Below are 55,507 nucleotides of genomic sequence, written 5' to 3'. Positions count from 1 at the left end.
GGTACACTGGTATGGCTATTGACCTTTGGAAAATGCTGGAACAGGAATTGAACTTCGTTACGGAGTATGTAGAGTATAATTCATTGGAAAACCTACAGAAAGGAATTCAACTGGAAGAAATAGACGTAGCAGTAACCAACCTGACCATTACTTACGAAAGGGCACAGGTAATGAAATTTTCCTTTCCCTGGTACGATGGCGGATTGCGCATTATGGTTAGAGATGATGAAAAGGGCCTGTTGTGGGATGAAATGAAAGACAACGGACAATTACAGTCTTATCTGTGGATAGCACTGATCCTGTTGATACTTACCGTATTGACTACCATCGTATTTCGCCGTAAAGACCCGGAGTTTCCCAAGAAATGGAAAGAAGGCTTTTCGTTGAGTCTTTATAATCTGATGTCAGTTATCAACAACGGCTCCATTGACGATAAAGTATTTGGCTGGTTCGGCTGGTTCGGACACATCCTGGCTACTATATGGATGGTTTTCGGAATAGGGATGATTGCTTATGTTACTTCCACGATTACCAGCAGTATGACAAAGGTATCCTTAACTTCGGACGTTAATACGTTGTCGGACCTGTCCGGTAAAATTATTGGAGTGGAAGCCGGAGGAGTAGAAGAAAAGTTCCTGGCAAATATCGGCATCCAAACCATTGCATACGACAATGTTCTGCTGTCAGCCGATGGTCTGGCCAACAAAGAGGTTCATGCTATTGTTGGTGATGCCCCTGTACTGGAATATTATGTACATACAAACAGGGAAAGAAAGATGAAAGTAGTGGGCAATATTTTCCATCCGGATAAGTACGCCTTTGCTTCATCCAAAAACCACAGCATATGGATGGATAGTATATCGGTGGCACTCATTAAGTTGTATGATATGGGAAAGATCAAGGAGCTGAAGGATGAATACTTAGGGGCTATTTACGAATGATTTTACTCTTCATCAACACACAACACAAATACATCCAAAGTATTCCCCGCAAATAAGGAGTTAAGCGCCCACTATTGCAGTCAGCCAAATCCATCCACATGATAACCAGGCTGTAGCACCTCGTTCTTACTACCATGAACGATACAGGCTTTAAACTCCGTTGGAGTCAGTCCGGTCATCTCCTTGAATATTGAATAAAAGCAATACCGGTTGCTAAATCCCGATGCACAAGCGATGGCATCAAGCGTGAGTGATGCATTTTCAGGACGGGACATAACATCCATGGCATGAATCACCCGGTACTCATTCACATATGCACCCAGTGTTTTATTCATACACCGACTAATCGCATCTTTTATAAAAGCACGTTTCACTTTTAGCCGTGTAGCTATGTGACTTAAGGTAAAATTCGGATTAGTGTACACTTCTTCTTCTCGCATTAGCATGTGGATACGTTCCATCAAAGCCCGTTCTGTTTCGTTAGGTTCAGGTAGCATTATCGTTTTCATGACACATTATATTTGTAAGAAACCACAAGACAAAAATACGAAACAGTTTATGACGATTGCACAAAGGGGACAGAATGTTCTTGACAAAACACAGAAACAACTTAGCAAATAAACAAAAAACGGGCAAATTAACAACGGATAAGAATTTATCCGAAAAAAAGAACAATGCGCTAACGGGGACGGAACTGGGAGAGATAGTATTTTTGTGCTTGCCGGAAAGTCGTTCCGGTGTATTGTTTAAATATCCGACTGAATGAGGAAGGGTGTGTAAATCCCGATTTCTCGGCAACTTCTTCCTGATTTAACGATGGGGTGCTTTGCATTAACGTCTTGGCGTATTCTATCCGTTTCTGGTTGATAAAATCAGTAAAGTTGCATGCAAATTCTTCTCTTAACAACTTAGAGATATACGTCCGGTTGGTATGGATCAATACAGCAACATCTTCTGCCCGGAGATTTTTTCTGAGATAAATCTTCTCGTCCATGAGCTGGTTAAACCGGGAAAGAATGGATGAGTAATTGCCGGTAGCGTTTCGACTGCCCACAATGCCGGGAGATTCCGGTTCTGACTTAGCAGGTTCCGATGGATGGTTTAAACCTGATTGCTTACAAACGGTGTAACCCAAAAAGAAAAAGATGAATCCGGTTATAGCCATCAGCAGTGAAGTTAAGTCGGGGAACTTAACAGGCGTAAAACACTCACCCAGAAAAGCGGTCATAAAAATGAGCAGTAAAGCCCATACGCCGATAAATATCGCCCGGGGTTGCGCTATTTCGTCGTTGGCCGGACTTCGGAAAAGCGTCCTCAGATAACCATCGGGCTTAACAAACTCTATCACGGTAATAACGATAGTAGCCAAGGCTTGTATAAACAGGGTGATATAAAATCCCCAAATGTTAACAAGAACCTGCAGATAGTAAACCGGTCCGGTATGGACTTGTAGGTTAAGCCGATGATCAATAACTTCTTTGATATAACTTGCAGCATTGGCATCGCCCATAGCCAGGTAGAGAATAGCAGAGGCAGAACCGATAAGGAACCCGGGCAGCAACCACAGCACTTCCCGCCATCCGAACCATTTTTTGCGAACCAGAGACTTAAAATAAAAATAGATAAGCGGAAACAGAAACAGTGTGAACGTGGTGTCAATGATATCGAGCTTATAATAATGATTATAATCGGTAATTCCTTCGTAAAACACTGCCCATACATACGTACTCACTGCCATTAAGGCCATGAGAATCATCCAGATGTTTTGTGGTATGGAATTCCTCTTCCTGTTCAAGAGTAACGCAAGCCCCCACAAAGTACAAGAAAAGCAGGGCAAAAGCAGAATATAATGTCGAAGCATAGGTTTAAGCTAAAAATCTGTATCAAATATAACGAAAAAATATATATTACCAAACAGAGAAAACCTTATCCAGGGAAAATAGCCTTGTTAATCAAACCGCACGTAATGCTTCATCCTTTCCAGGTCTTCGTCCGTAAACTCATCATAGAAAGCAATCTGGTCCAGGCGTTTCAGGTTGCCTTTTCTTTTGCGGTGCTCTATGATAACTTTCGCTTGATAAAAACTGAAATACGGATGAGCCTTTAGCCGTTCAATGCTTACGCTATTGAGATTCATGCGGGTCGTTTCTCCGGTTTCTATACTGAACCATTGGGCAAGTTCTTCTGAGTTCAGGTCTATTTCTCGCAGTTGCTTAATATCGTAGAAGCCGCCAAGCCGACTTCTGTAACCGACTATTCGTTTGGCATAGGCACTCCCTATACCCGGAATCTTTTTCAGTTCTGTGGTATCGGCGGCATTCAGGCTAATGATTGTTCCCGGAGTGTATTTGAATGGTTTCAGCGAATCGGGTTTTGTGTAGATAGGGCGTTCGGCAACGACTCGTATGGTATCTTTTCTTTTGTATTCTTCACTGATATAGATATAAGGTGACAGCGTGGTGTACTGTTCTTCTGTAAGTCCATATATCTTCCGGAAGTCCTCCGGCGTCCGGAATTCACCCCCTTTCTTCCGGTAGCTCAGGATGTTTTTAGCCATCCAACCCGGTAGCCCCATCCGGCGGAAGGTAATGGAATCAGCAGTATTAGGGTCAAATGGAGCTAATATAATGGGGTGTTCCTTTTCGTTGGATTTATAATGGTTATTGCGCTTTCGCCAGGAAGCGCTCTCTATGGAATCTGTCTTCCTCAAAGAAGTGATGAATTGCTCATACTGTTCTTCAAAATTATCAGGATAAACGGGTACTTGTGACCGCCTGTACATGGAAAGCGCACTTCCTCCCAATACAATGATGCAAATTAGGATCACCAACACAATGATGCCTTGTTTCTCCGACCGGGAGAAATAAAAGAAGTCTTTCCACATCGTTTTTATTTCAGGAAACCCAGCTCATTGATAAATATGAAAGAGATAGCTACCGGAGCGATGTACTTCAAGATAAAAATAAGATAAACGTAGATGGAACCTTTCAGTTGCCCGTTGTTTGTAATTTCACTCTTCACAATCTTCTTGTCCAGATACCATCCGGTAAAGATTGAGATCAGCAAACCGCCAAGTGGTAACATGATTTTTGCCGTAACGAAGTCGAACAAATCGAATGTATTAAGCCCGAACAGGGTGTATTCTTTGGTTGCTCCCATAGACAGTGAGCAGAATATACCGAGGAATATGCATCCACTGGTGACGAGTGTTGCAGCTCTTCCGCGTGTCAGTTTAAACTCTTCGTGCAAATAAGCCGTAACCACCTCGTGCATAGATATGGTAGAGGTAAGTGCGGCAACTGCCAACAGCACATAGAACATAACAGAGAATATATATGCCAATACAGGCGCTCCACTGAAGGCTTGCTGGAACACATTGGGCAGGGTAATAAAGATCAGGCTCGGACCTGCATCGGGCTGTATGCCTACGGAGAAGGCTGCCGGGAAGATAATGAATCCGGCCATAATGGCAACAATCGTATCTATAATGCCTACACTAAATGCGGTCTTGGTTAAGTTCGTGTTCTTTCCGAAATAAGATGCGTATGTGCTGAGGCAGCCCATCCCCAGGCTCAGGGAGAAGAATGCCTGCCCCATAGCTCCCAGAAACACCTCTCCGTTCACCTTACTGAAATCGGGCTTTAACAGGAACTCTATACCTTTTTCTGCTCCGGGAAGGCTCACCGAACATCCGACTAATATAATGATAAGAATAAACAAAGCCGGCATCATGATCTTGGATGATTTCTCAATACCTTTCTCCACTCCTTTTACAATGATAAAGTGTGTAGCAAGTAGAAACAGCACCAACCAGATTAGCGGTTTCCACGGGTTGCCGGAGAATGAATTAAATGAATCAATAAAATCATTGGCCGATTTGCCGGAGAAGCTGTTTGTTACGGCCTCGAAGATATATTCCAGTGTCCAACCGGCTACAACCGAATAGTAGCTAAGGATTAGAAAGCCGGCGAGTACGCCCATGCGTCCCACCCATTTCCATTGGGTACCGGGTGCAAGTACACTGTATGCTCCTCCTGTGCTCTTTTGGGAATGCCGGCCGATGAGGAACTCGGAGATCATAATGGGTAGTCCGAGTAGGATGATACATCCCAGGTAGATAAGAATAAATGCTGCTCCTCCGTGGTTTCCCGTTTCATAGGGGAATCTCCAGATGTTACCAAGCCCTACGGCAGAGCCTGCCGAGGCTAATATTACACCTAATTTACTTCCGAAGTTTGCACGTTTATTCTTTGTCATTGTTTTATAGTTTTGATTGTTTCTCTTCCGTTTTGCTATTAAACCTTTTATTAACGGTGCAAATATAGAAAATGTTTCGTACTTTTGCCATCCGCTTGATAATAAAAAGATTATGATTCCTTACATAAAGAAATACCCGGTTTCGATAGCCGTTATACTTTTGGTTATTTATTTGTCATTCTTCAAACCACCCTCTCTGCCGGATACCGATTGGGAGATTCCGCATTTAGATAAGGTGGTGCATATGGGCATGTACTTTGTGATGTCCGGCATGCTGTGGTGGGAGTTCTTCCGTAGCCATAAAAGCGGATTACCGATGCGTCGTGCATGGATTGGGGCATTCCTGTTCCCTGTTCTTTTCAGTGGTGGTGTAGAGTTGTTGCAAGAGTATTGTACTACTTATCGCGGTGGCGATTGGTTGGACTTCCTCGCAAATACCACAGGCGCGCTATTGGCATCTCTGTTCTTTGTATATATTGCCTACCCCCGGATGCAGAAGAAAGCGGGGTAATACTCACTGGAATCAATTAAACACAAAAAAACAAACGGTATGCGAACCAAACTATTCTTACTCATTTGCTGCTGCCAGTTTTTAGGTATTTCGCAGGTCTTTGCACAAGATGATTTCTATCAACGCTTGGTTAAAGCTACGAAAGAGATTATTAACCCTTCCATCAAATACGATCCGTCGTATGTACGTTTATCCTATCCCGGAGGAGATGTACCTGCCGATAGAGGTGTCTGTACCGACGTCGTGATCCGCGCATATCGTAAGCTCGGCATTGACTTGCAGAAAGAGGTGCACGAAGATATGAGGGCTAACTTTAGCCTTTACCCTACCCGTTGGGGAATGAAAACCACCGACCGGAATATTGATCATCGCCGGGTGCCTAATTTGATGACTTTCTTTTCGCGTAAAGGACAAATACTTCCTAAGTCGCAAAAGGAAGAAGATTACCAACCCGGTGATATTGTGTGTTGGGAGCTACCCGGCAATCTTCCTCATATTGGTATTGTAATTGATAGAAAAGTTTCTGGGACGAATCGCTATGCAGTTGTGCACAATATTGGCAGGGGACAAATAGCGGAAGATTGCTTGTTTGCTTTTAAAATAACGGGGCATTATCGTTATCAGAAATAAAATGGGATTGCGGATTTTTGTAGGATTTTATTCATTTTAATTGGTTTTACGCATTTCTGTAGGGTTTTACGCGTTTCTGAATGGTTTTACGTTATTTCAACCATCCACCCCCTGCCCCCGCCAGCGGGGGATAGGCTGCGCTACACAGTGTCTCCGCAAGGTATCCCCCGCTGGCGGGGGCAGGGGGTGGATGTTGAAGTCAGCATAAAATTCCTTCATTTCCAATCCATTATACACAAACCCCATTGCTGCCTAAAGAAACTCTACAACAAGGTTTAGCTTGATACTATTAGATCCTTTAATCAGTATGGTTTTCCCTTGTGGCTTTTCCTGTTTCAACACCTCGATCAATTCCTGCACATTCCGATACGAAGTATAGTTATGCCGGGTAGCTGCAAACAAATCGCCAACCAGTGCTACCTGTTCGAAATTGCATGTATCAATAAAATCAATAATTCTTTGATGTTCGGCGGCACTGTCTGCCCCCAGTTCTTTCATATCGCCAATGATCAGCATTTTGCCTGCCGCCGCTATATCTCTGAAGTTCTCTAACGCCGCCATCATACTTGTGGGATTAGCGTTATACGCATCTATAATCAGTGCATTATTTCCGGTCTGTTTTAGTTGCGAACGGTTGTTCTGCGGGGTGTATTCGTTTAACGCTTTGTCTATATTCTTCGCCGTTATGCCAAAATAATGACCTATGGTTATTGCAGCCAGAACATTCGAGAAGTTATAATTCCCGATTAGCTGCGTCTTTACATCATGAGGTTCGTGGTTTTTACCGGCTTTCCAGGTAATACCCAGGTATAGCGAGCTATCTGTTATATTCCCGTTTATATATAGATCATCTTCCGTACCATATGCAATTTGATTCATTCCCTTTGCCATCTCCATCAGGTATGGATTGTCATGGTGAATAAAGACAGGTCCATTCTTCTGGCGCAGAAAATCATACAACTCTCCTTTTGTCTTAATCACCCCCTCGAAAGACCCGAAACCCTCAAGGTGAGCCTTGCCCACGTTGGTGATAATGCCATAATCAGGTTCAGCTATATCAACCAACTCCTTAATATCCCCCGGATGACTGGCCCCCATTTCAATAATCGCGATCTCGTGTTCGGGAGCTAACCGCAACAGCGTTAAAGGCACCCCGATATGATTATTCAGATTCCCCAATGTATAAAGTACATGATATGATTTAGATAAAACCGCGGCTATAAGCTCCTTCGTTGTGGTTTTCCCGTTTGTTCCGGTAATGCCGATCACCTTTAATTTGAACTGCCGGCGATGATGGTTTGCCAACAATTGCAAAGCCCTCAGCACATTATCTACTACAATATACCTGCTGTCACCTTCAACCGCGTACTGTGCCTCATCAATAACCGCATAAATACACCCCTTCTCCAATGCCTGATGGGCAAAAGCATTTCCGTTAAACGAATCGCCTTTTAAAGCAAAAAATATAGAACCTTCCGGACAGTTGCGACTATCGGTCGTTACACCTGTACTAGCCTGAAATATTTGATAAAGCGCAGCGGTATTCATATTGTATTCATAAATTTTTCGCAAAATAATGCTTATTCTTTGGGAGTACCAAATAAAGTTAACCATATTATTTATACTTTTGTCAAAACCTGACAAAGAAAAGTTATGAAACCAATGATATCTGGCCGCGGCAGCATGCCGCAACCTGGGTGCAGCACCTTGCTGCTAAACGGACACTTGATGGACTTGTCCACACCACAAGTAATGGGCATCCTGAACGTGACTCCCGACTCTTTCTTTTCCGGTTGCCGTGTACAGGCGGAAGCCGATATTACTGCCCGGGCACAACAAATCCTTGATGAAGGGGCTACCATTATTGATATCGGTGCCTATTCGTCGCGTCCCAATGCCGAACATATCACCGCCGATGAAGAGATGAGACGCTTACGTACCGGCCTGGAAATAATCAACCGCAATCATCCCGATGCAATCATCTCAGTCGACACCTTCCGTGCCGATGTAGCTACCATGTGTGTCGAAGAATATGGCGTAACCATTATCAATGATATCGCCGCCGGTGAGATGGACAGCCGGATGTTCGAAACCGTCGCCCGCTTGAAGGTACCCTACATTATGATGCATATGCAGGGCACTCCCCAGAATATGCAGGCAGAACCACACTACGACGATCTGATCAAGGAAGTATTTCTCTATTTTGCCCGGAAAGTACAGCAGCTTCGCGATCTTGGAGCAAGTGACATAATTCTCGATCCCGGCTTTGGTTTCGGCAAAACGGTAGAACATAACTACGAATTAATGGCGCATCTCGAAGAATTTGCTATCTTTGAGCTACCCTTACTGGTAGGTGTATCCCGTAAGTCCATGATTACCCGCTTGCTGGGCATCACTCCACAAGAGGCGTTGAATGGAACAACCGTATTGAACACCATTTCCCTGCTGAAAGGAGCACATATTATTCGTGTGCACGATGTGAAGGAAGCTGTGGAAACTGTGAGAATCGTAAGTAAAATTATAAACCCACATCTACTGTAATACCTCGAAAATGGTAAACGGTAAATGGTAAATTGTAAATTACATTGTTTTTCGAATTTGGCATAAAAGACTTTATAGATATACTGCTGGTAGCCCTTCTTCTGTATTACAGCTACCGGTTGATGAAGGACTCCGGTTCATTGAATGTCTTTACCGGCATTCTGATCTTTATCCTGACCTGGCTCATTGTTTCCCAGATTCTGGAAATGCGCTTGTTGGGTTCCATATTAGATAAACTGGTAAGTGTAGGCGTACTGGCCATTATCGTTATCTTCCAGGATGAAATCCGGCGCTTCCTATTGACACTAGGTACCCACCGACAGGTTGGCGCCCTGATTAAGTTCTTTACCCGCAACAACAAGGGCGAGAAAAAAGAGAATGAAGATATCCTGCCCATCGTTATGGCCTGCATCAGCATGGGTAAACAGAAAACCGGTGCACTGATTGTCATTGAGCACAGCATTCCTTTGGATGATGTACTGCGAACCGGCGAACAGATCAATGCCGATGTAAACCAACGGCTTATCGAGAATATTTTCTTTAAGAATAGTCCATTGCACGATGGTGCGATGGTTATTCGTAAGAAGAAGATCATTGCCGCAGGCTGTATTCTGCCCGTATCCCATAATCTGGACATTCCTAAAGAGCTCGGTCTTCGCCACCGTGCGGCAATGGGCATCTCACAAGAATCGGATGCGCATGCCATTATCGTTTCCGAAGAAACCGGTAGTATCTCCGTAGCATATAAAGGACAATTCTATCTCCGCCTGAGCGGTGAAGAACTGGAAAGTATGCTGTCCAGGTAAAGTAACTCCAATCGTTAAATCGTAAATCGTTAAATTGTAAATATACAGTATGGATAGACGTAATTTCTTAAGAACAGGTGGGCTGGCATTGCTAGGTTCAATGGCTGCGCCATCTTTGGCCGAGACTCTTACAGGTGCATTAGGTGGTGGCAAAGGCCAGCAGGCTGCCGTTTCCGCTGCGCTTGCCCATTTCGGCGTGACTGAACAAGACTTAAAAAAAGTTCTGACTGCGGCTTTAGAAAAAGGTGGCGATTATGCCGATTTATTCTTTGAACACACCTTTAATAATAGCATCGGTCTGATGGATGGAGCGGTAAACCGTTCTTATTCCAACATCGACTTTGGGGTGGGCGTTCGTGTCCTTTCCGGCGATCAGAGCGGTTATGCCTATGTAGAAAACGTATCGCTTGATGATATGATAAAGGCTGCCCGTACGGCTGCCCGCATCGCTTCGGGTGGTAAAGCAACCAAGCCGGTTAACCTTACGGAAAAGCCGATAACCAAAAACTATTATTCCATTGCTACCCCTTGGGATACGGTGGTATTAAAAGATAAAATGCCTTATCTGCAAAAGCTTAACGATAAAGTCTTTGCATTGGATAACCGCGTGCGGAAAGTCAACGCTTCGCTGGGAGACAGCACATCGCACATTCTTTTCTGTAACTCCGAAGGCGTACTATACTATGACTATCGCCCTATGGTGACACTCATGGTATCCTGTATTATGGAAGAGAACGGTAAATTCGAAAACAACTATTCCTCCCGTGCATTCCGTAAGGGCTTCGAATTCCTGACCGATGATATTGTCGACGTTATGGCTCGCGAAGCGGTAGATAATACCTCTATCCTTTTCAAGGCGATTAAACCTAAAGGCGGCGAGATGCCTGTGGTAATGGGTTCCGGAGGTTCGGGCATTCTTCTGCACGAGGCCATTGGCCATGCTTTTGAGGCCGACTTTAACCGGAAGAATATCTCTATCTTCTCCGATCAGTTGAATAAGAAAGTCTGCAATGAACACATCAGTGTATTAGATGATGGTACCATTCCTTTCGACCGCGGCTCGCTCAATATTGATGATGAAGGCGTGGACGGACAAAAAACATATATCGTAAAAGACGGTATTCTTACCAGCTTCCTGCACGACCGTATCAGCGCCCAGCACTATGGCATACCTTCTACCGGAAACGGACGCCGCGAATCTTTCCGCAATATCCCGATTCCGCGTATGCGCTCTACGTATATGGAGGCAGGAAACATGAAGGAAGCAGATATCATCTCTTCCGTAAAGAATGGTGTATTCGTAACCCAGTTCCTGAACGGACAGGTACAAATCGGCGCGGGCGACTTTACGTTCTTCGTAAAAACGGGTTATCTCATTGAGGATGGCAAACTGACACAGCCTATCAAAGACATCAATATCATTGGTAACGGACCTAAAGCGCTAGCCGACATCACGATGGTGGCCGATAACGATAAGATTGACAACGGCACATGGACATGCGGCAAGAACGGACAGTCTTGCCCGGTGACTCTGGGCATGCCTTCGGTACTTGTTAGCAAACTTACTGTTGGCGGAGAGAATTAATGGAGTGAACTCATAACTCATAACTCAAAACTCAAATGATATCAGATAACAATAAAAAACTGGCGCAATGGGCTATGGACTTTGCGTTGAAGAATGGATGCCAGGCTGCAAAAGTAAACCTGTACGCTGGCTCTAACACTTCGTTTAACCTCCGCGATGCCAAGATGGACAAACTCCAGCAGGCATCAGAAAACGGACTGGCCATTTCCATCTATGTGGATGGACGTTATGGAAACTTCTCCACCAACCGTCTGGACAAAAAGGAACTGGAATCGTTCATTAAGAATGGGATAGATTCCACCCGTTACCTGGCAAAAGATGAGGCTCGTATACTTCCCGATCCTTCGCGTTATTATAAAGGGGGTAAACCCGACTTGCAACTCCTTGATTCAAAGGCTGAGTCTATCCAACCCGACGATAAAGTGACATTGGCAAAAGCGGCTGCCGACGAGGTGTTGGGCACCGACGACCGTATCATTTCGGTGGAAACCGGATACTCCGATGGAACCAGCTTTGGCTATCGTCTGGCCAGCAATGGTTTTGAAGGCGAAACCCAGCGTTCGTGGTATTCACTTTCGGCCAGTGTAAGCATTAAAGGCGAGGGTGAAGCCCGCCCTTCCGATTATTGGTACGATTCGGCTATCTTCTACGACAAGCTGATCAAGCAAGGCATCGGCAAGAAAGCATTGGAACGTGTACTCCGCAAACTGGGACAGCAGAAAGTGAAATCGGGTAAATACACGATGGTGGTCGATCCGATGAATACCAGCCGACTGGTATCTCCACTAATGGGAGCGATTGACGGCGGCTCGTTGCAACAGAAAAACTCCTTCCTGCTGGATAAGATGGAACAGAAGATCGGTAGTGATAAGTTTACGCTGGTTGACGATCCACATATTCCTCAGGCATCCGGCGCCCGTTACTTCGACAACGAAGGTATCGCTACCGAAAAGCGTACTGTGTTCGAGAATGGGGTATTGAAAACCTATTATATTGATACCTACAATGCTAAGAAAATGGGTGTAGAACCTACCATCAGTGGTTCTTCCTTGTTAGTGCTTCAGCCGGGCAACAAAGACCTGAATGGACTGATAGCCGGCGTTGCTCATGGCATTCTGGTTACTGGTTTCAACGGTGGTAACTGCAATAGCACAACAGGCGATTTCTCTTATGGCATCGAGGGTTTCCTTATTGAGAACGGAAAGCTCACCACTCCGGTTTCGGAAATGAACATCACCGGAAACATGCTTACCCTGTGGAGTTCATTAGTAGAAATTGGCAACGATCCACGCCTTTCTTCTTCCTGGCGTATCCCATCGCTGGTATTCGAAGGGGTGGACTTTAGCGGACTTTAATAAATAATATTCCAGGAAGGAGCAACCGGAACGTGTCACGGTTGCTATGCTTTCTTCTTTCAAATCAAACCACAATCTTTCAACTATAAAGATATCATTCTTTTCATTTGAAAGTTCCATAAGCAGAAAAAGACCCGGGTGTTTTGTATCAATACACCCGGGTCTTTTACCCTAAAACACCCGGGTTTTTCGGTCTGGTACACCCGGGTGTATTCAAGGTTTATATACTTGCAGATAAGAAGCATAACAGTTCCTCCATACAGCTTCCCTTACAGTAAAAAGCATAAATAGAAGAGTGTTAGTAATACAAAGCCTGTACTTAGCAGTGATACTTGTGACACTAGGATGTTACTTTGACGCCAAAAAGACGACTCATATCCTTCTGAAAGAGAATAGGTTACACTGCTCCGTGCGACCTGTGTACCTTTTTTGAGATAAAAACCCTATGTTAGTGGTTGAGGGTTTAAAATCAACCCATCAACAATATGGATGGTACGATCCGTAATCTGTGCCAGATTCTCATCATGGGTCACGATAACGAAGGTCTGCCCAAAGCGGTCGCGTAGTTCAAAGAACAACCGGTGCAGTTCTTCTTTATTCTGGGTATCGAGACTACCCGAAGGCTCATCGGCCAGAATAACCGTGGGGTTATTAACCAAAGCACGGGCCACGGCAACACGCTGTTTCTCTCCACCCGAAAGCTCGTTCGGTTTATGCGTAGCACGTTCCGACAATCCCATAAAAGACAAGAGTTCTTTGGCGCGGACGGTAGCATCTTTCATCGGAACACCGGCAATAAAAGCAGGAATCATCACATTCTCCAATGCGGTGAACTCCGGCAGGAGTTGATGAAGCTGGAATACAAAACCAATATGCTGATTACGGAAAGCCGAAAGTTCTTTTTCACCCATACGTTTCACGCTGGTGCCGCCGATCCAAACCTCTCCGCCGTCCGGTTTATCCAACGTACCCATGATCTGTAAAAGGGTGGTTTTCCCGGCGCCGCTGGGACCAACGATGCTCACCACTTCGCCTTTATCTATATCCAGATCAATACCTTTCAAAACCTGAAGGGAATCGAAACTCTTGGTTATTCCCTCTAAATGTATCATCTTCTCTGCGTCCATATAAGTTATGAGTTTTGAGTTATGAGTTTTGAGTTTTGAGTTTTGAGTTACCATGCGGAACAGTTGCCGAGATCTGGAACTCAAAACTCATAACTCAAAACTCATAACTTCCTTATTACATATTCGGCTAAATAACAACCAAAAACGGCAGGCATATAACTTACCGTTCCGCAGGTTGATTTCTTATTTTGTTCGTCGTCGGTAAGGATGACGGCTTTTGCATCGGCTTGTTCGGTACTGAAAACCACCGGAAGTTTACGCTTCACCCCCATTTTCTGTAACCGCTTACGCACGGCTTTGCTCAATCCGCAATGATAGGTTTCGCTGATATCTGCAAACCGCACCTGGGTAATGTCACTCTTGGCGCCGGCACCCATGCTGGATACAATCCTGATTTTCCGCACCAACGCATGATAAATCAAGAAGCACTTGGGACTGAGCGTATCAATGGCATCGATAATGAAATCGTACTTCGCCGCATCAAGCAGTTCGGGGATATTCTCATCTTTCAGGAACACCGGCATTACGGTAAGTTTGATATCCGGATTGATATCGCGGAAACGTTCGGCAAGCACCTCGGCCTTCGTCCTGCCAATGGTTGAATGAAGCGCCGGAAGCTGGCGGTTAATATTAGTGGGTTGCACGGTATCGGCATCAACAATCGTCATCTGCCCTACCCCTGCCCTACAAATCATTTCGGCGGCATAAGCGCCAACACCACCCAAACCGACTACGAGCACATGCGCCTCGGCCATTCGCTGCATCTTCTCCTCTCCGAACAAGAGTCCGGTACGCTGTTTCCAATTCTCCATCAGCTCTTCTTAAACCATTTATAGAACCACTTACCTATATTATCATAGTGCTGCGATTCGTTGTGATGAACAGGCTCGGAGAAGGACAGCGTTTCCTGCGGATCTCCGTATTGGTCGGGATAAAGCACCATCAAACTGCAATTATTGAAGTATTTAGATATCTGTGTGGGCAATTTCTCAAACAATGGGTCGTAAGAGATGAATCCCCGACGGGCACTTACAATAACCAAAAGATGATCGAAGTTTACCTGCCCGGTGAGCAACAACAAGTCGCCCCAATCTTCCTGCTCGGTAAACTCGCGACGCACACCTTTATACTTACGAAAGATATACCCTTTCAGATAACCTATCGTATCGGGATGCGCATGAAAATGCACGCGGCAACCTAATTGTATTCCCATACGGCAAACGCGCTCTACCCACTTAAAGAAGCCGGCCTCGTACTCTGCCTTCGGTGGAACGGCAACTATAATACGCCGCAAAGTATTGACAGGCATCAGGGCTTTCACAATCATTACCTGTTTATGCGTGCCTTTCAACAAGTTCTCTGTCAGCGTCCCGAGGAAAGAGTCGACCAACGTAACCTTGCGGTGCAGACCGATAACGACTTCGGAAGCATTGTGCTCCTTCATGGTATGAATAATACCGGATGCTACGTTCAAGTCGAAGCGGGTCACCGTATCGACAGACACATCGGCAGCGGCAGCCACCTTTGCCGAACGTTCCAGATAACGTTTACCCTGGGTCAGACGCGCCTCAGAAGCATTGCTGTCATTAATTACACTCAACGTAGTCAGCCCGTCTTTCCGTCTGGGCTCTTTCATAATAAGAGCCATATTCACCAGGTTCTCTATCGTTTCGGGGTTGGCGATAGGGATAAGGATATTTTCTTCTTCGCGTGGCTTTTCCTCCAATTCATCTGTGCTATCCTGCACAGCAATCTTGCGGGCGGCGCGTTCGGTGGCCACGGAACTGATAATACAAGTGAACAGGATCATCACAACCGTTCCATTCAACACATCATCGTTCAATAAAGGCACACCGGGAGCTATTTCAATCTTATTACCCACAAGTACGGCAGCCAGTGTAGCCGCAGCCTGTGCGTTACTCAAACCGAACATCATCGTGCGCTCACTGGTTTGCATACGGAATATCTTTTGAGTCATCCACGCGGCCAACCATTTACTAAAGGTAGCAACAATGGTCATCACAACGGCAACCTTTAATGCCTCTCCTCCCGAAAACAACGTGCGGACATCGATAATCATCCCCACCCCAATCAGGAAATAAGGAATAAACAGAGCATTACCCACAAACTCCAGGCGGTTCATCAGGGGTGAGATATTGGGAATCAAGCGGTTCAACACCAGGCCAACAAGGAATGCACCAAGAATACCTTCCATACCCGCCAGTTCCAACAACCCTCCTCCGAGGAAGACCATGACCAGTACGAAGATGAATTGCATGATGCTATCTTCATACTTCCGGAAGAACCAGCGTCCTATGCGGGGGAAGAAGAAGACGATAAGGAAACAAACCAATACCACCTTTACGGTCAGGGCAATCCAGAACATATGTCCGATTTCTCCTTTATACATGCCCGAGATAATGGCCAGAACCAAAAGGGCCCAAGCCACAGTCAGCGCCGTACCCCCAATCGTAATACTCACACTGCGAAGGCGCGAAAGCCCGTAACGGCTCACAATAGGATAAGCAATCAAGGTATGCGAGGCGTACATACTGGCCAACAGGACAGAAGTGGTAACCCCATAATCCAATAAAGACATAGAACTCCAGATTCCGAGCACCATCGGGATCGCAAAAGTCAGCCCCCCAAACACCAGCGCTTTGGTACGGTTCTTTTTGAACCCCTCCAAGTCCATCTCCAATCCGGCAAGGAACATGATATAGTAAAGTCCAACCTTGCCGAATAGCTCGAAACTGCTATCGCGCTCAAGTATATTAAAGCCATGCTCGCCAACCACAATCCCCGCAAGGATCATACCAATGATATGAGGAATACGAAGCCTACTCAGAAGTATAGGTGCAAAAAGTATGATAATGAGCACCAAAAGAAAGATCCAGGTAGGGTCTGTTATGGGGAGATGTAGGTCAAAATCAAACCAACTCATACATACACAATTAGTAATTTCTGCAAAAGTAGCAAAAAAACCGGGGTCTATTGGTATGGACATATAGCAATTTGTAGTATTTTTGCAGCCAAATCTTTACTTCTTATCATTTTTTATAATAGTAAGCAGTAAATAGAGAGGTTTATTCACATTTAAAACAAATTGAAAATGAAAGTAGCTATTGTTGGCGCAAGCGGAGCGGTAGGACAAGAGTTCCTACGTGTGCTCGATGAGAGAAATTTCCCATTGGATGAGTTAGTGCTGTTCGGTTCTAAACGTAGCGCCGGTATGAAGTATACTTTCCGTGGTAAACAGATCGAAGTCAAACTTCTCCAGCATAACGATGATTTTAAGGATATTGATATTGCTTTCACATCGGCTGGCGCAGGAACCTCTAAGGAATTCGAACAAACCATTACTAAATATGGTGCTGTAATGATCGATAACTCAAGTGCTTTCCGTATGGACAATGATGTGCCGTTGGTAGTACCTGAAGTGAATGCTGTCGATGCAAAAGATCGTCCACGTAACGTTATTGCTAACCCTAACTGTACAACGATACAGATGGTAGTGGCATTGAAAGCGATCGAAAACCTGTCGCACATCAAAACCGTGCATGTATCTACTTACCAGGCTGCCAGTGGAGCCGGTGCTGCTGCAATGGACGAGTTGTACGAACAATATCGTCAGGTATTGGCGGGCGAGGAAGTAACTGTAGAGAAGTTTGCTTATCAGTTGGCTTTCAACCTGATTCCACAAGTAGACGTATTCACCGAAAACGGATACACCAAAGAGGAAATGAAGATGTTCAACGAAACACAAAAGATTATGCATTCTGACATTAAGGTTAGTGCTACTTGTGTTCGTGTTCCGGCTCTTCGTTCACACTCTGAAAGCATCTGGGTAGAAACAGAACGTCCTATCTCCGTAGAAGAAGCACGCAATGCTTTTGCTAATGCAGAGGGAGTTATATTGATGGATAACCCGGCAGAAAAAGAATATCCGATGCCATTGTTCCTTGCAGGAAAAGATCCGGTTTACGTAGGCCGTATCCGCAAAGACCTGACCAATGAAAACGGATTGACTTTCTGGGCAGTAAGCGACCAGATTAAGAAAGGGGCTGCGCTGAATGCTGTGCAGATTGCTGAGTATCTGGTGAAGGAAAAGGCACTATAAAAAAGTCAACGAGATAGGAGTAAGATTCCTACGAGATAAGAGTAAAAGGTCAACAAGATAGCAGTGCTATCTTGTTGACCTTATCTTTTAACCACAATTCTTTCATAGTGGAAATATTAAACTCAAACAATATAAAAAAGGAAAAAGAGGCTGCCCAAAAGGTTAATGATTTACCGTAGGGGCGGTTTGCGAACCGCCCAAGTCATAGGAAATCGTTTTCTGTGCGCCATAGGGCGGTTCACGAACCGCCCCTACAGTGAATGGAAAAACCTTTTAGGACAATCTCTTTATTATTTAGGGCAACAAATTATTCCCAGCCAGTTGTCTGACTCAACGTCACACCTTTCTCTGCATATTGATTAATTTGTGCTCTACCAACAGGAGACATATAAGATCTATCTGTAAATGAGTCACGAGCGGAAGCTTTTTGTGGTACATAATATCCTACCATTTCGGTAGCATTACTACCATCATAAGTAACTATGGTACCATCTTCTTTCATCACTTGTCTTGCTGTATATTTACCATCATTACCAGCTTTAAGAAGATCCGGAGCCTCTTTCTGCATATCAATCCACAAGCCGAGCATATTATCCGGTAGTTTATTTCCAACCTTGGCATTACTCATATAGTTAAGTTTCTTCCAACGTTTGATATCTAACAAACGAGTATGCTCAAATACAAATTCCATACGGCGTTCGCGACGGATTTCCCAAAGAAGAGCACTTACATCCGGATCACGATCAGGAGCAAAAGCATCATCAATATCAGTAAGCGTCATTTTCTTCGTCTTCTGAACTCCCTTCTCAACAGCAGGTAAATCAAGCTCTCTATCGCGAATAGCATTGATAGAGATATCAATATCCTTCTGAGTAACAGCAGCACCTGAGAAATTCTCAGCGAGTTCTTGTTTGATTTCAATCCAGTTTAATAATACTTCAGAATAGCGCAATACAGGATAATCGTTTGTATTAGTCATACTACCATAAATAGAAGGCATGGTCGAGTTCCAGTATGTTGGACCTACACGGTCGATAAATTTACATGCATATAACAGAGTTGCCGACTGTACCTTGGGCTCATGCCAGAATGTAGCTTCGAAGCGTGGGTCACGTGTTTTAAGTACAGTGCCAAGATCCAAGTCCTTCGCACCTGTTACACCTGAACTCTCATATGGTTTTCCATCATTACATAAGAACGATTTTGCCAAAGCCAGATTAGGACCTTGTGGCTGAGATTCGGCACCATTTGAGTAAGATGCGATATGGTGGGTTACCGACAAAGCAGCATCATAATGTCTATACATTATAACCTCTTTATGCCCCTTAAGATCCTGAGAACCGAATAATGTTCTGAAATCACCGGAAACAGCCCATTTACCTGAGTTAATGATATATTCCGAAGCTTTAAAGGCTTGTTTGAGATATTTTTCAGCTCTGGTCTTATCACCGGTATGGTAAAGTTGCCATGATCCTTCGAAAAGCATAAGACGTGAAATAAATCCGGCTGCAATATATCTGTTCAAGTATTGTGCACCATCGTCTTCACGAAGATATGTCATCACATACTCGAAATCATCATATACTTTATCCATCACTTCACCTCTCGGAGTACGGGTTTTAAACATTTCTTTCTCATCCTTTTCATCGAAAACCTTATCATAATAAGGAACATCACCAAACACACTAACCAAACGGCTATACTCAAAGCCTCTGAAGAAGCGGGCAGCAGCAGTCCAGTGCTCGTAAACTGCCGTCGTAATATTAGGTTTAGCTACGTTCTCAATACGATCAAGGAAGATATTAGACTTACGAACCCAGGCAAAATTCCAACTAGGTCCGGAGTATTGTGTAAGCATCTCAGGAGTTTCGGATGTTCCTCCTCTGGTAGAAGGAATACTATTCTCAAAAGATGTTTGTTTACCTGCTACAGCTACATCATCGCTGAACATATACCCGCGAAGCGGAGCATAAGCTGTTCCCCAGCTACTATTGTAGCCAACAAAGTAATTCACATAGAAACCATTTGCATATAGCCTCAGGTCATTTTCATTTCTCCAATAATTATCATCCTGCGGATTATTCAGCTGCGGACGATCAAGGATATCCTCACAAGCCGTAAAAACAAGTGCGACGGCTGAAAGCAATATGAATATATACTTTTTCATTGTTTTTTGTATTTTAGAAGTTTAGCTGAATACCAAACGAAACACTCTTGAAAGTAGGAGCGCCTACACCCGTACGGTCTCCATTATAACCGTCAGTATAACCGGCATCCTTTCTAAGCATAGAATAACCTGCTACTTCTTCCGGGTCGATAGGAAGATCGTTCAAATGATCAAACGTAAAGAAGTTCTCCAATGCCACATAAACGCGTGCTTTTTGCAAGTATGCCTTTTTCACCAGGTTTTGCGGTAAAGAATATCCTAAAGTTATATTCTTGATTCTCAGGTATGACATATCAAGCATATAACGGGATTGAGTGTTCATATTATAAGCTGTTGAGCGGAAAGCTGTTGCAGCTGGGCTACCCAAATTCCATGGACGAGGATAGAATGCATCTGTACGATCTTCTTTCCAGTAGTTACCTGCAATTTCCTGAGGCATTGCACCATCGGCAGAGTTAAAACCAGGAATAGCCAGGAATCCATTTCCCCAAACCTCACGTTTACCAATACCCTGGAAGAAGATAGAGAAATCAAATCCTTTATAATCGGCACCTAAACGTAAACCATATTCATATCTTGGTGATGAGTTACCAATTACTTCAAGGTCGCCATGATCATCGGTTGTGCGAGCACCATCCGTAATACCTGGTTTGCCATCCAGATCTTTATACTTCACGTCACCGGGGCCAAATACAAAGTCACCACCTTGTAGATAATCCTGATAAGCTGCATTCGGATCTTTCAGTTTATTCATTTTCTTAGCACCGGCAGTTTCAACATCAAATACTTCGCCGTTCTTCACCCATACATTTACATGTTTTCCATTAGCGTCGAACACGAAATCATCTTTCTGATAGAGTCTGTCTGTTCTGAATCCCCAGATTTCACCGACTTTCTTGCCAACATACCAACTATCTACACTCTTAGTATCGCCGTAAGCGGTAATTTCTGTTATCGCATCGGACAGTGTACCCATTACATTAATAGCAAGACCATTCTTGAAGCGGTGATTGAAATCGACTGCAATTTCCCAACCTTTTGTTCTTAATGAACCAAAGTTTCCTTTAGGAGCTGTAGCACCGAATCCTAACGATACATTCGCTGCAGGAACAATCATATTCTCGGTATCACGTTGGTACCAGTCGAAAGTGAAGCCTAGCTTATTATCCAGGAAGCGTGCGTCAAGACCTATATCCAGGGTTTTAACATCTTGCCAGGTAATATCAGCAGTCACAGCCGAAGGTGTACCTACATAAGCCAATTTACTACCATCACCACCAATCCAGGCGCTCTGTCCGGAAGTCATTGTAGAAACATACAGTTTATTGCTTACTGTCTGGTCGCCAATTTTACCCCAAGATCCTCTGAACTTCAAAGAATTCAGAGCAGGTTTAGCCCAATTCATAAATGCTTCTTCACTTGCACGCCATCCTACCGAGAATGATGGGAACCAACGCCAACGCAAATCTGATGGGAATTTTGAAGTTCCATCATAACGTAAGTTACCTTCAAACAAATATCTGTCAAACAACGAGTAGTTGATACGTCCGTAGTAACCTAACTGTCCATCCCATGCAGAACCACCACCGGAGGTTTGAGTTCCTGCAGTAAGGTCGAATTGTGGGTTAGATATATCAATTAGTTTTGTAGCTTGCGACCAATTGTATTTTTCTTCCCATTCATTGCGGTTCATACCCAACATAAATTTGAATGCATGTATTTCTTTCAGATTTAAGTTGTAAGTGGTATATGCATTGAATGTATTACGTTTTGCATTAGACGATCTGCGATAAATATGGTCAGGGTTTGCACCACTGGTACCTGTATATTCCCAATTTCTCAAAGAGAAAGTTCCATCACCATTATCTACAGCAGCACTCCATGTATCTAAAGCTGTATATCGTGTACCTGGACGGTTGTCGATTCTTTCCTCATTAGCATGAGTATAATCAACATCCACAGTCCAACCCTTCATTATATTAATGGTAGCACCCAGATTTATATTAAGATAATTGTTCTCAATATTTGCCGTGTTTGCCTGCCGGGCTTCCGAAACCGGGCTACGCAACTCATTTCCTTTATCATCGAATCCCATTGGCATAGTGGGTCCCCAACGATAAAGATATAACCACTCGTCAGCAGTAGTAGAGCTTGTGGTATATGCATATCTTTTATTTCTCTTAGAATAAATAGCCCCGGCTCTAGCTGTTATATATTTATTTAATTCAGTGCTTAATCTTACAGAAGCGTTATAACGTTTAAAGTCATCATGTTTGGCAGGTTTCTTTAAACCATTCTGGTCCAGATAGCCCAAACCAACATTATAGGAAGTTTTTCCGCTTTTACCATTAACAGAAACATTATGGGTCATTGAAGGGGTCCATTCCTCAATCATATGATCGTATGGATCGAATGTGCGAAGAGAATATTTATATTTATCTTTCACATACCAGTCACGTCCATAAACGAAAGGCTCGTTTGCTCCCATCTTACCGTATTTCTCTTGATATGCAATAGCTTGTTCATAACTATCACGATCTACCATCCAGAATGCACCGGCTCTTACACCACCAATACGCTCCATGGCATCAACAGTATATCCCATAGCATCAACACCACCCATTTTTATCTTTTTGGAGATATTTTGCCAAGAGAAGTTTCCGGAATAGCTCACGTTTACACTTTCTTGTCTTGCACCTTTCTTGGTTGTGATCAGAATAACACCAAATGCAGCTTTCGCACCATAAATTGATGAAGCAGCAGCATCCTTAAGTACAGAAATTGCTTCAATATCATCCGGATTAACCATCTGGATACTCGGTATTTCAACATTATCCAAAAGGATCAATGGCTCAGAACCACCATCAATAGAACCGAGTTGACCACGGATCTTGATTGTTGGGTCGGAACCAACCTCACCACTAGGAATAACAATAGAAAGCCCCGGAGTAGTTCCCTGTAAACCACGACCAACGTCGGCAATAGGACGACCGCTTAACGTTTTATCAACATCAACAGTAGCAACTGCACCAGTCAGGTTTTCTTTCTTTTGCGATCCATATCCTACAACTACTACTTCTTGCAGTAGTTCACTATCTTCTTTCATTGTCACCTGCATTGTTCTTGCAGATTTCACTTCTTGTGTTTGATAACCCACATAAGAAATAACAAGTGTTGCTCCTTGCTTTACATTGAGTGAGAATCTCCCATTAATATCAGTTATAGTACCATTGGTTGTTCCTTTCTCAAGGACGCTGGCACCAATGATCAGTTCACCATTTGCATCAATCACAACACCTGTTATAGCTTGTGATTGCATTTGTTCTTTCACATCATGCGAATTGTCAGATACAGTTTGGTTAGCTATTGCAGTATTGCTTCCTAAAAGGAAAGCTGCTATAGCCAACGCCGTGAGGTACTTATTATAAGCAAATCCTCGTTTTTTGCGATCTCCATTCATAAAAGATTGATGATTTAATTGTTTGTTAATTCCAGAATAATTTTAGTAGACAAGTTCTGTCTGAACTTAGTAGGGTTTAATGTTAGTCGCTGCGCATTACAGGATGGGGTCTTTCATTAGTCATAGGCGAAAATTATTTAAAGGTTTTAAATTATTATCTCTCATTTTAGTTAAGTCGATTATATAAAGACTTCTATAAATATAACCGTCCCTTGAATAGGGTTCTTATGCTGTTGTTTTAAGAGACAAATACGTGTTTTAACAAAGGCTAAGAAATCTTTCTTGATTTCTCTATTAGCAAAGATAGAGTTTATTTTAAAATCAGGAACATTTATTGATTACTTTTTAGATTTATATTCATTATTTCACAATTAAAGCAAGGCAACTGGTAGATTAATATAAGAGGAAAGCAATATATTCGTGCAGATAAAGGCCGGCCACTTTATCTAATTACCCTGACCTCATAAGTACAGACAGAACCTTGCTGACATATACTGCTTCAATTATAATGCAGAGAATATCAAGCAAGAATTCTGTTGTAGCAAGACACTACAAAGGGCTATATATAAGGCTTCAAGGCTTTTACCCAGATTTTGTACCCTTCTTCGTTCAGGTGCAATCCATCTCCGGTTAATTCTTCGCGCAGGATATTTGTTTCGGGTTTCGTAAACAACGGATATAGATTTATAAAGGGTATTTTCCGTTCTTTGGCCACCGTTTCAAGTCGTTTATTGATTTCGGGGATCATATTTGTTTTACCTGTCATGCGTTTATAGCGCCCGAATGATTCGTTTATGGGTAACAGGCTTTGCAAATAGAGTTTTGTTTTGGGTGACTCCTGCTGAATCCGGTCTACGACTTGCGTGATAGCATTTACAATGCTATCTACGGTTAGATCATGGGATATGTCGTTGGCTCCGATCAAGAAGAAAATCTTCTTTGGGCGACCAGGCAGAATCTGGTCAAGCCGATCGTAAACTCCCATGGCTACATCGCCTGCCACCCCGCGATTGCGGATATTCTTCTTACCAAGCAGCTCAGACCATTTGCCGCCTTCGGTAAGACTATTGCCGAGGAATACAATATCTTTTCCGCTGATGGGTGCTTCTGTTTTAAAGAGTTCCACACGGTTGTAGTAGTGTTGAAAGTAAATCCGCTCGGGAGGACAGTTTATGGATGCGGCAACGGCATTGGCTACAAGGGAACGAAGGCGCACAACATTGCCGGTACCAGACGGGTGTACGCTATTGATTAATAGAATAACAGCCGTGTCATTGTCGGGATCAAGAATGAAGGAGGTTCCTGTGAATCCGGTGTGCCCGTAGGTATTTGGGCCAAACAAGTCGCCACTATTGGATGCGTATGGAGAGTAAATGTCCCAACCGGGGGTGCGTCCGAACTCTTCCAGTCCGCGGGGTACGGTTCGCATTGTTTTCACACCCAGGGGGCTAAGTATGCGTTTGCCGTTGTATGTGCCGTTGTTTAGCAGTGTGGCCGCGAGAATTGCCAGGTCTTTGGCATCGGAGAATACACCGGCATTGCCGGATATGCCGCCATTCATCACGCGGGCTAAGGGGTCGTGTACAACTCCGCGGAGTACACTGCCGTCTTCTTGCTTTTCGGTTGGGGCAACGCGTTCGAGGGTTTCTCCGGTTGGTTGATAGCCGGTATGTGTCATTCCGAGTATATCGAAGATGTTTTCTTTGGCGAAAGCTGAAAGGTTTTTTCCGGAGATGGTTTCGATAATTCGCTGCAAGGTGATGTAGTTCAAGCAACTATATTGGAATTTGGTTTTAGGGCGGAAGTCTCTTTTGCAGGTAGAGATGTATTCAATCATTCCGTCGGGGTTGGGAGCGCCGTACTTTTCTTCGAGTTCTTTGACCGGGGCATAAGGGGGGAGGCCAGAGGTATGGGTAAGTAAATCGCCTACGCGGATGGCAACGGTGTAGTTATCTTCTTCGCTCTTCCAGTCTTCGAAGTTGGGGATAAAATCGACGACCGGGTCGGCCATGCGGAGTTGTCCGCGTTCAATCAGGATCATGGCGGAAATGGCGGTCGACATGGATTTGCTGACGGAGGCCATATCGAACACTGTATTTACATCCATCGGAATGGGCGACGGATAGGTTTGCTTGTTTCCGTAGGCTTTTAAGTAAGCCAGTTTGCCTTTGTGCACTACAGCCAGCACGGCACCGGGGATTTCTTTGTTTTCAATGGATTTCAGAATAGCCTCATCGGCATATGCCAGGCGGCGGGAATCCATGTTTAAGAGTTCGGGGGCTATAACAGCCTCACCCCAACCCTCTCCAAAGGAGAGGGAGAAAGGAAGAGAAAGCAAAAGGAAGAGAAAGTAATAGCGAAGCTTTGCTTCAATTTCCGTATTACACATATTTACACTTTTAATTATATTATACATGTTCAATGAAATGATCAGCAAGAAGAACTCCTTACTCCCTCTCCTTCGGAGAGGGCTGGGGTGAGGTTATAAGCAAACACAAGCCTATAAAAGTAAACAACGCATTCAATATCAGCAGTTCGTAACTAAACTTATAGCCTCCGAACCAGGCTTCCGAGTTCTTTTGCAAGATCAGGCAAAGGAAAGGAGAGGCAATGGCTACCAGCGGTACAAACTTATCGCGCACGGGTTTCTTCATAAAAATACCGAATGCAAACAAGCCGAGGATGGGGCCATAGGTATAACTGGCCAGTGTATAAACGGCATCAATCACACTGGTATTGTTCAACAGATTGAAAACTACAATCACCAGTCCCATTACAACGGCCATGCCTACATGCACACGTTTACGCAGTTTCACCACTTCGTCTTCTTTTTTGTTTTTGATGCCCAATACGTCTACGGTAAACGATGTGGTCAGGGCTGTCAACGCAGAACCGGCGGCTGAGTATGCCGATGAAATGAGTCCGATGATAAACAGAATGCCTACAATCATGGGGAAGTAACTGCTTGTGGCAATCAGCGGGAACACTTCGTCGCTACTCATCCTGCCCTGCGCCACATCTTGCGGGGTAAACAGGTTGTTTTGCGCACCATATATATAAAGCAATACGCCCAGCATGAGGAACAAGGAAATAATAAAGAATTGCGAGATGCCGCTGGTTATCATGTTTTTCTGCGAATCTTTAAAGTTCTTGCAGCTCAGGTTGCGCTGCATCATGTCCTGATCCAGCCCCGTCATGGCGATCATGGTGAACATACCGGCAAAGAACTGTTTAAAGAAAAAGCGTTTATCGTTTACGTCGTCGAAAAAGAACATTTTCGACAGGTCGCTATCTTTTATAGTTGCCACCATTCCTCCGAAACTCAGGTTGAGGTCCGAAGCGATGAAATAGATACAGAGCACGACAGATACAATCAGGCAGAAGGTTTTCAGCGAATCCGTCCATATCAGCGATTTCACCCCACCCTGGAAGGTGTACAACCACACCAGCGCAACCGTTGCAACCACGTTGAGGATAAATGGCAGGTTCAGCGGATCGAATACAAGAAGCTGTAAGGTCAGGCAAACCAGGAATAAACGCACGGCGGCTCCCAACATCTTGGAAATGAAGAAGAACCAGGCTCCGGTTTTATAAGACGACATGCCAAACCGGTTCTCCAGGTATTCATAAATAGAAACCAGATTCATGCGGTAGAACAGCGGAACCAGTACAAAGGCAATCAGGAATTGTCCGGCAACAAACCCAAGTACCATTTGCAGATAAGAAAAGCCACTTACGGCCACCATACCGGGAACGGAAACATAGGTTACTCCCGAAATGCTGGAGCCAATCATGGCAAATGCAACAACGTACCACGACGATTTGCGGTTGCCAACAAAGAAACCTTCATTATCTGCTTTCCTGCCCGCAAGGTAGGATATTAAGAATAGAATGACGAAATAGGCTGCAATGGTAATCAGTACTGAAATTGGAGTCATATTGTTTTTCTTAAGTTATTAAATATAAAGGTATAATTTATACGGCAAATCTGAAAGATAAGCCAAAGATAAGTGATGTAAAGACGAACTCCTAACGCAAGGATAGGATTTCTTTCAAGATTGCGCCGGAAATTTAGAAATATTTAGATTTGAATTCATTTATTTAGATTCTACAAGAAAGCCTTAGTCAGGAATATATAAATGTATATATAATATGAATACTGGCCTTTGCTTGTTTACACGCAACGAATACACTCTTTTCACGCAAGCCGTTCCGCTCGTGAAGAATAGCGCTGTTTTTCCGGAAGAATAGCGCTGTTCTTTGCGAAAAACAGCGCTATTCTTCCAACAAAGTTGCCCTCGCGTCAAAACGCAATAGCCCTCCACTCTAAACTGTATAAGCCCAGAGTGTAAAGAGAGTAAAGAAGAATTATGTTTTAATTAAGGCTCGTCTATAATCAGCGCATGGAATTCAATCAGCCCCGACATGGGAGTTTCTTCGATCACATCCAGTTCCACGCCAAACTCCTTGCCCACTTCGCGCAATTGTTCCGAGAAATTATGAGCCACAGAACCCACAAAGCGTATAGGGTAATTGCCATAATCATACTGCGTAACATTACGGGTGAAGAAGCTTCGCAGATTATTCATCAAAAGATTATATACATAATCCGTATCCAGAAAATCGGCAAGGAAGTACGAAGTCGTTGTCAGGAAACGGTTGGGGAAAGGGTGGTTATACACCGAGTCCATCACCTCATTATGCGTAATCCTGAACTTTTCATAGTACGCATTAATCAGCTCCTTTGGTGCAAGGTTCTTCAATACATCCGACAAGAAGATCTTTCCCAACGCTGCCCCACTGCCCTCATCGCCAAGGATATAACCGCCGGCCCGCACATTCTTCGAGATAATCTTTCCGTCATAAAAGCACGAGTTAGAACCCGTTCCAAGAATACAAGCAATTCCGGCTTCGCATTGAAACAGACCGCGGGCAGCGGCCAGCAAGTCGCTTTCTACCTGTATCGGTGTTTTGAATTGAGCTACCAGAGAGGCGCCCATAATATTTTTTTTCTCAAAAGAACTACATCCTGCACCATAGAAATATACCTGCTCCAGTTTCTTTCTAAAGAAAGACTCCGGTAAACCTAGCCTCACGCTTCTGCTAATCTCCCTTCTCGTCTGAAAAAAGGGATTCAGGCCTTCTGTAAAAACGCGCTGTACAAGACGGTTATCTTCGACCAATGCCCATTCCGTCCGCGTAGAGCCACTTTCCGCAATAAGTTTCATTCGCAGTTAAATTCTATTTCAACACAAATATAGAGCATTTTTCAATAAGTTCCTTAAGAAGAGTTGAAAATTGAAAGTTGAAAGTTAAAAGTGAGTCCATGAGGAATCGTCACTTTCAACTTTCAACTTTCAACTTTCAACTCTTCTAGTGCAAATTAATGATTATATTTCTAAATATATCTAAATTATTGTTTTTGATATTAAAATAAAAACTATCTTTGCTTATAGTTACCCGGGAATCTAAAGCAAAAACATGCCTTTAGCAGGCAACAACCCTCTGTTTGCCGGTTTTTGTACCAAATACGTTCACCTAATATGAAGTGATATGAAAAAAGCACTATTCTTAACTATCGTTCTATGCTGCTCATTCTGTCTGTATGCACAACAAAAGAACGTAATTGTTGGAGCAGAACAAACCACAGCGTACTTCCCGATTTTAAAGAATAAGCGGATTGCCATTTTTTCTAATCACACAGGCATGGTTGGCAACAAACATCTGCTGGACGTTCTTCTGGAAAATAAATTCAATGTAGTAGCCATCTTTTCTCCCGAGCATGGTTTCCGTGGAAATGCCGATGCAGGCGAACACGTATCCAGTTCGGTAGACCCCAAAACAGGCGTTCCTATTCTTTCCTTATATGACGGAAAATCGGGCAAACCCAGCGACGAGTCCATGCGCAAGTTCGACTTGCTCATTGTCGACATACAAGATGTGGGTCTGCGTTTCTATACCTATTATGCATCAATGGTGCGACTCATGGATGCCTGTGCCAAATACAACCGGAAAATGTTAATCCTCGACCGTCCGAACCCAAACGGGCACTACGTAGACGGACCATTGCTGGATATGAAATATAAATCAGGAGTAGGCTGGCTCCCCATCCCCACCGTTCACGGTATGACACTTGGCGAACTCGCCCTGATGGTAAACGGCGAAAGATGGTTGCCCGCTTCGCGCACGTGCGATGTCACGGTGATTACATGCAAAAACTATACACACCAAACCCTTTACCGCCTGCCGATTCCCCCATCGCCCAACCTGCCGAACATGACGTCCATCTATCTGTATCCGTCAATCTGCTATTTCGAGGCAACGCCTGTCAGTTTGGGTCGCGGAACAGACAAGCCTTTTCAAATCTATGGACACCCCAATATGAAAGGATATGAATATAGCTTTACCCCTAAAAGCGTATCCGGAGCAAAGAACCCACCGCAACTGAACAGGCTTTGTCATGGAGTCGACCTCAGCGGTTTATCAGACGAAGAGATTTGGAAGAAGGGCATCGACCTGAGTTACGTCATTGACGCTTATCGGAATTTAAACCTGGATGATCATTTTTTCCGTCCATTCTTTGAATTACTTACCGGAACTGACTATGTTCGCAAAATGATTAAAGAAGGCAAAACCGCCGACGAGATCAAAGCCATGTGGAAGGACGACGTCGAGAAATTTAAAGTACAACGTAAACCGTACTTATTATATGAAGAATAAAGAAACATATAGCTTAACACACATGAAAACTATACGTATATTTCTTTTGCTGACATGGTGCTGCCTGCCCCTACAGGTGGCCATGTCGCAAATTCTATCCCCGGAAGTACAAACGGGGATTGGCGATTACCTGACAGCGTTTTCCAGAAAGGAAATATCCGTAGGGAAAATCAAGATTGATTCTGCCCACGTTGAAGGGAAGACCCTTCTCCTCTTCGCCAACATGAACTGCTCTTACATTCCCTTCCGCGAGGACAATGTAAAGGAGATATATAAAGAAGTCGGCGCCTTACTCCCACAAGAGTATGCCAACCATAAACTTCAGATTATAACAGATAAACATCCTATTGAACAACTTATACCATTGCAGCGAGGCGCCGCAGCCAAGGCTTCACGCGGGAAACAAGAAAGCCCGTTAGTTACCCGTCTGTCTGTACCCTATTCCCCCAAGTATGGCTTACAGAACAGGCACATCGCTTTATGGCAGAGCCACGGTTACTATTACGAACCCAAGCTCACCCGCTGGGAATGGCAACGCGCCCGCGTCTTTCAGACCGTAGAGGACCTCTACACACAGAGTTTTGTTCTCCCCTACCTGATGCCCATGCTCGAAAACGCCGGAGCCAACGTACTTATTCCACGCGAAAGAGATACGCAAACCACCGAAATCATTATTGATAATGACGGATGCCGCAACAACTCCTACTATACCGAGAAGACAGGAGATAAACGCTGGTATACAGGCAGCGAAAGCGGTTTTGCCCACTTGCGCAACCAATACATAAACTTTGAAAACCCGTTCCGCGAAGGCTCCTACCGCGCCATCGAAACCATCAAGAAAGGACAGGAAAGCTACGCCGAATGGGTACCCGACGTTCCGGATGGAGGCCGGTACGCCGTGTACGTTTCTTATAAAACCGTAGCCAACAGCACTACCGATGCGCTTTACACCGTATATCACAAAGGAGGAGTATCGCAATTCTCCATTAACCAACAAATGGGTAGTGGCACATGGATATACCTCGGACATTTCACGTTCGATAAAGGCAAGAGTGATGCCAACAAAATAGTATTAAGCAATAAATCTTCCAGGGCGGGCCGTATTGTTACAGCCGATGCGATCAAAGTTGGAGGAGGTTATGGCAACATAGCCCGCCGCATTGCGGAAGATGGAATTGCTACCGAAAATATCAAAAGTTCCGATGTTGTAACACCCGTAGAAGCAAAACAGCTTCCTGAAGTCGATTATCCCTACGAAACAAGTGGCTACCCACGGTTTACCGAAGCTGCCCGGTACTGGATGCAATGGGCCGGTATCCCCGATAGTGTTTACTCCGAGAGCAAAGGCAAAAACGATTATACAGACGACTATAAATCCCGCGGAATTTGGGTTAACTATCTGGCGGGAGGTTCCGCAGTTAACCCCGACGAGGGCGGACTAAATATTCCTATTGATATGGCCTTCGCATTCCATTCGGATGCAGGAACCACGCTCAACGACTCGATTATCGGTACATTAGGCATCTTCTTCACCAACGCATATGACGGAGTATACGCCAACGGCACCTCCCGGTATGCTGCCCGCGACCTGACCGATTTAATCCAAAGCTATATCGTAAACGATATCCGCGCCTTATACGAACCCAACTGGACGCGCCGCGGCATGTGGAACCAGTCTTATTATGAAGCGCGCGTGCCACGTGTACCGACCATGCTTCTGGAATTACTGTCGCATCAGAACTTCGCCGACATGCGCTACGGCATAGACCCACGCTTCCGTTTTACCGTAAGCCGTTCTATATATAAAGGTATGCTTCGGTTCGTCTGCTCACAGTACGGACAGGAATATATCGTTCAACCGCTTCCGGTAGACCATATGAGTCTGCATTTTACAAACGAAAACGAAATAGAACTTACCTGGCAACCTGTGGATGATCCGTTGGAACCCACAGCAAAAGCAAACAAATACATTGTTTACACCCGTATAGGCGATGGAAGCTTTGACAATGGCGTTGTCGTAAACTCAAACGTTTATCGTGCCGTGCAATCTCCCGGCCTCATCTATAGCTATAAAGTTACAGCATTAAATGACGGTGGAGAGAGCTTCCCCTCCGAAATCCTTTCCGCAGCCAGAGCCTTTAACGAAAAAGGAACCGCACTGATCATCAACGGCTTCGACCGGATCTCTGCCCCTGCCGATTTTGTAAGCGATGGCCTCGCCGGATTTGCTGATGCCATAGACCACGGCGTTCCTTATATAAATGATATCAGCTATATCGGCAGCATGAAAGAATTCCGGCGTTCCATTCCGTGGATGGACGATGATGCTTCCGGTTTTGGAGACAGTTATTCCAACTACGAAACCATGGTGATTGCCGGAAATATATTCGACTACCCGGCGGTACATGGAGCAAGTATGCTCAAAGCCGGATACTCTTTCGTTTCATGCAGCAACGAAGCGGTTGAAAAGAAAACCGTCAACCTGAACGATTATAAACTCGCAGACCTCATACTCGGGAAACAACGTCAGACCAAAATCGGTAGAGGCGGTGTTATGCCTTTGGAGTTCAAGACATTCAACAAAGAAATGCAGGAAGCTATTACGGCTTATTGCCAGTCGGGAGGCCATATATTTGTTTCCGGTTCATTCGTGGGGTCAGACTTATGGGACAATCCCGAAACCACTCAGGAAGATAAAGACTTTGCTACGAATACCCTAAAATACAAGTGGCGCGTCAACCAGGCAGCTACCACCGGAAAAGTGAAAAGTGTTGCTTCACCGTACAAGGAATTTGCAGGCAATTACAGTTATTACAATGAACTTAACCCCGATGGCTATATTGTAGAAGCACCCGATGGTATTGTACCGGCAGGCGAAAATGCATTTACCATATTCCGCTATTCGGAAAATAATATCAGTGCGGGTATAGCATATAAAGGAACCTACAAAACCTGCGTATTGGGATTTCCGTTTGAGGCTATTCGTACAACAAACGAAAAAGATGCGTTAATGAAAGGCATCCTAACCTTTTTTGATGAGAAGTAACATAAAAACAACCTAACTTTGTAACTTATATAATGGAGACCATGAAGAAACATATATTACTCGTCCTGTTCATCGCATTGCTACCGGCAATATGTGCTGCACAGTTCCGTTTTGCACTTATCACAGACTTGCACATCACCAAAACCGAACCTGCGGTAGAAGATTTACAGAAAGCGGTGAATCAAATCAACGCAACCGGTAATCTTGATTTTGTACTTGTCACCGGCGACCTCACCGAAGAAGGTGATCGGGAGTCGCTAAAGAAAGCAAAGGCAATCATCGACAAGCTAACCATTCCTTATTATGCCATTCCGGGCAATCACGAAACCACCTGGACAGAGTCGGGAATGACTGCCTTCGGAGATATCTTCGGTGGAGAGCGTTTCCGGTTCGAACATAAAGGATTCTTGTTTCTCGGGTTCAACACCGGACCATTCATCCGTATGGGCGATGGGCATGTAGTACCTCAAGACATTACTTGGCTAAAAGAAGAACTAAAGAAATACGGAAAAGAAAAACCGGTTATTATCGTAACGCACTATCCGCTTAAAGATGGTGATGTAGATAATTGGTACGATGTAACAGATGCTGTGCGCCCTTACAATATCCGCATGTTTGTCGGTGGGCACTACCATAGTAATCGCGAGTTTAGTTATGATGGTATTCCCGGTTTCCTGAATCGCTCTACCTTGCGTGGGAAAGAGCCTGTTGGTGGATATTCCATTTACGACATCACTCCGGATTCCATCATTGTTTATGAGCACAACATTGGTACAGAGCCTCGTCAATGGGCATCTTTATCCTTATCCCAAAAGTATTATGATGAGAAGGGTTCGGCTGATAAATACCCCGATTTCTCTGTCAACAACCAATACCCACAAGTAAAACCTGCCTGGTTGGTGCAAACCGGAGTAGGCATTTATTCCTCACCCGCAGTGCTTGACGATAAAGTATATGTGGGCGATGATATGGGCTATCTGACTTGTTACAGACTCAAAGACGGTAAAAAGCTGTGGAACTTCAAATCGGGCCATCGTATAGTAGGTACTCCGGCTGCCAGCGAGCAGGTAGTCGTATTTGGTTCCGCAGATAAAAACATCTATGGACTTCACGCTAAAACAGGTAAACAATTATGGAAGGTTGCTGCTACAGAGCCCGTTCTGGGTGCTGTAACCATCAGTGATGGCATAGCTTATATCGGAGCAAGCGACCACACATTCCGCGCAATCAATATTCATACGGGCGCTGTTGTCTGGGCATATAATCAGGTTAAAGGCTATATTGTAGCCAAACCATTGGTTGAAGGCAACAAAGTCATCTTTGGCGCTTGGGATAATACATTATATGCTCTCGACAGACATACAGGCAAAGAGATATGGAAATGGACAGGCGGACTAACGCGTATGCACTTCTCCCCTGCTTCTGTTTGGCCGGTTGCTGCACATGGGAAAGTGTTTATTACCGATCCGCAACGGGCATTAACCGCTATCCATATAGAAACCGGCGAAACCATTTATCGTACATTCCAGTCTGTAGTACGCGAAACCATCGGGTTATCCGAAGATAAAGAGCGCATCTACAGTAAAACGATGAACGATAGTATTGTCTGTTTCTCTACACGAACCGACGTTCCCGATCAATTATGGACTTCCAATGTGGCATTCGGATATGAGCATGCACCATCTATGCCGGTAGAAAAGGACGGTGTTGTATTCGGAAGCACAAAGAACGGTTTGATGTTCGGTCTGGAAGCCAAAACCGGGAAAGTCCTCTGGAAGCACAAAGTAGCCAATTCGCTCATTAGTACGGTTGTTCCGTTGAATGGGCATAAAATATTATTCACTGCAACAGGAGGAGAAGTCGGACTACTGGAACTGGCAAAGTAACGATTCCCGGTTTCTATGATAACAAACTAATTACGATAAATATATAACAAAGATGAAAACCATGATCAACTGTTTCATTCCATTCGCGGATGCGGCACAAGCTGAAAAGACAACGAGAGGTTTACTTGAAACCGGCTTGGTAAGCAAAATCTATTTATTAGCTTCCGACTCCGAAGCCTCGCCGCTAGACGGATGTGAAATTATACATATATCCGCCCTTAATGCAACCGCTACCATAAAAGCTATTGCAGCCAAAGCTGACGCTACTTATACACTTTTATATACCAAACACTCATCATTGGAGCTTGGTTATTTTGCATTGGAACGCATGATTCAAATTATGGAAGATGCCAATGCGGGAATGGTCTATGCCGATCATTACCAAATTGTTGGTGAGAATAAAACGAACGCTCCGGTGATTGACTATCAATTCGGCAGCTTGCGGGATGATTTTAACTTCGGTTCTGTTCTACTTTATAAATCAGAAGCTTTCAGAGATGCGGCAAGCCGGATGAAAACCGATTATCAATTCGCTGGCTTATACGATTTGCGCCTAAAACTTTCGCAGAAAGAATCTTTGGTCCATATCAACGAGTACTTGTACTCAGAAGTTGAACTTGATACCCGCAAGAGTGGAGAAAAGATATTCGATTATGTTGATCCGAAGAATCGGGGGGTACAGATTGAAATGGAACAAGCCTGTACCGAGCACCTGAAAGAAATCGGCGGTTATCTGGAACCTAAATTCAAAAGCATTGAGTTCAGTGCCGGAAACTTTGAATACGAAGCCTCTGTAATTATACCCGTGCGTAATCGCATTCGTACAATTGAAGATGCAATCCGATCGGTATTATCCCAAAAAACAACGTTTAAGTTCAACCTGATCATCATTGATAATCATTCTACGGACGGCACAACAGAAGCCATAAAGAAATTTGCTGCCGATGAGCGATTAATCCATCTTATCCCCGAACGCGGCGATTTAGGTATCGGAGGTTGTTGGAATACCGGTGTACACCACCCCAAATGCGGAAAGTTTGCCGTACAGTTGGATAGTGACGATGTGTACAAGAACGAAAATACATTGCAAACCATGGTCGATGCTTTCTATGAGCAAAACTGCGCAATGGTTGTGGGTACTTATATGATGACCAACTTTGATATGGAAATGATTCCTCCCGGTATCATCGACCACAAAGAATGGACACCCGAGAACGGACGTAACAATGCACTACGCATCAATGGCCTAGGTGCTCCGCGTGCATTTTACACGCCTGTACTGCGCGAAATCAAAGTTCCGAACACCAGTTACGGAGAAGATTATGCGTTGGGACTGAACTTCTCCCGCCAATACCAGATCGGCCGTGTATATGATGTGGTTTATCTATGCCGCCGTTGGGATGATAACTCTGATGCTTCATTGGATATTGTAAAAATGAATGGGCATAATACGTATAAAGACAGAATACGAACATGGGAGTTACAGGCGCGGATTAATGCTAATAGCCTCACCCCGACCCTCTCCAAAGGAGAGGGAGATGGGAGATAGTCTGTAAACTTATAACTTTATATTATTCCATAATTAAGTACATGAATTTAGAAGATAGATATATTCCCAATCCATACCCTGTAAAACAAGCGGTAGAACGTCTCTTCTCCCTCTCCTTTGGAGAGGGCCGGGGTGAGGCTGTAGATTTTGGGGGTGAGGCTTGGGAGTTGGCGGTTAATAACTACAAAGCTCTGGCTCAGGTAAAAACGAAAACATTCGAGGTTGGAGGTTGTACCTACAAAGTACAATTCAACCCTGCACGTATTACCTCTTCCGCAGCAAAAGTAGATCCAAAATCTATTCAGGAGCGAAAATGCTTCCTCTGTCTGGATAATCTGCCGCCAGTGCAAAAAGGGATACTTTTTAAAGAGCATTACAGCATATTGGTGAATCCGTTTCCGATCTTTCCACGGCATCTCACCATACCAGATGTGAAGCATGTGGACCAACGCATTCTTCCCCGTATAGGCGATATGTTAGACCTGGCAGAAGCATTAGACGATTACATCATATTCTACAACGGACCTAAATGTGGTGCATCGGCTCCGGATCATGCTCACTTCCAAGCAGGTAGCAAAGGGTTCTTACCTATTGAAGAAGAATGGGAGAACGGAAAAGGTTCACTCTATGGCGCATTAACCATTGAATCCGAAAACAAGGAAGAGGCTATTGCTTTATTCAATGCAATTTATGATTCAATGGAACTAAAGCCAGGCGATGACGAACCTATGATGAACGTACTTGCCTGGTACAAAGACACCAAATGGATTGCATGTGTATTCCCCAGGAAGCAGCACAGGCCAGCTTGTTATAGCGCCGAAGGAGATAAGAATATGCTTATCAGTCCGGCTTCGGTAGATATGGGTGGTGTATTTATTACTCCTTTGGAAAAGGATTTCGATAAAATCACTGCCGAAGACATTGCAACTATCTTAAGCGAAGTTTAATTAAAACCCAGGCAACAACCATGATAGAACCCAAAGTAAATGTAGGCATTCTTTTCGAACCCCGGATAGATTTTATACTCCTTACCCCTTATGTCATAGACGGAAAAGAGGTAAGCGGAGAACAAATGGTGTCTTATAGTGGTGACTACATCCTATGGCAAGGCCGTTTGTACGAAGAACTCCTATTTGAACCTACTGATGAATCGCAAGGTCAATTCGGGATACTTGATGTTACTATTGGTATAAACTTCCATTGGGAACGCAAGGAAAATCAACGCTTCCAGGGAGCATTCAAGGTTATTGTAGAAGGCAATAAACTCACTGGAATCAATATTATATCCGTTGAAGATTACCTTACCAGCGTAATCTCTTCCGAAATGAGTGCCACAGCCTCATTGGAATTACTTAAAGCGCATGCCGTCATTTCAAGAAGTTGGTTATTAGCGAGCCTCACCCCGACCCTCTCCAAAGGAGAGGGAGAAGAGAATGCTACTGATATCCCAATCACACCTAAACAGTATTACCACACAGCAAATTGTACTAGCTATGATTGTCTAAAAGAGAAACAAAAAGAACTAAAAAATAATCCCACAGAAGCTGAAAGAATTGTATGGAATCTAATCAGAGATAATCAGTCAGGAGAGAAATTTAGGCGTCAACATATTATAGCTGATTACATTGTTGACTTTATCTGTTTATCCAAAAAATTAATTATCGAGATTGACGGAGAATATCACAATAATATTGAACAAATAAAAAAAGATAATGAAAGAACATCAAAACTCAACCTACTAGGTTTTAAGGTTCTCCGATTCACAAACAATGAAGTTATTGCTAATCCCGAAAGCATTATACGGACTATCTCTAACTCCCTCTCCTTTGGAGAGGGTCGGGGTGAGGCTTTCATTAAGTGGTACGAGCGCTCCGATCACACCCGCTTCGATGTTTGTGCAGACGATCATTGCCAACGTTATCAGGGTATCACCCGCGCCTCAACAGAAATAGTAAAACAAGCCATAAATGCTACTCGCGGACAAATCCTATCTTACGATAAAAAGATCTGCGATGCCCGCTTCTCCAAATGTTGCGGTGGAGCTTTCGAAGAATTCCAAAACTGTTGGGAAGATATCAAATACCCATACCTGGCCAAACAACGGGACAGTAAGTCAACCAGCGAACTCCCCGACCTGACCATAGAATCAGAAGCGGAGAAATGGATACGTACTTCGCCGGAAGCATTCTGTAATACAACAGATAAAGTGATCCTATCGCAAGTACTCAACAACTACGACCAGGAAACTGTAAACTTCTACCGCTGGAAGGTAGAATATAGCCAAAAGGAACTATCGGAACTAATCCATCACCGCTCCGGGATTGATTTCGGTGACATATTAGATCTGATTCCTATAGAACGGGGAACATCCGGTCGGTTGGTCAAACTTAAAATCGTAGGAACGAAACGCACACTTATTATAGGAAAAGAACTGGAAATACGTCGCACACTTTCTACTTCCCATCTTTATAGTTCGGCATTTGTTGTTGATAAGAGCTACACAGCCTCACCCCAACCCTCTCCAAAGGAGAGGGAGCAGGCTGCGCTATCAAGCGATAATAATGCGGAAGCTGTAACTCCCACCTCCCTCTCCTTTGGAGAGGGCCGGGGTGAGGCTGTAAGTTTTGGGGGTGAGACTGTGTTTACTTTAACCGGTGCCGGATGGGGCCATGGAGTGGGACTTTGCCAGATCGGCGCTGCCGTAATGGGTGAGAAAGGTTATCCCTACAACGAAATCCTCCTACATTACTATATAGGAGCCAGTATTGAAAAACTATATGAATAAAAGGTATACCATGATAAAAGAAAAGAAAACGAATCCGTGGGCATGGATACCCACATTATATTTTGCGGAAGGCTTACCCTATGTAGCTGTAATGACCGTTGCCGTAATTATGTACAAACGGTTGGGACTATCCAATACTGATATTGCCCTTTATACCAGTTGGCTTTACCTACCTTGGGTCATCAAACCGTTGTGGAGTCCTTTTGTCGACCTGATAAAAACAAAAAGAGCCTGGATTGTAGCTATGCAAGGATTCATTGGTGCGGGATTTGCCGGAATAGCTTTCTTCATTCCAACCGACTATTACCTGCAAGTTACCCTGGCATTCTTTTGGCTATTAGCTTTCAGTTCGGCCACACACGATATTGCAGCCGATGGTTTCTATATGCTGGGACTAACCAGCGGAGAACAATCCTTCTTTGTCGGTATCCGCAACATATTCTATCGCTTCGCCAGCATATTCGGGCAGGGGGTACTGGTTATGTTTGCTGGATGGATGGAAACAGGAGCTATCTTCCCTTCTACCGCCGGGAAAATATCTTTAGCATGGAGCATTACGTTCTATTTGCTAGCAGCCATCTTTATAGGTTTAACCTTATATCACAAATATATACTGCCACACCCGGCAAGTGATGCCAAACGGGAAGGACTATCTGCAAAAAAGCTTTTGGAAGATTTCCTGCTTACATTTGAATCTTTCTTCCGAAAGAAAAACCTGGGATTAATGTTTTTCTTCCTACTTACCTATCGCCTGGGCGAATCACAATTAGTTAAAATCACCTCCCCCTTCTTGTTAGATACAGCCGACAAGGGTGGACTGGCATTGCCCACTGCAACTGTCGGAATGATTTATGGAACCATCGGAGTTATTGCTTTACTGTTAGGAGGAATTCTTGGGGGAATTGTTGTCTCACGTCATGGATTTAAACAATGGATACTCCCCATGGCACTTGCCATCAATCTACCCGATTTATTGTATGTATATCTTGCTGCGGCAACGCCTGATAGTACCTGGCTCATAATTATGTCTGTTGCTATCGAACAACTTGGCTACGGATTCGGGTTCACTGCCTATATGCTTTATTTGATTTATATTGCCGACGGCGAACACAAGACGGCTCATTATGCCATTGGTACCGGTTTTATGGCATTAGGTATGATGCTACCGGGCATGGTTGCCGGATGGATTCAGGAAACCATCGGATACACCAATTTCTTTATATGGGTATGCGTCTGTACCATACCGGGCATCGTTGCTGCTTTTATGGTAAGAAACAAGATAGACCCAGAATTCGGAAAAAAATAACCCCCAATTATTCAACATATGAAAGCACTTAGATTTATTTTACTTAGCACATGTTGCTTGTTCGCATTTACTGCTCAGGCACAGAAAATAAAGATCAAGACCGGTATTGAGGTTTTGAAAGAGCAGAACTTCAAATGCCTGGAAGGGAAACGGGTAGGTTTGATTACTAACCCTACAGGAGTAGACAATCGGTTGAAGTCGACAATTGACATTCTGCACGAAGCCCCCAATGTAGAGTTGGTAGCGCTTTACGGTCCCGAGCATGGTGTTCGTGGTGATGCCCATGCCGGAGATAAAGTGGAAAACGAAACAGATCCATCTACAGGTGTACCTGTTCATTCTCTTTACGGCAAGACCAGAAAACCAACGCCCGAGATGCTGAAAGGCATTGACGTATTGGTATATGATATACAAGATATCGGTTGTCGTTCGTTTACCTATATCAGCACTATGGGATTGGCTATGGTGGCTGCTGCCGAAAATGATATTGAGTTTGTTGTACTCGACCGTCCGAATCCGGTAGGCGGACTCAAGATCGAAGGTAATCTCGTTGAAGATGAGTATATTTCCTTTGTCAGTCAATTTAAAATTCCGTACCTTTACGCCCTTACTTGTGGAGAGTTGGCCTTAATGCTCAACGGAGAAAAGATGTTAGAAAAACAGTGTAAACTACACGTCGTAAAAATGAAAGGCTGGAAGCGCAGCATGGAATATACGCAAACAGGACTACAGTGGGTTCCTTCCTCGCCTCACATACCTCATCCTCATTCCGCCATATTCTACCCGATTAGTGGTATTTTGGGCGAGTTGGGCTATATGTCCATCGGTGTAGGTTATACTATTCCTTTCCAGATGTTTGCTACGCCCTGGATAAAAGCTGAGGAACTTGCTGCACGTATGAATGCGCTGCAACTACCTGGCATTATCTTCCGCCCGATTCACCTCAAACCATTCTATTCTGCGTATAAAGGGGAACAGATACAAGGTGTGCAAGTACATGTCGTAGATTTCCGGAAAGCCGCATTAAGTGAGATTCAGTTCTTACTGATGCAGGAGGTTGCAGCACTTTATCCCGATCGTGCCGTATTCGATCATGCCAACAAAGACCGGTTCCGTATGTTTGATCAGGTAAGCGGCAGCAATCAAATACGCGAACGCTTCAGCAAGAACAACCGTTGGGAAGATATCCGCGATTATTGGTATAAAGATGTAGAAAGTTTCCGTAAACTATCCAAGCCTTATTATCTTTATAAATAAACATTTTTTCAAACTTAAAGACTCAAAAACTCCAAAATGACAGGCCAGAGTTACTATAAGCAATTCCTGCAGGAAGTATCACGTTTCATTCCCCTCCAACGAATATACACCGACGAACTTCGCCGGTTGGCCTGGGGAACGGACGCGGGGTTCTACCGGCTCATTCCGCAGATTGTGATTCGTTCGGAAAACGAGCGGGAAGTCTCCGACATTCTCGCCATTGCCGATCATTATCAACTGCCGGTTACGTTCCGGGCGGCGGGAACAAGCCTGTCCGGACAAGCTATCAGTGACTCTATCCTTATTGTTGCAGGAAAGAACTGGGAGAAATATACGATTGGTGAAGACGCCAAAACCATTACCCTGCAACCAGGCATTATCGGCCAGCGGGTAAACGAAATACTAAAACCTTACGGCCGTAAATTCGCCCCCGACCCGGCTTCTGTTAAGAGTGCCATGGTGGGCGGTATTGTAATGAACAATGCTTCGGGCATGAATTGTGGTACACATGCCAATAGCGACAGGGTATTACTCTCTGCTCGCATCGTCTTTGCCGATGGCACTATACTTGATACCGGCAGTGAAGTCAGCCGTAACGATTTTGCCCAAAAGAAGCCGGAATTTATCCACCAGATAGAAGCATTACGGGATTTGGTACATGAAGATACCGAACTTGTAGAGCGTATCCGCCATAAATATGCCATTAAAAATGTAACCGGACTCAACATACAGCCTTTTGTGGTGTTTGATGATCCGTTTGATATCATTGCACATCTTATGGTTGGGTCGGAAGGAATACTGGCATTCTTGTCCGAAGTAACTATGCAGACGGCATATAACTATCCTCATAAGGCTAGTGCTATGCTGTATTTCAGTGACATCAAAGAAGCCTGTCGTGCAGTGGTTGCTATGAAACAACTAGCCAATGCGCAAGGCGAATGGATCGTGAAAGGTGCTGAGTTGCTTGATAAGAAATCATTGGAATCGGTTAACGATTCTACCGGGGTTGGACTAACTGCCGTACTCACCGAGACCATGGCAGTTACAAAAGAGGAACTCGACCAGAACATTGACATTATTACGGAAGCATTGGAAGCTTTCGATACATATATCCCTGTTCACTTTACCGATAAAGAAAGCGAATATTCCAAGTATTGGGCCATCCGTTCGGGTATATTCCCATCGGTGGGAGGAACAAGGAAACTGGGAACAACCAGCCTTATCGAGGATGTGGCGTTCCATATTGAGAACCTACCCGAAGCTACTGCTGAATTACAGGAACTTCTGGAACGTCACGGATATGAGGACGCCTGCATCTATGGGCATGCTTTGGAAGGCAACTATCACTTTATCATTAATCAATCTTTCAGTAGTGATGATGAGGTAAAGCGATACGATGACCTGATGAATGATGTTATCGCCCTTGTGGTAGATAAGTATGACGGTTCTTTAAAAGCCGAACACGGCACGGGCCGCAATATGGCTCCTTTTGTAGAGTATGAATGGGGAAAGACTGCGTTTGAAGTGATGAAGGCAGTAAAGCAGTTGTTCGACCCGAAGGGTATTCTGAATCCGGGGGTTATCTTCAATGATGATCCGAAGTGCCATATCAAGAATTTCAAACCGTTACCACTCACCAATCCTCATGTTGATAAATGTATTGAATGCGGATTCTGTGAAATAAACTGCCTGACGTGCGGATTCACTTTGTCTTCCCGTCAACGCATTGTATTGCAAAGGGAAATCACTCGTTTAAAGGAGTCAGGAGAAGATGCGCATCGTTTGCGTCTGCTTCAAAAACAATATCATTATCCTGGGAATACGACTTGTGCAGGCGATGGACTATGCTCCATGTCGTGCCCGATGGGAATAAATACAGGCGACCTTACGCATGATCTTCGTCAGGAAGAGCTGCCCAAAGGTAGTCTGGGATATAGAGTAGGTAATTATACGGCTAATCATTTTGCTGGGATTAAGAGCGGACTTCGGCCTGTATTAACACTTGCCAATGCAGCACATACCGTACTGGGAACAACCGCGATGAGTGCTATAGGTAGAGGCTTGCATAAGATGGGATTACCGTTGTGGACGCCAGAGATGCCCAAAGCCTCACCCCAACCCTCTCCAAAGGAGAGGGAGAAGAAAGTTACAGCTGCGCAACCCGCTGTAGTGTATTTCCCCAGTTGCATAAACCAAACATTTGCAGGTTCTCCAAGCTATGAAAAGCTCATTAAGAATACCCCGCATGGCTCTTCCTCCCTCTCCTTTGGAGAGGGTCGGGGTGAGGCTGGCTCTGTTCCACTGGTCAACAAAATGGTATCCTTACTCCATAAAGCCGGTTATCAGGTTATCTTCCCTAAGAACATGGATAAACTTTGTTGCGGAACCATCTGGGAGAGTAAAGGCATGATGGATATTGCCGATAGAAAGAGTTTGGAGTTGGAAGCCGCGTTGTACGAAGCAAGCGAACAAGGTAAATATCCGGTGTTATGCGATCAAAGCCCATGCCTCTACCGCATGCGCCATACTATAAATAAGATCAAGCTGTACGAACCCGTTGAGTTTATATATACATTCCTGATGGATAAACTCGAGTTTACGCAGACAGACACTCCGGTTGCAGTACATGTAACGTGCTCCATGCAGAAAATGGGGTTAGCGAACCAGGTGGTATCTTTGGCGAAACAATGTTCATCTCGTGTTTTGGTCCCCGAAGAAGTAGGCTGTTGCGGATTCGCAGGAGATAAAGGATTCACCCATCCCGAGGTTAATGCATACGCCCTGCGTAAATTACGCCCACAGATCGAGGAATCTGGTACGCAAATAGGTTATTCCAATAGCCGGACCTGCGAGATCGGGTTAACCACCAACGCCGGAATACCCTATGTATCTATTGTTTATCTGGTTGACAAATGCACAAGCAGCCTCACCCCGGCCCTCTCCAAAGGAGAGGGAGGAAGGTAGATAGTATAGAAATAATAAAAATGAAAGATTACATGCCAAAAGATTATAGACAAAATGGAGTAACTCAGAACTCCCTCTCCTTTGGAGAGGGCCGGGGTGAGGCTGTAAAGTCTGGCAGCCAACGATTATTAGCTCTTGATGTGCTGAGAGGAATCACTATTGCAGGGATGATCCTGGTTAACAATCCGGGAACATGGGCAAAGATCTATGCTCCATTGGGACACGCAAAATGGAACGGTCTTACCCCCACAGACCTGGTATTTCCTTTCTTTATGTTCATTATGGGTATCTCTACCTATATCTCGCTGAGGAAATACAACTTTGAGTTCAGCACTTCCGCCGCATGGAAAATCATCAAACGAACGGTGGTTATTTTTGCCATCGGTTTAGGTATCGCCTGGTTTTCTTTGGCTTGCCGCACATGGAATTCACTGGGCGGTGAGGAATTGACTTTCTGGACTCGTCTCTGGGAGTCTGTCTGGAACTTCGACCGCATCCGTATATTGGGCGTCATGCCTCGCCTGGCGCTTTGTTACGGGGCTACGGCACTGATTGCATTAACCATGAAGCATAAGAATATCCCCTATCTTATTGCTACAATGCTGGTGGGCTATTTCCTTGTATTACTCTTCGGTAAAGGGTTTGAATACAATGAAACGAATATTCTGTCTATAGTGGATCGTGCGGTTCTTGGTGTCAACCACATGTACAAGGATAACGGGATTGACCCGGAAGGGCTGCTAAGTACCATCCCCGCTATAGCGCATGTGCTGATTGGCTTCTGCTGTGGCAAGCTGCTGATGGAGGTGAAGGATATAAACGATAAATTACTCCGCTTGTTTCTGGTGGGTACGATATTAACATTCCTGGGCTTCTTGTTAAGCTACGGTTGCCCGATCAATAAGAAAATATGGTCGCCTACGTTTGCCATTGTCACCTGCGGATTGGCATCCAGTTTCCTTGCCTTGCTGGTTTGGATTATTGATGTCAAAGGATATAAGAAGTGGAGCCGCTTCTTTGAAGCATTCGGAGTTAACCCACTGTTCATTTATGTAATGGCGGGAGTCGTGTCCATTATTCTGGGTAACATACGTGTGCCCCATGGCGATGGAATGATTAGTTTGCATGGATACGCCTATAGCGTCATCCTTCAACCCTTACTTGGCGACTATCCCGGTTCGTTGGCTTATGCTGTCCTCTTCATCGCATTCTGTTGGGCGGTTGGATATGTGCTGTACAAAAAGAAAATATATATAAAGATATGATACTGATAGCAGATAGTGGTTCTACAAAGACGCATTGGAGCGTTGTAGACCGTGGACGATTAGTCCAACAAGTTTTCACGAAAGGCATGAACCCTTTCTTCCAGACGCCGGAAGAGATGGGCGAAGAAATAGCGAATGCTCTGATTCCTAATCTGGATTCCAATAAGTTCAGAGAGATTCATTTCTTTGGAGCGGGTTGCTCGCCCGAAAAGGTTCCTTCTGTACGCGAGGTATTAAGCGCTTACTTCGATGTGGAGGGTGAAATTGAAGTAGATACCGATATGCTTGCCGCTGCTAAAGGACTGTGCGGGCACAAGCCGGGTATCGTTTGCATTCTGGGAACGGGTTCTAACTCCTGTTTTTATGATGGCGAAAAGATCGTAGACAATGTATCTCCCCTAGGCTTTATTCTGGGCGACGAAGGTAGCGGTGCCGTATTGGGCAAACGATTGGTTGGCGACATCCTGAAAAACCAGATGGGTGTCGAACTCAAGGAGAAATTCCTGAAACAGTTTAATGTGACGCAGGCGGAGATTATTGAGAGAGTATATCGTCAGCCTTTCCCTAATCGTTTCCTGGCCAGCGTATCTCCTTTTCTTGCAGAAAACATTCAGGAGCCCCGGATATATCAACTGGTACTAAGTGCTTTCAGGGCTTTCCTTACCCGCAACGTAATGCAATACGATTACAAAAACAATAAAGCCCACTTTATCGGTTCGATTGCTTTCCACTATAAAGAAGTGCTGATTGCGGCTGCCAAAGAAGTTGGTGTTGAGATTGGAACAATTATTCAAAGCCCGATGATCGGGCTACATACATATTATTCAGAAAAGTAGCTATGGCTTTTACAAAGATAACAGAGCAACCATCGCTCTACAATGATCTCGAAAAGAAGTCCATCCGTGAGATTCTTGAAGATATCAATACTGAAGATCAGAAGGTGGCATTGGCTACCCGGAAGGCCATTCCACAGATTGAAAAGCTGGTATCCGAGATTGTCCCCCGCATGAAGCAGGGCGGACGCATCTTCTATATGGGAGCAGGCACAAGCGGACGCCTCGGTGTTTTGGATGCATCAGAGATTCCCCCTACATTCGGTATGCCCAAAACATTGGTTATCGGGTTAATTGCCGGAGGTGATATCGCCTTACGCAACCCGGTAGAGAACGCCGAGGATGATATGGAACGCGGTTGGCAGGAACTTCAAGAGCACAACGTCAATGAGAAGGATGTTGTGATCGGTATTGCCGCCTCGGGCACTACTCCCTATGTGATTGGCGCTATGCGTGAGGCGCGCAAACATGGTATTCTCACGGGAAGTATCACAAGTAATCCCGACTCGCCTATGGCCGCCGAAGCAGATATTCCTATCGAAATGATTGTAGGTCCGGAGTATGTGACAGGCAGCTCACGTATGAAATCCGGTACAGGCCAGAAGATGATCCTGAATATGATTACCACTTCGGTAATGATTCAGTTGGGCCGGGTAAAAGGAAATAAGATGGTGAATATGCAACTCAGTAACCAGAAACTTGTAGACCGGGGCACGCGCATGATCATCGAAGAACTGGGGCTGGATTATGAGCATGCAAAAACGCTGCTGTTAATGCATGGTTCGGTGAAGAAAGCGGTGGATGCGTATAAAAATGCTAGTAGCATTTGAGCCGGATGCTACTAGCATTTCACTCAATTGCCAGTAGCATTTGGAGCGAATGCCAGTAGCATTTGATCAAAGTGCTACTAGCATCCGGAACGAATGCTTATTATAAATCGTCAATACGATATAATATCATATCAAACATCAAAGTAGAATATCCGGGAATACTGCCGCTACCACTTTCGCCATAAGCCAATTGCCAGGGAATATAGACTTCCCATCTCTCGCCGACATTCATATTCTGTAAGATATCAGTCCAGGCAGCAACGCCTCCTACTACATAAAAAGAATTCACGGCAGTTGGAAATGGAGAATCAAGTTCAGTCGGATCATACCCATGCTTCATTGTATTCTGGTCAAAAACCGTCAATTGCTCATACAGTTTCGTATAATACTTCTGAGTCGGATTAGCATTAAAAACAGCCTCGTCAATAAGCATTCCTCTATAATAACAAGAGACTGTACTTGTATACTTTGGCTTCTCATTTTCAGTAGTTACCAGCTTTTTATAAAAAATCTTATATCTTTTATCTCTGGCATAAACCAAATACTTCAATTCCGGATCTGTTTTCGAGTCAACGACCTGTTGCAAGGAGTCAATAAATGCTTCATTGCGTTCTCGCCAGTTGGCATACTTGCCCGGATCTTCAGACTCATTACAAGCTACAAAAGATAAAACAACCAGGAATAATGGCAGCAAATAGATTTTTTTAATCATGCTTTGAATCTTATATTAATTTCTTCAATATGCTAGTAATGCTTACCCTATCGGCAATGATACTGTTCAAATCGGCGATTGCTACACGCTCCTGTTGCATAGTGTCGCGGTTACGCAGCGTTACGCAGCTGTCTTCCAGTGTTTGATGGTCAACTGTGATACAGTATGGAGTACCAATGGCATCCTGACGACGGTAACGTTTACCGATACTATCCTTTTCATCATAGTGGCAGTTGAACTGGAATTTCAGTGCATCAACAATCTCACGTGCTTTTTCGGGCAGACCATCCTTCTTTACCAACGGCATAACAGCCAGTTTCACCGGAGCCAGTGGTGCAGGAAGTTTCAGTACCACACGTGTTTCGCCACCCTCCAATGTTTCTTCGCAGTAAGAAGCTGCAAGAACACTCAGGAACATACGGTCAACACCAATACTGGTTTCAACCACAAACGGAGTGTACGATTCATTCAATTCCGGATCGAAGTATTTAATGCTCTTACCCGAGAATTTCTCGTGCTGGCTAAGGTCGAAGTCGGTACGCGAGTGAATACCTTCCACTTCTTTGAAACCAAAAGGCATCAGGAATTCAATATCCGTAGCAGCATTGGCGTAGTGAGCCAGTTTATCATGATCGTGGTAACGGTAGTTTGCATCGCCAAAGCCAAGGGCTTTATGCCATTTCAAACGCATGTCCTTCCATTTCGCAAACCATTCCAGCTCAGTGCCGGGGCGTACAAAGAATTGCATTTCCATTTGTTCGAACTCGCGCATGCGAAAGATGAACTGACGGGCAACGATCTCGTTACGGAACGCTTTACCGATCTGTGCAATACCGAAAGGTATTTTCATGCGGCCGGTTTTCTGTACGTTCATGTAGTTCACAAAGATACCCTGAGCCGTTTCCGGACGAAGATATACCTTCATTGCCCCGTCTGATGTCGATCCCATTTCGGTAGAAAACATCAGGTTGAACTGACGCACTTCCGTCCAGTTCTTTGTTCCTGAGATAGGGCAAACGATTTCCTCATCTATAATAATCTGGCGAAGTTCTTCCAGGTTAGAGTCGTTCAATGCTTTAGCAAAACGTTCATGCAATGCCTCGCGCTTCGCCTGGTTTTCCAGAACACGACCATTAGTAGAACGGAATTGTGCTTCATCAAAAGACTCTCCGAATCTCTTCGCTGCTTTGGCTACTTCTTTATTGATTTTATCGTCGTACTTCGCCAACTGATCTTCAATAAGCACATCGGCACGGTAGCGTTTTTTGGAATCCTTGTTGTCAATCAATGGGTCATTGAACGCGTCAACGTGTCCCGAAGCCTTCCAGATGGTTGGATGCATGAAGATAGCCGAATCAATCCCAACAATGTTCTCGTGAAGCAATACCATGCTATCCCACCAGTATTTCTTAATGTTGTTTTTTAATTCTACCCCCATCTGCCCGTAATCATATACTGCGCCTAAACCATCGTATATATCGCTCGATGGGAATACAAAACCATACTCTTTGCAGTGTGATACCAGCTTCTTGAAAACGTCTTCCTGTGCCATTTTTTATTTTAGTCTTTAAGTTCTTGAGTTTTTAAGTTTTTAAGTTCCTAAGTACTTAGGTTAAGAGATTACAAGCTTTCGGGTTCTCTGGCTTTATGCCTTTGGTTTTTATCTCTAAAACCTTAAAGACTTAAAAGCTCAAGAACTTAAAAACTTAAATCCCTGCAAAGTAAATGCTTTTTTTCAATTTAATTCGTATTTTTGCCTGAACATCTTCCTATATAGATGTAAAAAAGATAATTAGTTGTTAAAATCAGCATAGAAAAAAGAAGAATCCGATACTTTATGAACGACGATAAGAACGATATCAAAGAAGAGCATTCAGACTACAAACCAGCGGGTTCACACGACGAAGGAATTAAACACCAACTTAGCGGAATGTACCAGAATTGGTTTCTGGACTACGCATCGTATGTAATTCTTGAACGTGCGGTACCCCACATCAACGACGGTTTCAAACCGGTTCAACGACGCATCCTTCACTCCATGAAACGTCTGGACGACGGACGTTACAACAAAGTAGCCAACATCGTAGGACATACCATGCAGTTCCACCCCCATGGCGATGCTTCTATTGGCGACGCACTGGTTCAACTAGGGCAAAAAGACATACTGATCGACTGTCAGGGTAACTGGGGTAATATCCTTACCGGCGATGGAGCTGCAGCTCCGCGTTATATTGAGGCCCGCCTGACTAAATTCGCGTTGGAAGTTGTGTTCAACAACAAAACCACCGAATGGAAACTGTCTTATGACGGCCGTAACAAAGAGCCCATCACCCTGCCCGTAAAATTCCCTCTCCTGCTGGCTCAGGGTGTGGAAGGTATTGCCGTAGGGCTTTCTTCAAAGATTCTGCCGCACAACTTCAATGAGCTTTGCGATGCTTCTATCAACTACCTGCACGGCGAGGAGTTCCAACTCTACCCCGACTTCCTGACCGGCGGCTCTATTGATGTAGCCAAATACAATGATGGCGAGCGTGGCGGAAGCGTGAAAGTACGTTCTAAGATAGACAAGATTGATAATAAGACATTGGCTATCCGGGAGATTCCGTTTGGAAAAACAACCTCTTCCGTCATTGAATCTATACTGAAAGCTGTTGATAAAGGAAAGATCAAAGTACGTAAAGTAGACGATAATACGGCTGCCGAAGTTGAAATCCTTGTGCATCTGGCTCCGGGAGTATCTTCCGATAAAACGATTGACGCTTTATATGCGTTTACCGATTGTGAAGTGAGCATCTCGCCCAACTGTTGTGTGATTGACGACCAGAAACCACACTTCCTTACCGTAAGTCATGTATTGAAGAAATCAACGGATAATACCTTGGCTCTGCTTCGGCAGGAACTCGAAATCCAAAAGAACGAGTTACAGGAAACGTTGCACTTCGCTTCTTTAGAGAAGATTTTCATCGAAGAACGTATTTACAAAGACAAGCAATTCGAACAGGCCAAAAGCATGGACGCTGCCTGCGAACATATTGACGAACGCCTGACCCCTTATTACCCACAGTTTATCCGTGAGGTAACTAAAGAAGATATTCTCAAACTGATGGAGATCAAGATGGGGCGCATCCTGAAATTCAACTCAGATAAAGCCGATGAACTGATTGCCCGCATGAAGGGGGAGATCGAAGAGATAGACCGCCACCTGGCCAACATTGTGGAATATACCGTCAACTGGTTCCAGATGTTGAAAGACAAGTACGGCAAGAGCTATCCACGCCGCACCGAATTGCGCAATTTCGATACAATCGAAGCAGCAAAAGTGGTCGAAGCCAACGAGAAACTCTACATCAACCGCGAAGAAGGATTTATCGGTACATCGCTCAAAAAAGACGAATTCATCGGGAATTGTTCCGATCTGGATGATGTAATCATCTTCTACCGCACCGGTAAGTTCATCGTCACTTCCGTAGCCGACAAGAAGTTCGTCGGGAAGAATATTCTCCATATTAATATCTTCAAGAAGAACGATAGCCGCACGATATATAATGCCGTTTATAAAGACGGTGCAACGGGCTTCCATTATATCAAACGCTTTGCGGTGACTTCCATTATCCGCGATAAGGAATACGATATTACTCAGGGAACGCCCAATTCAAAGATCGCCTATTTCACAGCTAATCCGAATGGAGAAGCAGAGATCATCAAGGTTACGCTTAAGCCAAACCCACGCCTCCGCCGGATTACGCTCGACAGGGATTTCAGTGAAATATCCATCAAAGGCCGTCAGGCACAAGGTTATATTCTGACTAAGAACGATGTGCACAAGGTTGCCCTCAAACAACGTGGCGGGTCTACCCTGGGCGGACGGAAAGTCTGGTTCGACCGTGATGTGCTCCGCCTTAACTACGATGGCCGTGGCGAGTATCTGGGAGAATTCCAAAGCGACGACTCTATCCTTGTTGTATTAGATAACGGAGATTTCTACACCACAAACTTTGATCTGAGCAACCACTACGATAATAACGTTCAGATACTCGAGAAATACGATTCCGGCAAAATCTGGACAGCGGTGCTTTATGATGCCGACCAGAATAACTATCTATACCTGAAACGTTTCTGTTTTGAAGCTAACAGTAGGAAGCAGAATTATCTGGGCGAGAACAAAGACAATAAGCTGGTATACCTTACCTGCATACCTTATCCAAGATATGAGGTTGTATTCGGTGGAAACGACAGTTTCCGCGAGCCTCTCGAAGTGGATGCCGAACAGTTCATTGCCGTGAAAGGTTTCAAGGCCAAAGGAAAACGCATCTCTACATTTACCATAACCGAAGTGAAGGAACTGGAACCCACCCGCTTCCCGGAAGTACAGGAGACAGGCGGAGAGGATGAAGAGGAAGAACCGGAAATCCTTGATCCCGACGATGGAAAGAGCGATGATGACATCAGAGACGAGATCACCGGCCAGATGAAGCTCTTCTAGCGGGTGGCGAGGCGCCACGGCCAAAGATAGAGGAGGGGTGACCGAAGGCTGGGATGGTGGGAGAAAAGTGCTTAATATGAGAACAGAATCATATAGACATAGCGTTTTTTCAATTAAAGCTGTAGTAGCATCTTGCCGCCGCCTCGCTATCGTTGCCTTTATAACTCTCCCCTCTTTATCCTTTGCACAGATTGATTCCCTGGAAAACCATCGCTACGTCACCCGTGCAATGTCTTATGGCATAGGCTACACCAACGTATACGACACTTACCTGTCACCACAGGAATATAAAGGAATAGACTTCCGTTTCTCCCGCGAAACAATGCGCATGACCAAGATGTTGGATGGAAACGTATCTGTCCAGAACTTCTTCCAGGCCAATCTCGGTTATACGCACAACAGGGCCGACAATAACAATACTTTCTCCGGGTTAATCAACTGGAACTACGGATTGCACTATCAGTTTCACGTTACGGACAACCTCAAACTACTTGCCGGTGGATTGGGCGATTTCAACGGAGGTTTTGTCTATAACCTCCGCAACTCCAACAATCCGGCTTCTGCCAAAGCATATATCAACCTGGCTGCATCGGGTATGCTGATATGGCGTACACGAATCAAAGATCTCCCATTGATCGTACGTTATCAGGCGAATGTACCCGTTGCCGGCGTACTGTTCTCTCCGAACTACGGACAGTCGTATTATGAGATATTTACGTTGGGCAATTGGAGTGGGGTAATCAATTTTACTTCGCTGCACAACCAACCTTCCATCCGGCAGTTCTTTACGGTCGATGTGCCCATATCCCGCAGCCGGCTCCGGTTTAGTTACCTGTGGGATGTACAACAGTCCAAAGTCAACAACCTCCGGACGCATACGTATGGTTATGTTTTTATGGTAGGTATGGTACGCGACTTATACCGGATACGTAATAAGAATGGAGGGCTTCCCCCACCTTCCGTCAGAGCTTATTAAAGTAGATGCCTATGCGTAGTTTTCTGAAATTCCTCGTTTTTATCGCTGTATTTTCTTTTTCTTCCTGCGTTAAGGAGGAGAAGATGGCTGATACCCCTTTGGGAAACTTCGAGGAGTTATGGAAGATCATCGATGAAAGGTATTGTTTCCTTGAATACAAAGAAATTGATTGGGATGGGTTGTACACCGAATACAGGAAGTATATATCCGACGATATGCCCGATGAGGAGTTGTTCAACATACTGGCTCGGATGCTCGACGAGCTTAAGGACGGGCACGTAAACCTGTATTCCGATAACGAAATAACCTATTACACCCATTGGTTTGACGAATACCCGCGAAACTTCAATGAAGTTGTCCTCATGCATTACCTGGCAGGCAAATACCGCGCGGAAGGCAGTATCCGTTATGCCATCCTCGAAGGAAATATCGGATATATTCACTGTGACAACTTCTCGGCAACGATGAGCAATGACAAGTTAAATACAATGCTGAAGTACATGTCGGGGTGCGATGGGTTAATTGTCGATGTACGAAACAACAGTGGTGGCTCCATTGGGAATGCCACTCTCCTGGCGTCGCACTTTACTGCCGAAAAGAAGTTAGTTGGATATATACAACATAAGACCGGCAAAGGGCATGGCAGTTTCTCTACCCCTCAGGCTATTTATATTGACCCTTCGGTGGGGATTCATTGGAGCAAACCTGTTGTTGTACTTGCCAACCGCCAGACATTTAGCGCCGGAAACTATTTTGTGAATATGATGCGATATTTTCCGCAGGTTACCACAATGGGCGATGTTACGGGTGGTGGTTCGGGTTTGCCTTTTACTTCTGAGTTACCCAATGGTTGGGGAGTTCGCTTTTCTGCCAGTCCGCATTACGACGCTGATATGAACCATATAGAATTCGGCATTGAGCCTGAGCATCGGGTGAATATGAGTCCGCAAGATGAAGAAAAGGGGATCGACACGATTATCGAGAAAGCGCGTTTTTTACTGGGTTTTTCAACTTTCTTTTCAAAATAGTTTGCGTAACCGAAATAACTGCTTATCTTTGCATCGCAAAACCAAAAAGCAGCCTGCGGCTGTGGCGTAATTGGTAGCCGCGCTAGACTTAGGATCTAGTGTCGAGAGACGTGGGGGTTCGAGTCCCTTCAGCCGCACAAAAAACGATCTTTGGATATTCTAATCTGAAGGTCGTTTTTTATTAGTGAGCTAACAAAGCGTGTTCCTGCACTAATTATGAAAAAACGTCAATCAAAAGGAACAGAAAGACAACAAACTAATTAATTAAACTTAGAGCCTGTTTAAATTTTCCACAGAATAATTATTATATGTTGCTTTCGTTTTTTCTTTAGCGCTCTTTTTGTCTGTTTCTTCTCTTTTCGCGGTT

The 55,507-nt window shown here is 44.4% G+C and carries 38 protein-coding genes and 1 tRNA gene; 24 read left to right on the top strand and 15 right to left on the bottom strand.

Annotation, left to right across the window (positions count from 1 at the left end):
• Window positions 1–941, top strand: a 941-nt coding sequence (locus D0T87_RS03470; protein ID WP_163172820.1) for a transporter substrate-binding domain-containing protein, incomplete at its 5' end; no start/stop codon positions are given.
• 80 nt (window positions 942–1,021) lie between these two features.
• On the opposite strand, the gene D0T87_RS03465 is transcribed toward D0T87_RS03470, so the two are convergent.
• The 4 genes from D0T87_RS03465 to D0T87_RS03450 form a co-directional block, all read right to left on the bottom strand.
• Window positions 1,022–1,450: an AraC family transcriptional regulator gene (locus D0T87_RS03465; protein ID WP_163172819.1), complete on the bottom strand. Its 429-nt coding sequence runs from the start codon at window positions 1,448–1,450 to the stop codon at window positions 1,022–1,024.
• A 170-nt stretch (window positions 1,451–1,620) separates the two neighbouring features.
• Window positions 1,621–2,697, bottom strand: coding sequence for an AraC family transcriptional regulator (locus D0T87_RS03460; RefSeq protein WP_163172818.1), 1,077 nt, complete (start codon window positions 2,695–2,697; stop codon window positions 1,621–1,623).
• A gap of 192 nt (window positions 2,698–2,889) precedes the next feature.
• A complete protein-coding gene (locus tag D0T87_RS03455; RefSeq protein WP_163172816.1) occupies window positions 2,890–3,825 on the bottom strand; it encodes a helix-hairpin-helix domain-containing protein in 936 nt (311 codons plus the stop codon).
• 5 nt (window positions 3,826–3,830) lie between these two features.
• Complete coding sequence (locus D0T87_RS03450) at window positions 3,831–5,198, bottom strand: sodium-dependent transporter (RefSeq protein WP_163172814.1); 1,368 nt, start codon at window positions 5,196–5,198, stop codon at window positions 3,831–3,833.
• 112 nt (window positions 5,199–5,310) lie between these two features.
• Here D0T87_RS03450 and D0T87_RS03445 point away from each other — a divergent pair, with 112 nt between their 5' ends.
• Both D0T87_RS03445 and D0T87_RS03440 read left to right on the top strand, forming a co-directional pair.
• Window positions 5,311–5,709: a VanZ family protein gene (locus tag D0T87_RS03445; RefSeq protein ID WP_163172812.1), complete on the top strand. Its 399-nt coding sequence runs from the start codon at window positions 5,311–5,313 to the stop codon at window positions 5,707–5,709.
• A gap of 39 nt (window positions 5,710–5,748) precedes the next feature.
• Entirely contained in the window at window positions 5,749–6,339 is a 591-nt protein-coding gene (locus D0T87_RS03440) for a DUF1287 domain-containing protein (protein WP_163172810.1), read from the top strand.
• A gap of 252 nt (window positions 6,340–6,591) precedes the next feature.
• Here the strand turns inward: D0T87_RS03440 and murF are convergent, their stop codons facing one another.
• A complete protein-coding gene (gene murF, locus D0T87_RS03435) occupies window positions 6,592–7,887 on the bottom strand; it encodes a UDP-N-acetylmuramoyl-tripeptide--D-alanyl-D-alanine ligase (protein WP_163172886.1) in 1,296 nt (431 codons plus the stop codon).
• 135 nt (window positions 7,888–8,022) lie between these two features.
• Here murF and folP point away from each other — a divergent pair, with 135 nt between their 5' ends.
• From folP to D0T87_RS03415, 4 genes are read left to right on the top strand one after another with little or no spacing between them, the layout of a single operon-like run.
• The gene (gene folP / locus D0T87_RS03430) at window positions 8,023–8,880 is read left to right on the top strand and encodes a dihydropteroate synthase (protein ID WP_163172884.1); all 858 of its coding nucleotides are present in this window, start codon (window positions 8,023–8,025) and stop codon (window positions 8,878–8,880) included.
• Window positions 8,881–8,924: 44 nt separating this feature from the next.
• Window positions 8,925–9,686 carry a diadenylate cyclase CdaA gene (gene cdaA / locus D0T87_RS03425; protein WP_163172808.1) on the top strand — a complete coding sequence of 254 codons (762 nt, stop codon included), beginning with the start codon at window positions 8,925–8,927 and terminating at the stop codon, window positions 9,684–9,686.
• Window positions 9,687–9,735: 49 nt separating this feature from the next.
• On the top strand, window positions 9,736–11,271 hold the full coding sequence (locus tag D0T87_RS03420; protein WP_163172806.1) for a TldD/PmbA family protein: 1,536 nt from the start codon (window positions 9,736–9,738) through the stop codon (window positions 11,269–11,271).
• A gap of 35 nt (window positions 11,272–11,306) precedes the next feature.
• Window positions 11,307–12,626 (top strand): TldD/PmbA family protein, encoded by a 1,320-nt coding sequence (locus D0T87_RS03415; RefSeq protein ID WP_163172805.1) that lies wholly within the window; start codon window positions 11,307–11,309, stop codon window positions 12,624–12,626.
• 443 nt (window positions 12,627–13,069) lie between these two features.
• Here the strand turns inward: D0T87_RS03415 and D0T87_RS03410 are convergent, their stop codons facing one another.
• From D0T87_RS03410 to D0T87_RS03400, 3 genes are all read right to left on the bottom strand, one after another.
• A complete protein-coding gene (locus D0T87_RS03410) occupies window positions 13,070–13,738 on the bottom strand; it encodes an ABC transporter ATP-binding protein (RefSeq protein WP_163172882.1) in 669 nt (222 codons plus the stop codon).
• Between the two features lie 116 nt (window positions 13,739–13,854).
• Window positions 13,855–14,565, bottom strand: a complete 711-nt coding sequence (locus D0T87_RS03405) for a ThiF family adenylyltransferase (RefSeq protein ID WP_163172803.1) — start codon at window positions 14,563–14,565, stop codon at window positions 13,855–13,857.
• Window positions 14,565–16,697, bottom strand: a complete 2,133-nt coding sequence (locus tag D0T87_RS03400) for a cation:proton antiporter (protein WP_163172801.1) — start codon at window positions 16,695–16,697, stop codon at window positions 14,565–14,567. The genes D0T87_RS03405 and D0T87_RS03400 overlap by 1 nt, the downstream gene beginning before the upstream one ends.
• 168 nt (window positions 16,698–16,865) lie before the next feature.
• Between D0T87_RS03400 and D0T87_RS03395 the strand changes: the two genes are divergently transcribed.
• Entirely contained in the window at window positions 16,866–17,873 is a 1,008-nt protein-coding gene (locus tag D0T87_RS03395; RefSeq protein ID WP_163172799.1) for an aspartate-semialdehyde dehydrogenase, read from the top strand.
• Window positions 17,874–18,180: 307 nt separating this feature from the next.
• On the opposite strand, the gene D0T87_RS03390 is transcribed toward D0T87_RS03395, so the two are convergent.
• From D0T87_RS03390 to D0T87_RS03370, 5 genes are all read right to left on the bottom strand, one after another.
• Window positions 18,181–20,040 (bottom strand): RagB/SusD family nutrient uptake outer membrane protein, encoded by a 1,860-nt coding sequence (locus D0T87_RS03390; protein WP_163172797.1) that lies wholly within the window; start codon window positions 20,038–20,040, stop codon window positions 18,181–18,183.
• Between the two features lie 13 nt (window positions 20,041–20,053).
• Complete coding sequence (locus D0T87_RS03385; protein ID WP_163172795.1) at window positions 20,054–23,500, bottom strand: TonB-dependent receptor; 3,447 nt, start codon at window positions 23,498–23,500, stop codon at window positions 20,054–20,056.
• 559 nt (window positions 23,501–24,059) lie between these two features.
• Entirely contained in the window at window positions 24,060–25,889 is a 1,830-nt protein-coding gene (locus D0T87_RS03380; protein ID WP_163172793.1) for a serine hydrolase, read from the bottom strand.
• Between the two features lie 58 nt (window positions 25,890–25,947).
• On the bottom strand, window positions 25,948–27,438 hold the full coding sequence (locus D0T87_RS03375; RefSeq protein WP_163172792.1) for a sodium:solute symporter: 1,491 nt from the start codon (window positions 27,436–27,438) through the stop codon (window positions 25,948–25,950).
• 441 nt (window positions 27,439–27,879) lie between these two features.
• On the bottom strand, window positions 27,880–28,728 hold the full coding sequence (locus tag D0T87_RS03370; protein WP_163172791.1) for a hypothetical protein: 849 nt from the start codon (window positions 28,726–28,728) through the stop codon (window positions 27,880–27,882).
• Between the two features lie 325 nt (window positions 28,729–29,053).
• On the opposite strand from D0T87_RS03370, the gene D0T87_RS03365 reads away from it, so the two are divergent.
• From D0T87_RS03365 to murQ, 12 genes are read left to right on the top strand one after another with little or no spacing between them, the layout of a single operon-like run.
• Window positions 29,054–30,220: an exo-beta-N-acetylmuramidase NamZ domain-containing protein gene (locus tag D0T87_RS03365; RefSeq protein WP_163172790.1), complete on the top strand. Its 1,167-nt coding sequence runs from the start codon at window positions 29,054–29,056 to the stop codon at window positions 30,218–30,220.
• Between the two features lie 22 nt (window positions 30,221–30,242).
• A complete protein-coding gene (locus D0T87_RS03360) occupies window positions 30,243–33,266 on the top strand; it encodes a xanthan lyase (protein WP_163172880.1) in 3,024 nt (1,007 codons plus the stop codon).
• Between the two features lie 41 nt (window positions 33,267–33,307).
• Entirely contained in the window at window positions 33,308–35,152 is a 1,845-nt protein-coding gene (locus D0T87_RS03355) for a PQQ-binding-like beta-propeller repeat protein (protein ID WP_163172789.1), read from the top strand.
• Window positions 35,153–35,204: 52 nt separating this feature from the next.
• On the top strand, window positions 35,205–36,701 hold the full coding sequence (locus tag D0T87_RS03350; protein ID WP_163172788.1) for a glycosyltransferase family A protein: 1,497 nt from the start codon (window positions 35,205–35,207) through the stop codon (window positions 36,699–36,701).
• Between the two features lie 41 nt (window positions 36,702–36,742).
• Entirely contained in the window at window positions 36,743–37,648 is a 906-nt protein-coding gene (locus tag D0T87_RS03345) for a DUF4922 domain-containing protein (protein ID WP_163172787.1), read from the top strand.
• Window positions 37,649–37,668: 20 nt separating this feature from the next.
• Entirely contained in the window at window positions 37,669–39,486 is a 1,818-nt protein-coding gene (locus tag D0T87_RS24490) for a SpoIID/LytB domain-containing protein (protein ID WP_163172786.1), read from the top strand.
• Window positions 39,479–40,792, top strand: a complete 1,314-nt coding sequence (locus D0T87_RS03335) for an MFS transporter (protein ID WP_370526811.1) — start codon at window positions 39,479–39,481, stop codon at window positions 40,790–40,792. Before D0T87_RS24490 ends, D0T87_RS03335 begins: the two co-directional genes overlap by 8 nt.
• An 18-nt stretch (window positions 40,793–40,810) precedes the next feature.
• Window positions 40,811–42,049 (top strand): exo-beta-N-acetylmuramidase NamZ domain-containing protein, encoded by a 1,239-nt coding sequence (locus D0T87_RS03330; protein ID WP_163172785.1) that lies wholly within the window; start codon window positions 40,811–40,813, stop codon window positions 42,047–42,049.
• A gap of 36 nt (window positions 42,050–42,085) precedes the next feature.
• Entirely contained in the window at window positions 42,086–45,013 is a 2,928-nt protein-coding gene (locus D0T87_RS03325; protein WP_163172784.1) for an FAD-binding and (Fe-S)-binding domain-containing protein, read from the top strand.
• A gap of 32 nt (window positions 45,014–45,045) precedes the next feature.
• Window positions 45,046–46,278 carry an acyltransferase family protein gene (locus D0T87_RS03320; protein ID WP_163172876.1) on the top strand — a complete coding sequence of 411 codons (1,233 nt, stop codon included), beginning with the start codon at window positions 45,046–45,048 and terminating at the stop codon, window positions 46,276–46,278.
• Complete coding sequence (locus tag D0T87_RS03315) at window positions 46,275–47,114, top strand: ATPase (protein ID WP_163172783.1); 840 nt, start codon at window positions 46,275–46,277, stop codon at window positions 47,112–47,114. Before D0T87_RS03320 ends, D0T87_RS03315 begins: the two co-directional genes overlap by 4 nt.
• A gap of 2 nt (window positions 47,115–47,116) precedes the next feature.
• Window positions 47,117–47,941: an N-acetylmuramic acid 6-phosphate etherase gene (gene murQ / locus D0T87_RS03310; RefSeq protein ID WP_163172782.1), complete on the top strand. Its 825-nt coding sequence runs from the start codon at window positions 47,117–47,119 to the stop codon at window positions 47,939–47,941.
• 100 nt (window positions 47,942–48,041) lie between these two features.
• Here murQ and D0T87_RS03305 read toward each other — a convergent pair whose 3' ends face one another.
• Entirely contained in the window at window positions 48,042–48,653 is a 612-nt protein-coding gene (locus tag D0T87_RS03305) for an FKBP-type peptidyl-prolyl cis-trans isomerase (protein ID WP_163172781.1), read from the bottom strand.
• A 10-nt stretch (window positions 48,654–48,663) separates the two neighbouring features.
• A complete protein-coding gene (locus D0T87_RS03300) occupies window positions 48,664–50,205 on the bottom strand; it encodes a glycine--tRNA ligase (RefSeq protein ID WP_163172780.1) in 1,542 nt (513 codons plus the stop codon).
• A gap of 285 nt (window positions 50,206–50,490) precedes the next feature.
• On the opposite strand from D0T87_RS03300, the gene D0T87_RS03295 reads away from it, so the two are divergent.
• The 4 genes from D0T87_RS03295 to D0T87_RS03280 all read left to right on the top strand — a co-directional run bounded on the left by D0T87_RS03295 (window position 50,491) and on the right by D0T87_RS03280 (window position 55,277).
• Window positions 50,491–53,136, top strand: a complete 2,646-nt coding sequence (locus tag D0T87_RS03295) for a DNA gyrase/topoisomerase IV subunit A (RefSeq protein ID WP_163172779.1) — start codon at window positions 50,491–50,493, stop codon at window positions 53,134–53,136.
• 76 nt (window positions 53,137–53,212) lie between these two features.
• A complete protein-coding gene (locus D0T87_RS03290; protein ID WP_163172778.1) occupies window positions 53,213–54,112 on the top strand; it encodes a DUF3316 domain-containing protein in 900 nt (299 codons plus the stop codon).
• 11 nt (window positions 54,113–54,123) lie between these two features.
• Window positions 54,124–55,140 carry a S41 family peptidase gene (locus tag D0T87_RS03285; RefSeq protein WP_239063445.1) on the top strand — a complete coding sequence of 339 codons (1,017 nt, stop codon included), beginning with the start codon at window positions 54,124–54,126 and terminating at the stop codon, window positions 55,138–55,140.
• A gap of 55 nt (window positions 55,141–55,195) precedes the next feature.
• A tRNA-Leu gene (locus D0T87_RS03280) sits at window positions 55,196–55,277 on the top strand.
• The last annotated feature ends 230 nt before the right edge of the window (window positions 55,278–55,507 follow it).

Source organism: Bacteroides sp. 51, assembly GCF_010500965.1.
In the GTDB taxonomy this organism is placed as follows: domain Bacteria; phylum Bacteroidota; class Bacteroidia; order Bacteroidales; family Bacteroidaceae; genus Bacteroides.
This window is presented reverse-complemented; position numbering and strand designations above follow the sequence as displayed.

Excerpts from the sequence above, each read along its gene's own strand:
- D0T87_RS03410 (WP_163172882.1), bottom strand. The coding sequence starts at position 13,738 with ATGATACATTTAGAGGGAATAACCAAGAGTTTCGATTCCCTTCAGGTT.
- D0T87_RS03330 (WP_163172785.1), top strand. The coding sequence starts at position 40,811 with ATGAAAGCACTTAGATTTATTTTACTTAGCACATGTTGCTTGTTCGCA.
- D0T87_RS03295 (WP_163172779.1), top strand. The coding sequence starts at position 50,491 with ATGAACGACGATAAGAACGATATCAAAGAAGAGCATTCAGACTACAAA.
- D0T87_RS03325 (WP_163172784.1), top strand. The coding sequence starts at position 42,086 with ATGACAGGCCAGAGTTACTATAAGCAATTCCTGCAGGAAGTATCACGT.
- D0T87_RS03290 (WP_163172778.1), top strand. The coding sequence starts at position 53,213 with ATGAGAACAGAATCATATAGACATAGCGTTTTTTCAATTAAAGCTGTA.
- D0T87_RS03460 (WP_163172818.1), bottom strand. The coding sequence starts at position 2,697 with ATGATTCTCATGGCCTTAATGGCAGTGAGTACGTATGTATGGGCAGTG.
- D0T87_RS03450 (WP_163172814.1), bottom strand. The coding sequence starts at position 5,198 with ATGACAAAGAATAAACGTGCAAACTTCGGAAGTAAATTAGGTGTAATA.
- D0T87_RS03355 (WP_163172789.1), top strand. The coding sequence starts at position 33,308 with ATGAAGAAACATATATTACTCGTCCTGTTCATCGCATTGCTACCGGCA.
- D0T87_RS03320 (WP_163172876.1), top strand. The coding sequence starts at position 45,046 with ATGCCAAAAGATTATAGACAAAATGGAGTAACTCAGAACTCCCTCTCC.
- D0T87_RS03440 (WP_163172810.1), top strand. The coding sequence starts at position 5,749 with ATGCGAACCAAACTATTCTTACTCATTTGCTGCTGCCAGTTTTTAGGT.
- murF (WP_163172886.1), bottom strand. The coding sequence starts at position 7,887 with ATGAATACCGCTGCGCTTTATCAAATATTTCAGGCTAGTACAGGTGTA.
- D0T87_RS03360 (WP_163172880.1), top strand. The coding sequence starts at position 30,243 with ATGAAAACTATACGTATATTTCTTTTGCTGACATGGTGCTGCCTGCCC.
- D0T87_RS03350 (WP_163172788.1), top strand. The coding sequence starts at position 35,205 with ATGAAAACCATGATCAACTGTTTCATTCCATTCGCGGATGCGGCACAA.
- D0T87_RS03375 (WP_163172792.1), bottom strand. The coding sequence starts at position 27,438 with ATGACTCCAATTTCAGTACTGATTACCATTGCAGCCTATTTCGTCATT.
- D0T87_RS03345 (WP_163172787.1), top strand. The coding sequence starts at position 36,743 with ATGAATTTAGAAGATAGATATATTCCCAATCCATACCCTGTAAAACAA.
- folP (WP_163172884.1), top strand. The coding sequence starts at position 8,023 with ATGCCGCAACCTGGGTGCAGCACCTTGCTGCTAAACGGACACTTGATG.
- D0T87_RS03380 (WP_163172793.1), bottom strand. The coding sequence starts at position 25,889 with ATGTGTAATACGGAAATTGAAGCAAAGCTTCGCTATTACTTTCTCTTC.
- D0T87_RS03445 (WP_163172812.1), top strand. The coding sequence starts at position 5,311 with ATGATTCCTTACATAAAGAAATACCCGGTTTCGATAGCCGTTATACTT.
- D0T87_RS03420 (WP_163172806.1), top strand. The coding sequence starts at position 9,736 with ATGGATAGACGTAATTTCTTAAGAACAGGTGGGCTGGCATTGCTAGGT.
- D0T87_RS03400 (WP_163172801.1), bottom strand. The coding sequence starts at position 16,697 with ATGAGTTGGTTTGATTTTGACCTACATCTCCCCATAACAGACCCTACC.
- D0T87_RS03405 (WP_163172803.1), bottom strand. The coding sequence starts at position 14,565 with ATGGAGAATTGGAAACAGCGTACCGGACTCTTGTTCGGAGAGGAGAAG.
- D0T87_RS03365 (WP_163172790.1), top strand. The coding sequence starts at position 29,054 with ATGAAAAAAGCACTATTCTTAACTATCGTTCTATGCTGCTCATTCTGT.
- D0T87_RS03300 (WP_163172780.1), bottom strand. The coding sequence starts at position 50,205 with ATGGCACAGGAAGACGTTTTCAAGAAGCTGGTATCACACTGCAAAGAG.
- D0T87_RS03415 (WP_163172805.1), top strand. The coding sequence starts at position 11,307 with ATGATATCAGATAACAATAAAAAACTGGCGCAATGGGCTATGGACTTT.
- D0T87_RS03285 (WP_239063445.1), top strand. The coding sequence starts at position 54,124 with ATGCGTAGTTTTCTGAAATTCCTCGTTTTTATCGCTGTATTTTCTTTT.
- D0T87_RS03335 (WP_370526811.1), top strand. The coding sequence starts at position 39,479 with ATGAATAAAAGGTATACCATGATAAAAGAAAAGAAAACGAATCCGTGG.
- D0T87_RS03315 (WP_163172783.1), top strand. The coding sequence starts at position 46,275 with ATGATACTGATAGCAGATAGTGGTTCTACAAAGACGCATTGGAGCGTT.
- D0T87_RS03385 (WP_163172795.1), bottom strand. The coding sequence starts at position 23,500 with ATGAATGGAGATCGCAAAAAACGAGGATTTGCTTATAATAAGTACCTC.
- D0T87_RS03390 (WP_163172797.1), bottom strand. The coding sequence starts at position 20,040 with ATGAAAAAGTATATATTCATATTGCTTTCAGCCGTCGCACTTGTTTTT.
- D0T87_RS24490 (WP_163172786.1), top strand. The coding sequence starts at position 37,669 with ATGATAGAACCCAAAGTAAATGTAGGCATTCTTTTCGAACCCCGGATA.
- D0T87_RS03455 (WP_163172816.1), bottom strand. The coding sequence starts at position 3,825 with ATGTGGAAAGACTTCTTTTATTTCTCCCGGTCGGAGAAACAAGGCATC.
- murQ (WP_163172782.1), top strand. The coding sequence starts at position 47,117 with ATGGCTTTTACAAAGATAACAGAGCAACCATCGCTCTACAATGATCTC.
- D0T87_RS03305 (WP_163172781.1), bottom strand. The coding sequence starts at position 48,653 with ATGATTAAAAAAATCTATTTGCTGCCATTATTCCTGGTTGTTTTATCT.
- D0T87_RS03370 (WP_163172791.1), bottom strand. The coding sequence starts at position 28,728 with ATGAAACTTATTGCGGAAAGTGGCTCTACGCGGACGGAATGGGCATTG.
- D0T87_RS03395 (WP_163172799.1), top strand. The coding sequence starts at position 16,866 with ATGAAAGTAGCTATTGTTGGCGCAAGCGGAGCGGTAGGACAAGAGTTC.
- D0T87_RS03465 (WP_163172819.1), bottom strand. The coding sequence starts at position 1,450 with ATGAAAACGATAATGCTACCTGAACCTAACGAAACAGAACGGGCTTTG.